This window comes from Bifidobacterium sp. LH_389, assembly GCF_056357235.1.
Window position 1 is genome coordinate 57672 of the sequence record NZ_JBKEVR010000007.1, and the last position, 51673, is coordinate 109344.

Here is a 51673-nt window from a genome sequence, read left to right on the forward strand (position 1 = left end):
TGATGGCGACCAGACCGGCGACGATGCCGGACGCGGCACCCATCGCGGTGTAGTGGCCGGTGCGGATCTTCTCGGTGAAGCCCCAGGCCAGCATGGCGGCGGCGGTTGCGGCGGTGGTGGACATCCACGCATAGCCGGCGGTGCCGTTGGCGCCGAACGCGGAACCGGCGTTGAAGCCGAACCAGCCGAACCACAGCAGGAAGGCGCCGAGCATCACGAACGGCACGTTGTGCGGACGGATCGGGGTGACGCCGAAGCCCTTGCGCTTGCCGATGATGAGCACGATCACCAAGGCGGCGACTGCGGCGTTGATGTGCACGACGGTGCCGCCTGCGAAATCGTGGGCGGCGGCGCCGATGGCGGTGGAGATCGCACCGTCGGGGCTCAGCAGGCCGTGGTTCCAGACCATGTGGGCCATCGGCGCGTAGTCGAAGGTGATCCACAGGGCCACGAACAGCATCCACGTGCTGTACTTGATGCGCTCGGCGAGGGCACCGGAGATCAGGGCCACGGTGATCATGGCGAAGGTGACCTGGAAGGCGACGTCGATGGAGCCCGCGTAGTTGGGCATGTCGTCCGAGACACTCGTGAAGTTGGCCGGATCCTTGACCGCGGTGAACACGCCGTCCTTGGCGACCATGGAATCCTTGAGCAGGAAGCCCGTGGCCGGGTCACCGAAGATGCCGCCGATGCTGTTGCCGGCGTAGGCGATCGACCAGCCCCACAGGGTCCACACGACCGCGGTGACGGACAGTGCCGCCGCCGAAAGCATCAGCATGTTCAGCACGGCCTTGGCGCGGACCATGCCACCATAGAAGAACGCCACACCGGGCGTCATGAGGAAAACCAAGGAAGCGGACGTAAGCATCCATGCGGCATTGCCGTACGTTGCTGCGACTTCGGGCAACATGGCTACCTCCCTCTCTCTGTTCAGGCGCCGGGGGTTCCGGCGGAGTTCACTTGTGCGGCTTCCGTATGGGAGCCAACACACGCAATGAAACGACCGCCGGATTTCCGAGCGTGTTACATCCTGTTACGGGAAGGTTAAAGGCCTTGGAACACGCGTCCGTCAGGCCAGAATGCCGTCCACGAACCCTTCCGGGTCGAACGGGGCCAGATCGTCCGGCCCTTCGCCCAGCCCCACGAGCTTGACCGGCACGCCGAGCTCCTTCTGCACGGCGATCACGATGCCGCCGCGGGCCGAGCCGTCGAGCTTGGAGAGCACGATGCCGGTGATGCCGATCGCCTCGGCGAACACCTTGGCCTGGGCCATGCCGTTCTGGCCGGTGGTGGCGTCGAGCACGAGCAACACCTCGTCCACGGGCAGGCTCTTCTCCGTCACGCGGCGGATCTTGCCGAGCTCGTCCATGAGGTTCGCCTTGTTCTGCAGGCGGCCGGCCGTGTCGATGATGAGCACGTCCGCCCCGGTTTCCTTGGCCCGGGCCGCCGCGTCGAAGGCCACGGAGGCCGGGTCGGCGCCGTCCCTGTCCGAACGGACGACGGGCACGTTCACGCGGGCGCCCCACGTTTCGAGCTGGTCCGCCGCGGCGGCGCGGAAGGTGTCGGCCGCGCCCATCACCACGGACTTGCCGTCGGCCACGAACAGGCGGGCGAGCTTGCCGGCGGTGGTGGTCTTGCCGGTGCCGTTGACGCCCACCATCATGATGACGGACGGCCTGTTCGCCCCCGGCTTGTTCACGTTGAGGCGGCGGTCCGTGTCACGGCCCACCAGATCCAGCAGCTTGCCGCGCAGCATCTCGCGCACGGCGGCCGGGTCCTTCTCGCCGGTCACGCGCGCGTCGGAGCGCAGCCCGTCCACCAGCTGCTCGCTGGCCTCGGCGCCCACGTCCGCCAGCAGGAGCGTGTCCTCCACGTCCTCCCAGTCGGATTCGCTGAGGTTGTCCTTGGTGAGGATGGAGAACAGGGCCTTGCCGAAGGGGTTGGCACTCTTGGCGAGCTTGGCCTTGAGACGGGTGAGGCGCGAGCCCACGGATTCCGGCGCCTCGGCCCGCGCGGCGGGTTCGGCAGGCTTGACGGGCTTGACGGCTGCGGATGTCTCGGAGGGCGCGGCGGATGCAGGGGTTTCCTCCGCGGTTCCGGCCTTGGAAACGGACTGTTGTTCGGCCTGAGCTCCGGACGGCTGCGAGGACGGCGTTTCCGGCCGTTCCTTTGCGGCCCCGGACCCATTGCGGGAACGGGACCACAGGATTCCGGCGACGATCAGCGCAACGAGTACGGCAACGACGACGGTCGCGATGATGGTATTCGTATCCATGCCTCAAAGCGTAGAAACGCCAAGGGACAGGCGGGGGTGGGAGCGCACGTCAGCCCTCGCGGCCCTCCTCGCCGGCGCGCTTGGCCTTGCGCTTGGAACGCATCTCCACCACCGTGCCGTTGGTCACGTACACCGGGTTCTCCATGGTCCGCTCGTTGGGGCCTTCCGGTGGGACCGCACCGGCGGGACGGGTCAGTCTGGACGACTGCGGCTCGAACGACGGCACCATGCCGGCCGACCGCGGCGGACGGGCATCCTCCTCGGGCTTGGGGTCGGAGCGCTTCTTCAGGCTCTCGGTGAACAGTCCCTCGTGCGATTCGCCGCGCGCAAGGCGCAGCACGAACACCACGGCGCCGACGAGCAGCGCCAACCACAGAAGAATCACCACGAGCATACGGCACATTGTGCCAAAACCCCCTTACGAAGCGCACGCATCGTTTCGCGACCGTCGCCATTCCCTCACACAACCTGCCGACACGCGTGGCCCAGCGCCCGTGAAACAATGGAACGCATGGGAAATTCTTCGAGGATGACGTCCCTGCAGCGCAGGGAGCAGCTGATCGAGGTGGGGCGCGCGCTGTTCGCGTCCAAGGGGTTCGAGGCCACGAGCGTGGAGGAGATCGCCACGAACGCCAAGGTGTCCAAGCCGATCGTCTACGAGCACTTCGGAGGCAAGGAAGGCCTGTACGCCGTGGTGGTGGACCGCGAGATGCAGGCGCTCACCACCGCGCTCACCACCGCGCTGGCCGAGCCGAGCGATCATCCGCGCCAGATCGTGGAACGCACGGCGCTGGCGCTCCTCACCTACATCGAGGAGCACACCGAGGGATTCCAGGTGCTGGTGCGCGATTCCCCGAGCACCGATCCGGCCGGGTCGTTCAACTCCCTGCTGGGTGACGTGAGCATCCGCGTGGAGGATCTGCTCGCCGCCTCGTTCAGGAAGCAGAAGCTGCCGGCCCGGGCCGTGCCGTACTACGCGCAGATGCTCGTGGGCATGACCGTGTTCACCGGCCAGTACTGGGCCGACCGCCGCAAGGTGAGCAAGGAGCAGCTCGCCGCGTACATCGTGGATCTGGCGTGGCATGGCCTGTCGCGCCTGTCGCCCAAACCCGAGCTGCGCTACGAGGGCGAGAAGGCCCGGCGTCAGGCCGAACGCGAGGCCCGCCGGGACACGGTCCGCGACGGCCAGCCTGCCGGCGAACGTCAGACCGACGGCGACGCCACCGATTCCGGCGCCCTCCACCCGCTCGCCCGGCTCGCCGCCGAGTCGGAACCGGCGCGGACGGCCGACGGCGGGCATGCCGTCCTCACCGACTCCGACCTGTTGTAGCCGTAGCGCCCGTCTGCATGTCTGTGTACAAGCACACAGGGGGCACAGGGGCATGACGGACGCCGTCCTGAAGCTCCACGCCAGGTCATCGGCCTGCTATCTGCATAGTGTGCAGCACTTTCCGGGTGGTGCGGACATCTATCTGCATAGTGTGCAGCAGGCCGGCCTCCGCACCGGCCGAAAACCGACCGAACAATAGCCAAAAACCGGGTGCATCCGGGCGCGCAAGGCACTCTTGGAACGGATCGAGTGCTGCACAGAATGCAGATAGATCTCTGCACAGGCCGAAAAGTGCTGCACACTATACAAATAGCCATTGCCGGCAGCCGTGCGGACGCCCGGAACATGAACCAAGCCGACTCCTGCACCGAGAAAACCGCCGCGACTGCATGGGGGAGTCCGGCTCGGACCTCGGCTCAGGCCGGGAGCGCCGCGAACCGCTCCCGAATCTGCTCCGCGGTGCCGTAGGATGCCTGCGCTCCGGAGCCCGTCGCCGCATAGGCGGACACGTACGAGGCCACCTGCGCCGATTCGCGCAATCCCAGTCCCGCGGCCAGACCGGCAAGCACCGTGCCCATGAAGGCATCGCCGCAGCCGGTGGTGTCCACGGCGTCTACGGTCACCGGCGCGATGTGCGATGCCACGCCGCTCGCGGTGTCCAGCACCACGGAGCCCTCGCCGCCGAGCGTGACGATCGCGCTCGGGAAGCCGAGCCGGCTCATGCCCGCGAGCGCCTCCTGCCAGTCGAAGGCAGCCCATTTGCCGCCGCCCGGTTCCTCCACGTCCAGCATGAGCGCCATCTCATGCTCGTTGACCAGCAGCACGTCCGTGGCCTGCACGAGTTCGTCCGGCAGCTTGGCCCGGAACGGCGAATTGTTGAGCAGCACGGTCTTGCCGGCGCCGTGGCACAGACGCGCGGCGGCGGTCACGGTGTCGATCGGGCTTTCGAGGCACAGGCCGAGCACGGCCACGTCGGGGCCCGCGAGCGATTCGCGCGATTCCTTCACGTAGTCGACGGTGACGTGCGCGTTGGAGCCGGGCGAGTACACGATGGTGTTCTCGCCGTGGGCGTCCACGGTGATGACGGTGGTGCCGCTTGCGCCGGGCACGTGCCGCACGTGAGCGGTGTCCACGCCGGCGTCATTGAGTTTGCCGAGCAGGAAGTCCGCGTTGGCGTCGTCGCCCACCGCGCCGAACAGTCGCACGCTGGCGCCGAGCCGGGCCGCGGCTGCGGCCTGGTTGCCGGATTTGCCGCCGGGCAGAATGCGCAGCGGACCGGCGTTCACGGTCTCCCCCGGCTGGGGCAGGCGTTCGGTGACGACGGTGTAGTCGGCGTTCATCGAACCGATCACGGCGACGGACCGTTCCGCCGCGGCGATCGCACCGAACGCGTCGAGGATCCGCGCGGCATCCCGCCCTGCGGCTTCGCGCATGCCTTCCTCCAGCATGTCACGCCGCCTTCTGCGTGCCGGATCCGGCGTCGTGACCCGCGGCCATGCCCTTCGCGGCCAGCGCGGTGATGCGCGTCATGAACTCGTGCAGGAACCGCGGCACGTCCACGCCCACGGCCACGCCGGCGGTCTTGACCGGATCGTTGAGGCGCGTGTTGTCGCCGATGGTCCGTCCGCGCGTGGGGCCTTCCAGATCGACCATCATGTTGATCGGCAGCAGCGTCACCAGCGTCGGGTCGATGGCGGCGGCCACGGCGAGCGGGTCGTGCAGGCCGCACCCGCCCAGATGCGGGGCGATGCGCCCGTACGCGCCGATGTAGTAGTCGGTCATGTCCGCCAGGAACCGGCCGGCCGGCGTGCCCAATGCGCGCCATTCGGCGGTTTCGCGCTTGGTGAGCAGCGTCTGCAGGGTCACGTCGAGGCCGATCATGGTCACCTGCGCACCGGAGCGGAACAGCGCGTCCGCGGCTTCCGGGTCCTGCGAGATGTTCGCCTCGGTCCACGCGTTCACGTTGCCGGGCACGGTGAGCGCGCCGCCCATGAGCGTGATATTGCCGATCTTCTTGACGGTCTGCGGATGCTTGGCGAGTACGGCGGCGATGTTGGTGAGCGAGCCGGTGGGTACGTAGATGAGGTCGTCACCGTAGGTTTCGGCCGCGTCGATGATGAAGTCGACGGCGGATTCGGATTGCGGGGCGCGCGCGGCGTCGGGGATTTCCACCTCGCCGATGCCGTTGTATCCGTGGATGCGTGCGGTGGAGTCGCTGACCGTGAAGTCGTCGCGCATGCTCGGATGGCTCAGTCCCGGGTAGACGGGCACTTCGGGGTGCCCGAACAGTTCGGTGACCGCCAAGGCGTTGCGCACGCCGCGTTCGAGCCGCACGTTGCCGAACGTGCCGGTGATGCCGATGAGTTCCACTTCCGGGCTGCCCAGCGCGTAGGCGATGGCCAGGGTGTCGTCGATGCCGGTGTCCAGATCAAGGATGAGCTTCTTCGTCATGGTTTCCACCATACCCGCCCCCGGCCCGCCCGCGCCCGCCCGGGACGATCGTTCGCCCAGCGTTCATCTACCGCTGGTGACCGTACCGTTTGTCCAGCGTGGTGTTGCGTGCAGCACCGTGCCACACGCAACACCACGCTGGACAATGTCCGACAGCTGCGTGTATTTTAGAAATGTTGCCCCTCTAGCTCAACGGTTAGAGCAGCGTCCTTTTAAGTCGTGGGTTGTGGGTTCGAATCCCACGGGGGGCACCTCCGGTAGGCCTCGAAACCAATGATTGCAACGGTTTCGAGGCCTTCACATTTCCTGCACAATCCGCTAAAAAGGACGCGACCCGACATTAACCCAACACATTTACCGGCGCAATGACGGTTAGTCCGATCCTGTTTTCGCACGATCGGTCCAACCTGTGCACCCAAATTCGCAGGTTGGACCGATCATGCGAAAAAACGGCCGTTTTCGGGGCCAAAAATCGCACGATCGGTCCAGTCTGCACGCACACCGGCGCAGGTTGGACCGATCGAGCGAAAGCGATGAGCAGCCGGAATGCAGCTAGGGGCTCGAAGACCGTTGCAAGAAAGGAGCAAGCGACTTCGCCACATCCGTCGACCGGCGCCCAATCGAACCGATCGAGCCACGATCAGGACTAGAGACCCGCGATCGGACATCCGAGCCACCCAAGTATGCAACCGCCGCGCCGACCGCCGCGCGAAAGAAAAAGAGAAAGCCCGGCGGATTGGGCCGGGCTGAAGAGAGAAGAGAGAGGAAGGGATTCAGTTATCGCAACCTTGCGGTCACGGTTTTATATAACCGCAGGAGGTTCAAAGCAACATGCCGAAACGCTGAGAAATCTCTGGGAATTCCGCACCGTGCGGCGTGAGTTCGGCGCTGGCGCAACGTGGGCGCGGCACAGCCACGGCAAGGGCACGGCGCCACACGGCGCGGGCACGGGCGCAACGTGACCATAGCGAGGCACAGCCACGGCACGAACACAGTGCAACACGGCCACAACATGGCATTTGCACGCGCAGCCGGATCCAGCGATCCAGCCCGCCCGTCCGCGCAACGCCCTGCCGCCACAGCCAGTCCCGCAGCCCAAGCATCCCGCGACCTTCCTCTCACAGCCGCCGGCCGTAGTAGCGTCTGGCGAGCGCCGCAACGACGCCGTAAAGCGCGGCGGCACCCAAAAAGCCCAGTCCCACGTACATGAGCGGGGCGAAGTCGAAGGCCATGGAGAGCGAGAACAGCAGGATCTCCATCGTCAGGCATGCCACGTACATGATCCACCCGGTCGCCGAATCCGCCTTGAGCTTGACGAGACGTTCGCGCTCGTCATCACGCGGCAGCGGCAGGGCCCGCCCGTTCCGCCCGGACAGCAGTCCGGCGACGATCATGCACGCCGCCGCAGCGAGCGCCCATACCCCGGTGGCCGCCCAACCACGAAATTCCGCGGTTCCCCAGCCGTACCGAACACCGCCGCCGATTCCGAAGGACAGTCCCCACACCGCGAGCAGTCCCGCCGCTGCGAAGAACTTCAAACGGGCGCGAAACCGTTCCCCCGCCGTGGGCTTGCCGGTGCGGGCGATCGCGCGCCGTTCATCGTCGGTCAGCGGACGCGGCCAGATGAACCCCGCAACGACCAGCGCAACGCCCGTCACGGCCAGCACCGCGCAGGCCACGATCGTCGCATTCCGATCCCACGGCAGCGCCGAGGGCCTGTCCATCAGAATGCCGAAAACCGTCATGGCCGCCATGAGCAGCGCAAAACCGCCGATCACCGGAACAGCACGCGCCACGCCACGCACAGACGGCATACGGCCGGATCCGCCGTTCGTCGTTTTGCGGCCGGACCCGCCGGACTCGCCGAACCGGTCGGGCGCCCGGCCTCCCTCGTCCCGATCGCTGCCTGCATTGTTGACACCGTGGTTACGCATAGCCGTTCTCCTCGTCCTCAATGCGTACGTTCTCCTCAAGCAGGCACAGGTCCTCGACGGTGGTGCCGAACACCCGCGCCATGCGGTAGGCGAGCATGAGCGAGGGATTGTATTGCCCCTTTTCGATGGAGATGATGGTGCGCGACGACACGTACACCACGTCCGCCAGCTCCTGCTGCGTCAGACCCGCCGCCTTGCGATATTCACGAACCTTGGTCCTCATCGACCCGCATCACCTCTTTCGGCGCAGTCGTCATATGAAGTATGCTTCACATGAAGTTAGCTTCATAATATCGCATACAGACCGTTCCGACAAGTCCGGGAGGCAAATCCCTGCACCGCGCCGCCTCGACAGCACGGCATCCATGCCATTCCCCGTCCGAGCAACTCGATCGGGCAAAGAGAAAGCCCGGCGGATTGGGCCGGGCTTGGAGAGAAGAGAGAAGAAGGGATTCAGTTATGCGGGCCTTTGCGGCCGTGACTTCATATAACCGCACGAACCGCAAAGCAACGTCCGATTTGTCTGGGAATTTCATGAGAATCATCCCGCCCGCTGCACGCAATCCGCTCAACCTACGAGCCAGTCACCGCAGACTGGGCAAATCCATTGCCGAACCGCTCACGCACCGCCGCACCGCCCACGCGCACCGTCCACGCACCCACCGCCGCCCCACCACGGACCCGCCGCGACCGTAGTACTGTGGAACCACAGCCACGAAGCCAACAGGAGCCAACCGGAACAGGAGCCAAGCCATGATCAACGAGGAATACAAGGCGATGCTGGGCGGCAAGTCCGTCATCCGCGAACTGAGCGAGTACGCGACGGCCCGCGGCAGTCAGATCGGCTACGAGAACGTGTTCGACTACAGCCTCGGCAACCCGTCCGTCCCCGCCCCGCGCGCATTCACGGACGCGATGGTGGACCTGTACGAGCACGGCGACCCGGTGAAGATCCATGGCTATTCCCCCTCGCTCGGCATCCCGCAGGTCAAGGACGCCATCGCCGCCAACCTCAACGAGCGCTTCGGCATGGCGTACACCGGCAATCACATCTTCCCCACCACGGGTGCGGCGGGCGCACTGGCCCACGCCATGCGCGCGGTGACCAAGCCCGGCGACGAGATCGTCACTTTCGCCCCCTACTTCCCCGAGTACCAGCCGTATGTGAAGGGCACGGGCGCGAAGCTCACCGTCGTCCCGGCGGACACCGCGAACTTCCAGATCAACTTCGACGCGTTCGCCCGGGCCATGAACCCAAACGTGACGGCCGTGCTCATCAACACGCCGAACAATCCGTCCGGCGCGGTGTACTCGGAAGCGACGCTCACCAAGCTGGCCGCGCTCCTGACCGCCAAGCAGGCCGAGTACGGGCACGACATCTTCCTCGTGAGCGACGAGCCGTACCGCGAGATCGTGTTCGACGGCAGCACGCAGCCCTACCCCGCGAAGTTCTACGCGAACACGCTCACCTGCTACTCGTGGTCCAAGTCGCTGAGTCTGCCGGGCGAGCGCATCGGCTACGTGGCGGTGAACCCCGAGGCCACGGACGCGGACCTGCTGGTGCCGATGATGGGCCAGATCTCGCGCGGCACCGGCCACAACTGCCCGCCGAGCTCCATCCAGCTGGGCGTGGCCAAGGTGCTGGACAAGACCGCGGACCTCTCCGTGTACGAGACGAACATGAATCTGCTGTACGACGCGCTCACCGCGATCGGATTCGACGTGGTGCGCCCGGGCGGCACGTTCTACATCTTCCCTAAGGCGCTGGAGGATGACGCCGTCACGTTCTGCCTGAAGGCCAAGGAGCACGACCTGATCCTCGTCCCCTCGGACAGCTTCGGAGTGCCCGGCTACTTCCGCATGGCGTACTGCATCGACACGGAGAAGGTGAAGCGGTCCATCCCGGTGCTCGAGCGGTTCGCGCACGAGGTGTACGGACTGTAAACCCTGTAAAGCCAGGAGCCGCGCACGGCTCGCCCCGCACGCGGTCAGCCGGAGCCTCCTACACGCGCCCCGCGTTCCCCGGCGTCATGGTCATGCCGGGGAACCGCTCCCGCATGACCGCATCCCCGTAGTGCCGCGCGAAGAAGCGCGCCGCCGAGGAGTCCTGCGGCAGGCCCACGGCCCGCATGTACCAGCAGTCGTAGGCCATGAGGGTCATGATCCCGTCCGCGAACAGCAGGGCGAACAGCACGGCGGTCAGCGAGTACCGCCACTTCCACGGGATGCGGTTGACGAGCCGGACGAGCCGGGGCAGCACGAGCTTGATCCACGCGAGGCCGAGCAGCCCCCAGAACATCATATACTTGCCGCTCGTGCGCCCGCCGATGGACAGCCACTGGCCGGTGTAGTCCCAGGAGACAATGCCGAACGCCACTTCAAGGAACCAGCTGGAGCAGAATTCGAACGCGCCGCCTATCACGGCCGAGGCGAGGTAGATGACCGCGAAGTTGAGCCGGTAGAGCCGGTTGAGGCAGATGGTGAGGATGCACGCGCCGAAGCCGTAGATCGGCGACAGCGGCCCGTAGAGCATGCCGGCGCGGTTCATCCACGTGCCGGTCACCGCTCCTACGTAGAGGACTTCGATGACCCACCCGGCAAGGCAGCCCACGAAGAAGATCCAGATGATGTTGAAGAAATCGAGCGCCGCATAGCCCCGGCCGGTCGGGTCGCGACCCACCATGCCACGGGCGAGCGCGGCCTCGTAGTCGTCCCGCTCGTCCATGAGCCACAGCGTGCGCTGCAGGCGGCGTTCCTCGCGCAGGCCGGGATCCGCGGTCACGGAGATCACTACGAGCAGCGCCAGCTGGACCAGCGGCACGAGCAGTTGGAGGCCCAGACCGCTGAGCGCCAGATCGAGCAGGGCGCTGAGGATGGTCGGCACCATGAGCGCGTAAGCCCATCGGGCCGCGTGGCGGCGTCGGTTGGTGAGGATAAAGACGCCGAAGATCACCAGTCCCACCGCATTGGCCAGCGTCACGATCGTCTGCATAACGGCCAGAATGAACGTGAGGGACGCAGGGCGGATGTCCGGCAGCCAGTCCAGACCGACGTTGATGCCGACCAGTATGACCGTCACGATCATCAGCGCGAACAGCAGCAGGGTGATCACGCCGTCGATGAGCACGAGCACGCCGTAGACGCGCGCGAGCAACGGCAGGCGTTGCCGGTCCAGCGCGGTTTCGGTGTCATCCGCCATGCACAGCTCCGTTCCCTGTCTCGCGTTCCCAGCGGTCATGCCCCCCATTGTAGGGCGAGCCCGCCGCAGGGGCCGCACCGCCCGCCATGCATCCGGCCCGCACCACCCGATCGACACTGCGGCGCCGACTGTCGTCCACCGGTCCGCCCCGACCGCCCGCCATGCTACGCTACATCACGCGTAGCGCTACGAATGGCGTAGCGCATGGGCAATCGAGGAAACAACCGGGGAAAGGGCGAGCGCGGCATGAACAACGTGTGGCAGATCGTCAGGCGCGATGCGCTGCGACTGTTCAAGGTTCCCACGGCGTGGGTGATCGTCTTCGGTCTGATCGCCATACCGGCGCTGTACGCGTGGGTGAACATCGTGGGTTTCTGGGACCCGTACAGCAACACGCGGTCCATCGCCGTGGCCGTGGCCAACGAGGACGAGGGCGCCAGCAACGCGCTCATGGGCGAGATGCATCTGGGCGACCAGGTGGAGGACCAGCTCAGGCAGAACACGCAGCTCGGGTGGCGCTTCATGGACGAATCGGACGCCATGCGCGCGGTGGAGTCCGGTGAAGTGTACGCCACGATCGTCATCCCCAAGGACTTCAGCGCCCGCATGGGCGCCCTGGCGACCGGCAGCGCAGACCGCCCGAGCATCGACTATTACGTCAACGAGAAGGCCAACGCCATCGCCCCGAAGGTCACGGACGTCGGCGCGAACACGCTCGACCAGACCATCAATGCCACGTTCGTCTCCACGGTGAGCCAGGTGATCGCCACCGCCGCGAACACCGCGCTCGGGCAGGCCGGCGACTCGGCGGATTCGGCGAAGCAGACGATCGCACAGAACGCCACGGACGCCAAGAACAACGTGACCGCCGTACGCGGCAAGATCGCCACGCTCACCGCCGAGCTCGACCAGACGCCCGACAAGATCACCACCGCGCGCGAATCGATCGCCACCGCCGCGCAGGTGGGCGACGACGTGTCGAAGGCGCTCGGCCAGAGCTCCACGCTGATCGCGAACGCGCAGACCGCGGCCGGCACGTTCGGCTCGTCCCTGTACGGCACGCTCGACCAAGGCTCGCTGATGCTGTCCCAGGCATCCTCCGGCGCCAATCTGGGCGTGGGCGCGGTCACCTCCGGTCTCACGCAGGCTCAGCAGCACATCGGCTTCGCCATCGGCGTGGGGCAGGCCGTCAACACGGCGAACGGCGAACTCATCGGCAGGCTCGAAGCGCTCAACCAGCCGTCCCTCAACGCCGTCCTCGTCCAACTCAAGGCGGAGAACGCCAAGACCGCCGGCACGCTCAAGGACCTCGCCACGCTCAACACGGACGCCACGGCCACCACCACGAGCGTCGGCAACGCGGCAAACAGCCTCAACACCGCCACGCAGTCCACGCTGGCCACGCTGGGCGGCGCACGGGACACACTGTACGGCACCACGCTCCCGCAGCTGAACAACGGACTCGTGGGCCTCGCCGGGGCCAGCGGCGAGCTGAGCGCCACGATCGCCAGCCAGCGAGCGCTCATCGACCAGACCAACACCGTGCTCGACCAGCTCGAATCGACGCTGACCACCGCGCGCAACGCCCTGACCCAGACGGACAAGAGCCTCGCCACGGTGGAAACCCGCCTCGACACGGTCGCCACCGACGTGCAGGCCCTGTCCGGCTCGGCGCTGGCGGAGCAGCTGTTCGGCAAGGACGGCGCACTGGACGTCTCCAAAATCGCCGACTTCATGATGTCCCCCACCGTGCTCAGCACACAGACCCTCTACCCGCTCAACTCGTACGGCAGCGGCATGGCCCCGCTGTTCACGGACCTGTCCATGTGGGTGGGCGCATTCGCCCTGGTGGTGATCATCAAGCTCGAAGTGGACGACGAAGGCCTCGAGGATCTGCGCCTGACCGCCACGCAACGCTACCTGGGACGCTGGCTGCTGCTCGCCCCCATGGCCGTGGCGCAGGCCCTGCTCGTGACCGCCGGCGACCTCATTCTGGGCGTGCAGGCCGTGAACGCCCCCATGTTCATGCTCACCGGCGTCATCACCTCGTTCACCTACCTGAGCCTCATCTACGCGCTCGCCACCACGTTCCAGCACGTGGGCAAGGGCCTGTGCGTGCTGCTGGTGATCGTGCAGATCCCCGGCGCCTCGGGCCTCTACCCGATCGAGATGATGCCGGACTTCTTCCGCAAGGCCTACCCGTTCTTCCCGTTCACGTATTCGATCGACGCGATGCGCGAGACGATCGGCGGCTTCTACGACGGCATGTGGCTCAGGAACGTGGCGCTGCTCCTGGTGTTCGTGATCGTCTCGTTCACGCTCGGCATCGCCGTCCGTCCGTATCTGGCGAACCTCAACGCGCTGTTCGCCCGGCAGATCAGGGAAAGCGACATGATCGTGGGCGAGGAGTTCCACACGCCCGGCCGCGGACCGAAGCTCTCGCAGGCCATCCTCGCGCTCGCCGACCACGAGGGCTACCGCCGGTCGATCGAGCTCAAGGCCGCCAAGTTCGCGGCCCTCTACCCCAAGCTCAAGCGCGGAGCCCTGGCGGCCGGCATTCTGGTGCCCGCCGTGTTCTGCGTGGTGTTCGGCATCAACACGGACTGGAAACTGGCGGCGCTGGCCAGCTGGATCATCTGGCTGCTGCTCATCATCGGCTTCCTCATCGTGATCGAGACGACCCGCGACCGTCTGGAGCGGCAGATGGCGCTGGGCACGCTGAGCGACGATGCGATCCGCCGGCTGCTGTACGAGCACGAGCGGCAGCGCCACGCGTCCCGCCGTTCGCCGTTCGCCAGCGTCTGGCGCGATCGGCCCGAGGACCGTGGGGACGGCCAAGACATGGCCAATGAGGCGGATTCCGGCCCCGCCGCAACCGGCCGGACGACGACGGGGAGGCATGCGGCATGAGCAAGGTGTTCCGACTGTTCGCAGGCGATGTGCGGCGCATGTTCAGCAACATCGTCTCCATCATCATCGTGATCGGACTGACGGCCATTCCCGCCGTGTTCACGTGGTTCAACGTGGCCGCCAGCTGGGATCCGTTCTCCTACACCGGCAATCTCAAGTTCGCCGTGGCCAGCGAGGACGAGGGCTATACGAGCGATCTCATGCCCATGAAGATCACCGTCGGGGATACGGTCCTTTCCGCACTGAGGGCCAACAGCCAGCTCGACTGGACGTTCACCAGCGTCGATCAGGCCATCGACGGCACAAAATCCGGCGAATACTATGCGGCCGTGGTGATTCCCAAGGACTTCAGCCGCAACATGATGACGTTCTTCACCGAGGACGCCAAGCACGCCACGATCGTCTACTACCAGAACGACAAGAAGAACGCGCTGGCACCCAAGGTGACGGGTCAGGGGGCTGACGAGGTGTCCGCGCAGGTCAATCAGATCTTCGCGCAGACCATCGGCAACGTGGCGCTGAGCCTGGCCAAGGGGCTCGTGACGCAGCTGAGCCAGCCCGAGGCGCAGCAGCGGCTCACCGCGTTCAACGCCAACGTGACGTCCATCGCGGACGATCTCGATTCCCTGAGCTCCACCATCGATGCGTACGACGGTCTGCTGGACGCCTCCGGCACGCTGCTGACGAGCTCCACGTCCCTGCTCACCCAGGCGTCCGGCGCAGCCACGGGCATTACGGAAGGCGCCGATTCGGCGAAATCCTCTGCGGGTGACGTGGCCGGCGCACTGTCCGGCACTGCGGGAACGCTGTCCAAGGCGCTCGACTCCAGCGCGCAGAGCTTCGGCGCGGTGGGCACAAGCATCGACCAGCTGTACCAGAATGCCGGCAAGCAGGCGGACGACACCGCCACGGCCATTCGCAATCAGGCCTCGAACGTGGACGCGCAGATCAAGGAGTATCAGGCATTGCGCGCCTCGCTCGCCACGCTGATCGGCAAGCTCGACCCTGCCGCGCAGATCGCCGCCCAGCCGTTGCTGGACAAGCTTGACCTGAGCGTGGAGCGCCTGGAGGCGCTGCGCGACGGACTCAACGCCGGGGCCGATGCGGTGGCCGCCGGCAAGTCCACCGCCGAGCAGAGCCGGCAGAACGTCAAGGATCTGGCCGGTCAGGCCGTGCAGAGCGTCAACGATCTCAAGACCACCTACGCCGATTCGCTCAAGCCGCAGCTCGACGATCTGGCCGCCACGGTGACCGACGCCTCAAACAAGCTTGCGGGCACGTCCGGCAACCTCGGGACCGCGATGGCCGACTTGACCGATGCGGCCGGTTCCGCCTCCACCGCCGTCACGGACATGCGCACCACGCTCGCGGACGTGAAGACCAAGCTCTCCGACGCCTCGAAGGCCATGCGCGACTTCTCGGACAAGCTCGGCACCGCACTGAGCAGCGGGGACATGACCCAGGTCAAGGATCTCCTGTCCGGCGCGGACCCGGAGGCGCTGGCCACCACGCTGTCGTCCCCGGTGCAGCTCAACCGCCTGGCCGTTTTCCCGGTGGCGAACTTCGGTTCGGCCATGGCACCGTTCTATTCGGTGCTCTCGCTGTGGGTGGGCGCCCTGCTCACGGCCATCACCCTCAAGCCCACGGTGTCGCGCAAGGTGCGCCGCGAGCTGGGCGAGCCTTCCGCAGGCCAGCTGTATCTGGGCCATTTCGGCATCTTCGGGCTCATCGGCTTCCTGCAGAGCACGTTCCTCAACGGTGGCAGCCTGCTGTTCATGCACGTGCAGTCCGTGCATCCGTGGGCGTACATGCTCAGCGGCTGGGTCACGTCGCTCACGTTCATGCTCATCGTGTACACGCTGCTCGCCTCGTTCGGCAACGTAGGCAAGGCGCTGGGCGTGATCCTGCTCATTGTGCAGGTGTCCGGCGCGAATGGTGCCTACCCTCTGCAGGTGCTGCCGGCCCTGTTCCAGCGGGTCAGCCCGTTCCTGCCGGCCACGCATGCCATCCGTGCGTTCCGCTCGTCCATCGCGGGCATCTATCAGGGAGACCTATGGCAGGCGTTGGGCGCGCTGCTGCTGTTCATACCGCCCATGCTGCTGCTCGGGCTGGTGCTGCGCAAGCCGCTCATCCGGTTCAACACGTGGTACGTCGCCAAGGTCGAGTCGACCAAGCTGCTGTAGGAGCCGTCATGGAAGAGCATCGCAACACCCTGATCGCGGCGGCTCCCGCGCGGTCCGTCGCACCCGTCGCCAATGCCGTCCCGCCTGTGCCGTCCGCCGAAACCGCCACCGGTACGGGCACGGGAGCCGACGCGCCCCGAGGGCCGCGCTCACGTCTGACGCGCGAGGCCACGGACCGCAAGATCCTGCGTTCCGCCATGGAGATCGCCATGCAGCGCGGCATTGCCGGCGTCACCATCGAGGAGGTGGCCCGGCGCAGCGGCGTGGCCAAGACCACCATCTACCGGCGTTACGCGAACACCAACGACCTGCTGCGCCAGCTGCGTACGCTGGGCATGCCGAACCCGGCCGCATTGCGCGATCTGGAGCCCACCCGCGCCAATCTGGAACTGCTGTTGGGCGCGATGCTCAAGCGGTTCCGGTCGAGCATCGGCGTCAAGGCCGTGGGCATCGTGCTGTCGTCGGACGACGAGTTCTTCCATCACGTGGTCAACGGCACGATCCAGCCCGAGGAGCGTCGCTGCGAGGTGTTCTTCGAGCGTGGCGTGCAGGCGGGCGTGTTCCGCGCGGGCGTGGACGTGCGTTTCCTGTTCGGCACTGCCATCGGTTCCATGGTGACGTGCGAGGCGTTGGGCGACGAGGTGGGCGACGACTGGGTCTCGCGCATGGCCGACCTCATCTGGCCCGCCATCGCCGCCTGACCGAACCGTGTGACGAACCGCGCGGCGCGGCCCGTCACACGGTTACGCCGCGGCCCCGGTCACAGCTCGTCGTAGATAAGCAGGCTCGCCTGTGCGATCTTCGACCAGCTCGAATGATCGGTCATGATCACCATCGCATAGTCGCCCTTGTCGCAACGCACGATGGCCGCGTCGTGCAGCAGGGCGTTGAGGAAGCCGACCTTGTCCTGTACCACGCCGTCGGAGCCGATGCCCGTGGGGATGCCTTCGCGATAGACCTGCGTCTGCATGAGCGGGAACAGCTTGTCGGTGGAGGCCTTCGTGGCGATGGTGTTGTTGTAGTAGCCCTTGAGGATGGTGGCCAGGTCGTTGGGCGTGGTGCGCATGTTGCCGGGCGAGAAGTTGGTGTTGTTCGCGCCGATCGAATGCGCCTGCTGGGTCACGGTGTTGAAGCCGTACGCACGCAGCCACGCCTCGGGGCAAGCGTTATCCGAGTTAACGATCATGCGCGTCAGGCACGTGTTGAGCGTGGTGCCGTTGAGCGGGCTGTTCCACGTGAGCTTGCCGGATTCCACGGCCTGGAACATGGAGTAGGCGATGTACAGCTTGTACGTGCTGGCGGATGTCATCACGCCGTCCGCGTTGATCTGCAGCTTCGACTCCCCGGTCTTGAGGTCGTAGACGGCCACTTCGTAGGTCGCCTTGCCGAACAGCTGCTTGAGCTTGTCCTCTATGGACCCTTCGGTGGGCAGGTTCTCATACAGGGCCGCGTTGGTGATGGCGCGCGCGGTGACGGCCACCGGCTGGCTCTGCCCGGAGTTCAGCATGGCCGCCAGCGCATCCGCGGTCTTCGTCATGTCGATCGCGCGCGAGGCGCGGGCGTCCGTGGCGAACACGTCCGGCACGGCCTTGGCGGCCACGGCCTTCTTGGCCACTTCGAGCGCCACGCCCTTGGTCTTGAACACGTCGGTGAGCTTGGCGGAGTCCACGGTGGCGTTGAGCTTGGTGTTGTCCTTGGCGTCCTGCGTGACGCTGATCACGCCGGTCAGGTCCGCGGCGGGAACGGTCCACGAGCCGTCCCCGTACGTGAACGCCACGCCGCCGCCGAGGCCCGCCGTGAGCGTGGCGCGCAGCCGGTCTGCGGTTTCGGTGGAGACGGTCGGACTCACGACGCCGAGGTCCAGCGTGGCGTCCGCGAGGTCACCATCCGGGGAGACGCCGATGCTCCCGCCCGCCGCGGCGATGACGTCGCCCGGCTGGAACGTGTACCCCACCTGCGCGGGCACGGTGGCGAGCGTTCCGTCCTTGGCCTCCACGCCGGCGTTGCGCACCTCGGATTTCACCGGGGCCGACGCGGCGCCGACGGCCTGCGGCAGGTCGGCCGATGCGGTGTTGTGCACGAACAGCCAGGAGAACGGGATGATGCGCGCAAGGAACGAGTGCCGGGCGGCCTGGCCGGCGCGCTGCGCGTAGTCGACGGTGAGCCCCGCGTCCTTGGCGGGGACGGTCACCTTGGTTCCGGTGGCACGGTCGGTGAGCGTCACGTTGCGCGCGGCGACCTCCGCGTTGAGGCGAGCGGTCACGTCGCCGGCGCTCTGCCAGCCCACGGCATAGCCGTCGAGCTTGGCGAGCGGGTAGAAGCGGTCGGACGGCCAGAACAGCTGGAACAGTTCGATCAGCAGCAGCACGCCGAGCATGGCCACGAGGATGCGCCGGCGGGTGTATGTGCCGCCCTTGAGCACGGTCACACGCCCGTGGGCATGATGGGCCGCTCCGGCAGGCATTCCGCTACGTCCCGCACCGCCGGCACGCCGACGTCCTTCTCCGCCGTTGACGCCGTTCCCGTTGACGCGGACGTCGGCGTCGGCATCGTTGCCGGCTCCCCTGCCCGGGCCGTACGCATCGCCCGCGGGGATGCGCGGCGCGGCGACGTGGTCCGTCCGCCCCTCAGCCCGCGAGTAGTCCCCCACCAGGAACTCGGGGATCTCGGGTTGCGAGGGCCGGTCGTCGGACGGGGATGACGACGAGGAAGACACAGAACGAGGCATAATTCCACTCCACAGGTGCTCGGCAGATTGCCGACAGCTATTTTCACTGTCCCCCAGTCTCGCTCACAGGGCTGACACGCCGGCTCGGGCATCGTGTACGCCGGCGTTCTCGTTCTGCCCGCCGCCGGCATTATTTCGCCATGCCACGGCTCTTTCCGCATCGCAACTTCCCTAACTGGTCACTTTACTTTACCAATTCCGTAGAAATTGATACAATACCGTGACCAGTTGGACCTACAGACATCAAGTCGCGGCAGAGCAGGGGGCGGTACCATGAATCCGGTCATTCAGGAGAAACTGTCGAGCTTCACCATCGCCGATTACCTGCCCATCACTCCTCGGCAGCTTGATCTGGGCACGCCCTTCACACCCAGAATCGGCAATCTGGTCAAGGTGGTCGTCGGCATGCGCCGCAGCGGAAAAAGCTACCGGCTGTTCCAGGAAATGAACGCGCTGCACGAATCGGGCATCGGATGGGACCGCATCTGCTATTTCAACTTCGAGGACGACCGTCTCGGCATCGTCACGCCCGCTACCGGCGACGCCGTGCTCGACGCATTTTGGTCGTCCCATCCGCAGGCCATCGAGGAAGGCACATACCTGTTCTTCGATGAGCTGCAGGAAATGCAGGACTGGGGAGCCTGGCTGCGACGGATCGTGGATACGGTCAAGGCCACCATCTACGTCAGCGGATCATCGTCGAAGATGCTCTCAAAGGAGATCGCCACCGAATTCCGCGGCCGGGCGTTGGATTTTGAGCTGCTTCCGTTCTCCTTCGCGGAATTCGCCGACGCACGCGGGTTGATTGCGGGAAGCAACTGTCCGTCGCAGGCATTCTCCACGCAGGACCGCATTCTCTTGTCCAATGCACTGCACGAGTATCTTGATTGCGGAGGTTTCCCGGCGACCATCGATTTGCCGACGCCTCAGCGCATCGCCCTGTTGCAGTCATATGTCCAGCGGGTAGTGGCAAGCGACGTGGTCGAACGCCACGACATCGCGCGGCCGCGGGTGGCTGGAGCCCTGGCCCGAGGGGCATTGGGATCCAACGGCAGGCAGATGTCGGTACGCAAGATAGAGAACGATCTGCGTTTGCTCGGCATGCCCACCAGCCGCAAACTGCTCGGCGACCTGCTGGAATACTTCGAGGAAGCCTACCTCCTCTTCCGCATGTGCGAATTCTCCATGTCGTTGAGCGAGCGAACCACATCCGTGCCCAAGATCTACGCGATCGACCCCGGTCTGGCCGCCGCAATGTCCGTGGCCGGCTCGCGTGACGAGGGGCAACGTCTGGAGAACGCCGTGTACTTGGAACTGCGCCGTCGCAATGTCGGGTTCCGCCGGGATGGCATCTCGTCCTGCCGAACGCGCAACCATGGCTATGAAATCGACTTTGTGGTCGGCGACGCCCTCTCCGGTCAGACCTACGAACCCTATCAGGTGACCGATTCCATGGATTACGCCACAACCCGGGAACGCGAGACGCGCGCCCTGTGGGAGCTCATGGAGGAGCAGCAGCTCCGCGAGGGCACCATCATCGTCGCGGACGGCGAGCCCCGCGAATACCGCCGTGACGACCTCCCCGGTTGCGTCATTCACCAGATTCCGGCATGGCGGTGGCTGCTGCGGCGGTAACAGCCGGCAAGCTCCTCGCTGTCGCGTCCGAAACCTGCAAACCGCCGTCACCACCCTACTGGATGGACGCCTCCTCGCGGGCCACCTTGAGCGCCTCGTTGAACGCGTCGGACGTCCAGCTGGCCCCCGCCACGGTGTCGATCTTGAGGTCCTTGAGGGGCTTGCCGTCCACCACGCCGTTGATCGCGGCCGCGAAGTCGTCCTGATGCCCCTTGGAGATGGAGGTGAACGGGTGCCCGACCACGTCCACGCGCTCCACGTTGCCATTCTTGACGGTGACGGTCACATCGATGGTGTCCTCGCCGATGGGCCCGTACACGCCCTGCACCTTGTAGTCGCCGTCCGCGTAGTTGCCGGTGTCCTGCTTGTCGGATGTGGGCTGGCTGTGCGTGGATTGCGCAGTGGGGTTCGTGGCGTTGGAGGTGTCCGCGCCGGCATCCGCGCTGGTTTCGCCCGAGTCGCCCGCGTACTCGTCGTTCATGGGCACGGCCTTGGGCTCGCCGCAGCCGGACAGCAGCGCCAGACCGGCTGCCGTGAGCGCCACGGCCTTGACCGCCACGCCCTTCGCCGCCGCATTCTTCCGCTCATCGATCGTCTCGTTCACCATCATCGTCTCCAACATCCCTGGCATGCCGGGCCGCGCACTCCGCACCCGCCGCATTCGTTCGTCCATTATCGCAGATTGAGCGAATCCGCTGCCACGCAGCCCGATCCGCCCGGCCCCGACCGCGTAGCTCAGCCCGCTCAGGCCTCGCCGCCGGTCTTGGCCGCCTTGGTCGGGTCCGCGAACCCGATGGCCGTCTCCCCGCGCTGCGCGTCCTCGGCGGTGGACCCGGTGGACGCCGGCTTGCCGCCCTCGGCCTCGTAAGCAGCCCGCGCGGCCTCGTCGTTCCACTTCTCCCCCACAAGCACGCCGTGGTTGAGCATGATCTCACGTTCGGCGCAGCTGGCCACCAGCGCGTCGTGCGTGACCACGATGATCGTGGTGCCCTGCTCGTGCAGCTGGCGGAACAGGTCGAGCACGATCTTCTCATTCTTTTCGTCCAGATTGCCGGTGGGCTCGTCGGCCAGAATGATCTTGGGGCAGTTGATGAGCGCGCGGGCCACGCACACGCGCTGCTGCTCGCCGCCAGACAGCTGGCCGGGCAAGTGGTGGGCGCGGTCCTTGAGGCCTACGCGCTCAAGGGCGGCCAGCGCCTCCTTCTCGTCCACCACGGAGTGGTAGTACTGCGCCACCATCACGTTCTCCACGGCCGTCAGATGCGGCACCAGGTAGAACTTCTGGAACACCAGGCCGATCATGTTCTTGCGCACATCCGCCAGCTGCGTGGCGTTGAGGTCCTCGAGCTTGCGGCCCTCGAGCTTCACCGAGCCCTTGGAGGGCGTGTCCATGCAGCCGATCATGTTCATGAGCGTGGTCTTGCCGGAGCCGGACGAGCCGACGATCGCCAGCCATTCACCGGCCGGCACGGTGAGCGACAGATCGTCCACGGCCTTGAGATCGCCGTAGATCTTGGAGATGTGGTCGAGTTCAAGCAGCATAGTCATGGGTTCTCCTTTATTCCGTGGGTTATTCCTCACGCAGCACGATGGCCGGATCGATGCGGGTGGCGCGGTGGACCGGCGGCACGGACGCGATTACGGCCACCAGCATGGACAGCACGACCGAGGCCGCGGCCAGCCACCAGTTGAAGCCGAGCGAGCGTTGGAAGACGGCGGTGGTCAGGGCGAGCGCGAACCCGTAGCCCACACCGGTGCCGAGCAAGCCGCCTACGAGCCCGTACACCGCGGATTCGGCGTAGAATTCCGCGCCGATGCTCTTCGAGGAGGCACCGAGCGCCTTGCGCAGGCCGATCTCGTTGCGCCGCTGGGAGACGATCGAGCTGATCGTGGTACCCACGCCCACGAGGGTCAGCACCAGCACCACGAGCGAGACGATCCAGAAGAGGGTCTGCAGCATGGTGATGATGCGCGTGTCGGACGCGGTGATCTTGGTGACCTGCTGCGCCTTGACGTGCATGGAGGTCATGGCGTTGATGCTGTCGACCAGCGCGGTCAGGTCGTCGCCACCCAGATCCACAGAGTATTCGATCACGTCCACGCCTCGCGTGCTGCCGGTGAGCTTGGCCACGTCGTCGACGTCGGCGTAGATGATCGAGTCCTCGCTGCCGCCGGTGTCCACGATGCCGGCCACACGGAATTCGGTGCCGGACGTGTCCATGATGTCGCTGGAGACGCGCCCGTCCTGCGTCTGCTGCGCGGACGGGGACGCAGAAGCGGATGCTTCGGAAGTCCCGGCAGCGTTGTCCGACGCGCGGTAGGCGATCTTCATGCCCGAACCGACCTTCAGCCCCATCGCGTCGGCCACGTCGCGCCCCACGAGCACCTTGCCTTCGCTCGGCCAGTCGCCTTCCACGCTCCAATGGTGGTTGAGGTCCTCCACGTCGGCGGGGTTCACGCCGGCCATCACGTACGGCGCCGCGTTGACGCGCACGTTCTCGTAGCGGTACGTGGCGTGCTTGGCCGCGCCCTTGGCGGCCACCATCTCGCCGGTGTGCTCCACCATCGCGTCGTCTATGCCGGCCTTGTCGCCGCTGGCCGTGGCATCGGCGGGCGTCACGATCAGGTTCGCGCCGTACGCGCGCATCTCCTGATTCATCTGCTGCGGCACGGCGATGCAGATCATCGCCAGGCAGAACAGCGTGGCCGCGCCCACCAGCGAGGCCACCACGGCCATGACCGCGCGCGAACGGCGGCGGAACACGGCGCTGAACAGCATTCTGAAGAACATGCCGGTGTTGGTCATCGGGTCATTCCTCCTTCCCTACGCACTTGACTACGCACCTTCCCACGCAACCCGCGATCGCCGAACTCACCGCCCATGGAGCACCTCCGCGGGCCTGAGGCTCAGAATCGATCGGATCGACGATGCGGACGCCACCAGCACGGTGAGCGCCAGCAGCACGAACACGAGTACGAACACCATGGGCCGCATGGTGATGCCCGATCCGAACACCACATGCCCTATGATCTGCGCCACGCCGGATCCGAGTCCCGCGCCCACGATCGCGCCGAGCAGCGAAATCGCTGCGGTCTCGGCCATCATGAGCCGCGAAACCGCCCCGTCGGTTGCGCCGATCGCCTTGAACAGCGCCAATTCCGCGGACCGCTCGCCGATCGAGGCGACCATGAGGTTGGCCACGGCCACGGCTGCGGCGATCAGGCTCAGTGCGGTCATGAGGATCATCACGGCCTGCGTCTTCTGCAGCACATTGCCCTGCAACGCGGCCACCTGACGCACCTGCTTGGCCACCGCACCGGGGATCACCTCCTCGATCTGGTAGGCGATGGAGCTCGGGTAGGCGGTGCAATACCACGTTTCCCATTCGTCCTGACTGAGTGCGGCAGGATTGCGCGACGCCTTGCGCGCCAGATCGTTCTCCGGGGTGGTCAGGGCCTTGACCTCGATCTTGTCCACCGAGTCGGGCAGCCCGGCGAGCTTCTGCGCCACGGAGGACGGCAGGTAGACGGACCCGTTCTCGTCGTCGCCGGAATCGTACACGCCAACCACCTTGAGTGTGACGGCGTTGTCCGTCCCGTCGGCGGCGGTCTTGGCCAGATGCAACTGCCCGCCCACGCCGAGTCCGAGCCGCGAGGCCAGATCGGCGCCGACCATAGCCTCCTCGGTGTCATCCTTGGGCCACGCCCCCTGCACCTTCCACCACGAGCGCATGCCCTGCACGCCGGCCACGGTGGTCTCGCCCGAGTCGAGTTTCAGGGTCTTGTGGAACCACGTGCCCACGATCGGCACGCTCTGTGCGGCCTGCGAACCGTCAGACCCGGCGGACGCCTGCGCGTGCACGTTGAGCTGCGGCGCGAAGCTGGTGATGTTGAACGCCCAGAAGATCGTCTTGATCTTGGGCGCGTCGGATTCCTTGAGAAACGCGGTCGGGTCGGTCTGGGAGGACGGCGAACCCGCGTCGGTGTTGTACAGGTCGGACACCACGGCGTCGGACTTGGGCTGCACCACGATGTTCGAGCCGTACGTGCTCAGCTCGGCGTTGAGCTTGTCTCCCACGTCGAACACCACGCCCAGCATGGCCACGCTCACCGTGGCGGACAGGCACACCGTGAGCGCTATGAGCAGGCGCCGGCGCAGCTGCCGCGTGAACGACCGTGCGATCATACGCATAAAGAACATGGCAAATCCCGCCTTTCAGTCTTTCGCAGCCGTCAAGGTCATCGCAATCACCGGAAGTGGGCGCTCAGCGCGTCCAGATCGGCGGTCTGGATGGTGATCTGCCCGTTGCCGGTCTTGTACGGGAACGGCACCGGGTTGCAGCCGCCCCTGAAGCCGATGGTCGCCAGATTGATGGCCACCTCGCACTTCTTGCAGATGATCTTGCCGTCCTTCTCGTAGTAGCCGGCGTCGCCGCAGTTCTCGCAGGCGTCCAACCCTATGCCGTATGCACCGCCGTTCTTCTTGATGATGATGAATCGCATCACGGTCCCGTCGGCCGCCTTGTATTCGAAGCGGTGCAGATGCCCGTCCTCCACCTGGCTGAACGGGATGGTGGCCACGCCGTCGGCCAGCGCGTAGGCTTCCGGGGGAGACAGCGTGACGGTCTGCTGCGTGGCCGCCTTGCCCACGGTGAGCGTGCACGTCACGGCGATCATGGCCACGAGGCTCCACGCGGCGGCGGCGATCGCGCGGCGGCGCAGCGCCTTATGGCTGCGGACCTGGGCCTCGTTGAGGTCCGGCACGTTCCGGGTCTTCATGCGGAAGCCCGTCACCACGGAGGCGACCGCGGGGATGAGGAACACGAACGTCTGGGCCAGGATCATCTGCGTGTTGTGGTTGATGGACCACGCGAGCGCCACGAACATGGTGTGGGTGAAGCGCATGCGCCGCGCCTGCAGGATCTGCATGAGGCCCGTGAAGTGCTGTACGAGCAGGATCGCCATCATGAGCGCCACGGCCGCGGTGAACGCCCAGCGCACGGCGGTGGAACGCATGGTGCGGAAGATCGCCGCCACCGTGATCGACGCAACCACGCCCAGCACGAATCCGAGCGCGCGCAGCAGCATGGCGGAGGTGAACACGGGGGCGTCCGGCTCCACCCAGATGGTCAGCTGCAGGATCACGTCCGGCAGCGCATAGAACACGGTGAGCGCGATCTGCAACGCGGCCACGAGGTTCGCCGCGTGCATGAGCACCCGGTGCCTGGTCCAGTTGCGGGTGATCGCGGGCGCGGCCAATACCGTCGCCAAGGCGAGCACGTCCACGATCACCGCGCACACGAGCACCGGATAGTTCACGAAGGTGCGCTGGTTGATGACTGCCGTGGCTCTGAGACCGGCGAACACGATCGCCGCCGCGAGACCGATCAGCAGCCCCCACAGCCGCCAGTGCGCGCTGATCGGCTTGTCCCTGCCCTCGCCCACGGCGAGCATGACGCTCAGGCACATGACGAGCAGCGCGGGGGCCAACGTCCCCGGCATCACCGTAACGAATTGTTCAAGCATGCGCACCCTTTCCGGACTATCGAGTGATTGCAAACACGACCGCAAACATGACGAATGCTCCTCCCGTGCTTGGGAGGAGCATAGACTCTCATTCAGCGGTCATTGAATCGCCAAATGCGATTCTCACCACTGACGCGGAGCGTAGTCCCAGTTGTCGAAGGTGACCTCGATCGGCTCGGTCCAGAAGTGGCCCTTGACACCGGTCTCCGGGTCGACGTGCAGCATCCAGCCCTTGGCGGCCGGGGACTCGATGGAGAGCTTGAGCTGGTAGGTGCCGGCCTTGTCGAGCTTCACGTTGGCGCCGTAGTGCGGGCCGTCGGAGGCGTTCATCTGCATGAAGGTGCCGGAGGTGGCCTTGCCGCCCTCGACCTCCTTGCCGGTGGACTTGTCGATGATGGTGTAGTTCACGGTCAGGTCGGGAATGAAGTCACCCTTGCCGTAGCCCAGATCGACGGCCTGCTCGTTGCCGTGGATGTCGGCTTCGAGGTGGAAGCTCGCGTCGGCGGCCTTGAGGCCCATGGAGGCGGGCTCCATGTCGATCGGCTGGAAGTAGACGGCGCCCACGGTCAGCGGGCCGGCCTCCTGGTCCTGCTCCTCGGCGGTGCCGGAGGGGCCGACCGGGACTTCCTCGAAGCCCGCGCCCGCATCGGAGGAACCGGAGTCGGAAGCGGAGGCGTCGGAGGAGGCGGCCGCGGAGGACGAGGAGGTGTTCGACGCGGCGGAGCCGTTGGACGCGGTGGAGTTGCCGCACGCGGCCAGGGAGAAGGCCATGGAACCGGCGAGCAGAACGCCGAGCAGCGTGGTGATGTTCTTCTTCATTTTCTTGTTTCCTTTTCTCTGTGTGAATGGGTATTCACGTGTCTGATTGATTCGGGGGGTAAGTCTTGTCTGCGGCGGTCCGGCTGCGGCGTCCGGTCACTTGCCGGCTGCGGCGGTCCCGGCGGATGCGGAGACCTCTGCGGTTTCGCCCGCATCGGCGGTCTTCCTGTTGCGGCGGTCCTTGGCGAAACCGACCGCGAACAGCACGATCACCGCCACGGCGGCAATGGCCTGCGCCACGATCGTCTCCACATACGGGTAGAAGCCGAGCCAGTCGTTGGTGGTCACGCCGGTCAGGTAGGTGCCGGCCACCAGATCGCCCTCGATGAGCGCATGCACGCCGCCGCCCGCGAAGATGACCACGAGTACGGCCATGAGGATCGAGGTGACCAGGAAGAACGGGCCGATCGGGATCTTCACGGAGGTGAAGCGGATGATGAGGAAGATGATCACCAGCACCACGGCCGCCGCGATGCCGCCGATCCACATGCCCTGCGAATCCTGGCTCATCGAGTAGATGGACTGGTAGAAGATCACGGTTTCGGCACCCTCGCGGAACACGGCGAGGAAGCTCAGCATGGCCAGCGAGAACACCATGCCCGCGGTCACGCTTTCGCCGGCCGCCAGCGCGTTCCCGGCCTTGCCCACGGCCGCTTCGGTCTTCTTCCGGATGTACTTGTTCCAGGAGGCGACCGAGCGCTTGTTGAGCATCCAGTTGCTCGTCCACAGCAACATGAGCGTAGCGATCAGCGCGCACACGCCTTCCATGATCTCCTGCAGCGGGCCGGACCCGCCGAACGCAAGCACGAAGATCACCGCGATCACGCCGGCACCCGCAATGCCCGCCACGATGCCGAGGTAGATCCACTTGACAAGCTTCTTGTTGCCGGACTTGACGAGGTACGCGATGATCGCCGCGCACACGAGCAACGCCTCGAGCCCCTCACGGATGAGGATGATGAACGCCTGACCGATCGAGCTGGTGATGAACTTGGTGAAGCCGTTCTGCTGCGCGCCGCCGTTGCCGTCGAGAATGCCGGCGTCAGTGACGAGCATGTCCTTCAACTGGTCCACGAGCTGCTTGGTGGCCTGAAGGTCCTCGCCCTTGTTCATGGACGAGCGGATCTCCTTGAACTGGTATTCCACCTGGGAAACGCGGCTGCCGCTGATGGCGTTCATCACGTTCTTCTCGAAGCCGAGCTTCTCGTAGTACTGGTAGTAGGCCTCGTTGACGAGTGTGGCGCCCTTCGCGCCGTCGCCGCCCTCGTACGCCTGATACGCGTTGTCGAGGATCGGGACCATCTCGTTGGCCACGTCGGTCCACGAGCGGCTGCCCTTGCCGGGGTTCGGCTTCTTGGCGGCGTCGAGCTGCTTGCGCTCCTCGGCCAGCTGGGCCTGCAGCGCGGCGGCGTAGTCGCGGGGCTTGGCAACGTCGGACTTGGCGTCGAGCTGCTTGGCGGAATCGTTGAGATCGGCCACGAGGGACTTGATCTGCTCTTCGAGCTTCGCGTCGTTGCCGGGCACGTAGGAAAGGTTCTGGATGTCCTGGAACGCCTGCTGCTGGCCGGACTGCTTGTCCGCGCTCAGCGAGTCGCGCACTACGGCGGTCAGGTTGGAGGCCACGTAGATCTTGTTGTACGCGCCCATGAACGCAGAGGTGGAGCCAGCCGTGTTGCCCGACCGGTATTCGTCGAGACCGTCCTGAAGCTGCTTGTCGATCGCGCTTGCCACCGCGGACCACGTATCGTAGTCGGTGGCGGAGGACGACGAGGACGAGGAGGACGCGCTGACCGACGGCGAGGCCGACGACCCCGCGTCCGCAGCGCTGGCGGGAGCAAGCGGCATCGCCAGCGTCGCCACCATCGCCAGCATGGCCGCAACGAGCGCAACGACTGCCGCCACCTTGGCGGCAATCCGGCTCGATGGCCTTCCCGGCTCGATGGGCGACATGACGACGCGCGACTGCATAACCCGTTCCTCTCGTTGTGCCGGCTCTCCACAGGCCCCGGGGCGTGGCAAGGCGCCGGCCCGAAATCCAGAGCACAACCGTAAGGGAAACGCGGTCAAAAAAACAGTCTTGTTTTCCAATTTTTTTTGGCGTATACTGCGCCCGCCGGCGCGACCCCGCCGGTCATTCCTCGAGCATGCGCATCACCTTGCGCTCGTCGTAGCAGGCGAACACCACGCCGCCCAGTCCGCACAGCACCGCCGCACACACCGCCGCGATCCGGTAGCCAGTTCCGGATGCCATGCCGATCGTGGACACGCCGGTGAACAGCAGCATGGCCGCCGACTGCCCCATCTTCATCGCGAACGTACGCGCCGCGTAGAACATGCCCTGCCTGTCCTGCCCGGTGGTTCTGGAGCTCGCGTCCGCGATGTTCGCCACGATCGCCTGCGGCAGGATGCCGAACGCGGCCATGGGCACCGCTGCCGCCACCGCGAGAACCACACCCTGCGCCATGGCGGGAATGCCCGCGAGCGCACCGGATCCGAGTGCGCCGGCATAGGCGAACGCGCAGGTGAAGATCACGAACGCGGCCAGCAGCAGCCGCTTCTTGCCCACGCGGCCGGCCAGCAGGTTCACCGGCACGTAGAACAGCACGGACACGCCGGTCATGAGCACGAAGTACACGGTGGTGGTGGCTTCGGGCAGTTTGAGCAGGCTGGTCACGAAGAACGGCAGTCCGGTCTGGAACGTGGTGACGGCCACCCAGTAGACCACGTCGGAGCAGACGAACTTGCGGAATTCGCCGTCGCGGAACGTCTGTCTGAGCGACTCCACCGTGGATTCGCTGGTGGGCTGCGACTTCACGTATTCGCGCTCGTCAATGGCCAGCACCGGCACGATCATGCACACGAACGCCAGCGCCGCCATGATGGTGAACGTCAGCCGGATGGCGTTCACGCGTCCGAGCGCCGGCACGAACGTGCCCCAGATCACCGGCGCCACGTACGCCACCGCCGTGCCCACCACCCAGGTCAGGGAGATCGCGGTGGAGATGTTGAGCTGCTGCTTGGAATCATGCCCGAGTTCGGCGATCAGCGCGTTGTACGGCGTGCAGTAGAACGTGAGCGCCACGTAGTACCCGATCACGGTGACGAACAGCACGGCGGCGTTCACCCAGCTGGTTCCGTTGACCGGGCTCCAGAACACGAGCACGGTGACCACGGCCAGCGGCAGTGCGGAGTATTTGAGGAACGGCATGCGTCGGCCCGCCTTGCCGGTGCTGCGGTCCGACAGGGACGCCACGGCCGGGTCCACGAACGCGTCGAAGAACCGGGCGAACGCCGTGATGCCGCCCACCACGGTCACCACGCCCAGTATGGCCAGTCCCTGCGGCACGAACACGGTCTGGCCCTGCGCAATGGTCTCACGGTCGGGCTGGTAGAAGTACACAAGCCAGTTGGAGATGATCCCGGAGAGCAGCGCCCAGCCGAACTGGCCCACCGCGAACGCCCACACCTTGCCGCCGGGCAGGTCCTTCACCGCCCGGTCCCGTTGCCCTTGTTCCCGTTGTTCCTGCGTGTGCGCTTCGTTCATGGCCATCTCCTCACGGTCGCCGTCGACGTTGCGCTCATCCTAACATGTCTCTGGGGTGAGCCATCCGGCGCCGCAGGCCTTCGGCGGTCCCTACAATGGCTCCCATGAGCGATCTCAACCGGCGATTGTCCCACGTCACGGCGTTCGAACATGCCCTGGGCTGCGGCATCATTCTGCGCACGGCATCCCCGGTTCCCGCCGATCTGCGCGGGCGGCTCGCGGCGTTCATCGAAACCTACGAGGCCACGCTCTCCCGCTTCCGCGCCGACTCCACGGTGTCAGCCATGGCCAACGCCCCGCATGGCGGCTCGTTCGTCTTTCCTGCGTGGTCTGCCGGCCTCTTCGCCCTCTACGATCGTCTGTTCACCGCCACCTCGGGCGCGATCGACCCCTGCGTGGGCGAGGATCTCGTCCGGCTCGGCTACGGCATCGAGCTTGGCCGCGCATTCCGCGGGAGTAGCTCACAAGCCTCCCGGATGCGCTCTTTCCCGGAATCGACCCCGTCGTCCCATTCCTCAAGTGCTTCCTTAGCGGCTGTCCCGTTACCGTCCGTTTCCCCAATGCCATCCTCCTCCACCGCTTCTCTTCCCGTCACCCAACCCGCCGGCATTCCGGTCTCCAGCGCCAACGCAACGGGCGCCACGTCCGTTCGGGGACAGCGTGGGCACAATGTACCTACGATGTGCCCACGCTGTCCCCAAGGCACTGCGAAAGCCCCGGAATCTCCCCGCAACGGCCGCGCGACCGACCGCAGCTGGGACGACATGGCCCACAATGCAGCAGACCGTCCCAGCTGGACCGCCGACGTGAAACAGCACCGCGATCCCGCCAGCCGCACCGTAACGCTATCCACCCGTCGGCCCGTACGTTTGGATTTCGGGGCCGCGGGCAAAGGCTATCTCGTCGATCTCCTTGCCGTTATGCTGCGCGAACATGGCATCGCCGGACCGCTGGTGATCGACGCCGGAGGCGACCTGCGCGTGGAGGGGCTCGGCCCGGATTCGTCCGCGCTGCGCATCGGGCTCGAGGACCCATCAGACGCCGACCGCGCGGTCGGCTTGGCGCAGGTGAACAGCGGTTCGTTGTGCGCTTCCTCTCCCAGCCGGCGGCATTGGCTGGGTGCGCACCATCTCGTCAATGCGTTGAACGGCGAGCCTTCCGACAGCGTGGCGGCCTCCTGGGCGTTCGTTCCCATCGGTGCCCGAAGTTCCGCCCATCCCACCGCCGTCGCGGACGGGCTCGCCACAGCCCTGTTCGTAGCCAACCCGTCCGTGCTGCGCCGATCGTTCGCCTACGAATGCGCCCTCCTTGACGCGGGGAACGCCGATCGCACGGCCCGGTGCTCCCCCGGTTTTCCCGGCTCCTTCTTCATCACGTAGGGCCCGCACCGCCACGAAAAACAGGAGCCGACGGGAATCCTTGCCGGATATCCCATCGGCCCCTGCGTAGTGCAATGTTCGATTATTGGTTGCGACTACGGAAACCTTGACGTTCAAGAGACCGGACGGCCCATGACGACAAACCGTCCGCAACCCGTTTCCTTTCGGCGGCATTACCCGCATCAAGTTCACGGTCGAAGCCTGCGCTTCCTCTCAGCCCTATCGAGCTCCCGTTTGGTTGCAGTTCCATCTTGCAATCGCCCATGGACCTATACTGGGTCCATGACGGACACGCAATTCCATGGCAAGGCCGGCGTCTACGCGAACGCACGGCCGGGTTATCCCCGCGAGGCGTTGCAGTACGTGAACACCCTCGTTCAGGCCCGTGCCCTGGCCAATCCGGAGGGTACGGCCATGATCGCCGACGTGGGGGCGGGCACCGGCAAGTTCACCGTTCCGCTGGCGGGCCTCGGCTTCCCGGTGCTCGCCGTCGAGCCGGACGGCGACATGCGCGCCGAGCTGCGGGCGCGGACCGCATCGCTGCCCAACGTCACGGTGCTCGACGGTTCCGCCGAGCATACCGGCCTGCCGAGCCACGGCATCGACGTGATCACCGTGGCGCAGGCCCTACACTGGTTCTCCCCGTCCGGGTTCCCTGCCGAATGCCGGCGCATCGCCCGCAACGGCCGCTATCTGCTCGTCTCTCTGTACAACGTCACGTCGTTCGACTCAGCCATGAAGAACGCGGCCGGCCCGTCCGCCGTTTCAGACGGCGAGCGCGCGGCGCGCCTGTCCGGCAGCATCCGCCATTCCCGCGAAACGCAGACCCGGTTCTTCCGCAACCCCACCGTCCGGAAGTTTGCCAATCCCATCCGCTACACCAGAGATTCGTGGCGTGCCTACATGGATTCCCATTCGCACAGCCCGCTGCCCGGCAGTCCCGAATATCCCGCGCACCGCGCTTGGGTAGACGTCGCCTTCGACGCCCGCGCGGTCAACGGCATCCTGACCGACGACACCGTCTGCGTGGTCGCCAGCGAATTGTTCGATGCATCCGCGGTCACGCCGGCTTCAGTGGCTTCCTGAACGCCAAAACCGCAATTCGGCTCCGGCCGTGACGGTATCGTGAAAGCAGAAGAATAGTCGTCACGAGCAAGGATCATCATGACAGAGACACCGCAGCCCGGCTGGTACCCGGACCCTTCGGGAGACCAAACCCGTCTGCGCTGGTGGGACGGCACCCAGTGGACGGACGACTATGCGCCCGCCCAGCAGGCAACACCCCAATCGGCCCCCTACGCGCAGAATCCTTACGGCGCGAACGCCAACGGTCCATACGCCCAGCAGGGTACACCGGGACAGCAGACCTTCTACGGACAAGCGTCCTATCTGACGGACACCGATCGCAACCTCCGGCTCGCCGCGTTCGTGCTCAACCTGCTGAGCACCATCGGCACTGGCGTGCTCCTCATACCTTTGGCGTGGATGGTCCCGATGACGGTCCACAGCTGGCGGCTGTACAAGGGTGAAAGACCGAATACCACCGCGTTCGCCGTGTGCGACCTGATCTTCTGCAGCGTCATCGCCGGCGTGCTCCTGCTCATCAGCCAGAAGGAGGAGTAGTCGCCCGCATTACGGTAGCCGCGCCGGTTCCTCGGTGCGATTCTCACGGCGCCGCCACCGACGCATCAGGAAGTACACGCCGTAGCACACGGCGATGAACACGAGTTCCGCCACAAGTGCGAACCGCTGCGACTCGTCGAACACCACAAGTACGAACGACGCCGTGCACAGGGCGAACGCCGCCCACGATACCCACGGGTATCCGGGCGTACGGTATTTGAGCTCACCCACGGTGTGCCCGCCCGCCAGCCAGCGGCGTCGGAATACGATCTGGCAGTAGGCAATCGCGATCCACACCACCACAGCGGACAGGCCGGACAGCGCTACGAGCACCAGATAGACAGTGGATGCGGCGATCACCGAAGACAGCAAGGCGAGCAGACCGCCCGCCATGGCCGCGCACAGGGCGAGCATGGGCACGCCTCGCCGGTTGGTCTTGGCGAACCATCGGGGGATCAGTCCTTCGTTGCCCATGGACCATACCATGCGCGTGGACGCGTACAGGCCGGAGTTGGATGCGGAGAGTACGGCCGTGAGCACCACGAAGTTCATGATGTCACCGGCGTACGGTATGCCGATCGAATTGAACACGAGCACGAACGGGCTTTCCCCCACGCCGGCTTCACGCCATGGGATGAGCGCGCACATGACGGTGATGGATCCGATGAAGAACAGGATGAGCCTCCACAGCGTGGTGTGGATGGCTTTGGGCACGGCGGTTTCCGGGTCGCGTGTCTCTCCGGCCGTCACACCGATCAGCTCGGTGCCGGAGAACGCGAAGTTCACCGTGAGAATGGTCGCGAACACGGGCATGAATCCGTTGGGGAACATGCCGTCCCGGACCAGATTGCCGAACAGGGGTGCGTGCTGGTAGCCGGCGATGGGAATGATGCCGAAGATGGCGAGCAGACCGATGGCAATGAACGCGCAGATGGCGATCACCTTGATGCTGGCGAACAGGAACTCGGCTTCGGCGAAGAATCGTACCGAGAGCGCGTTCGCGGTGAAGATGAGCACGATGCACGCGGCGCTCCAAATCCATGTGGGCGTGTCCGAGAACCAGCGTTGCATGAGCAGTCCCGCCGCGGTGAATTCGGAGCCGAGCGCTACGGTCCAAGTGAGCCAGTATTGAATGGCGATCACGAATCCGGTCGCCGGGCCAATGAACCGTTCGGCGTACACGTGAAACGATCCGGTGACGGGCATGGCCACGGACAGTTCGCCGAGCGTGAGCATCACCAGATAGACGATGAGCGCACCGATGCCGTAGGCGAGGATCGTGCCGATGGGTCCGGCCTGCTGAATGGTGTAGCCGGAGCTGAGGAACAGGCCCGTACCGATCACCCCGCCGAGCGAGATCATCTGCAGGTGCCGCGCTTCCATGCCCCGCTTAAGATCGGTATGCAGGGTGTGGTTCTGCCGCTGCCGCTGGTCCGGCTGATTGTTCCCCGGCTGATTCATCGTTCTCCTGCTGCTCCCGCCCGTTGCGCTGACTCACCGATCCGCGGCTGGCCCGCATCGGCCGTCAACGGTCCCGAACAGTATACGCGCATCTTCCCGGCAACAGTCAACGGCTGCACCAGCCGCACCGGCAACGCATGCCGCTCACTCCCTGGCTCAGTCTCCGTTACCGGCTGCCGTACCGCCGTCAATCACCGTGCGATTCCCGATCGCCCGGCCCAACCCGACCGTCGCGGAGGCGTACGATGCCACGGCTGCACATCCGCCGCCGTCCGCCGCATCGCCTGCTGCCGTTCTGGCCAGCAGGGTCACGCGCACCTGCGCATCCGTCTCTTCGACCGTTATCCGGTACGTTTCACACACACCGCCCATGAAATACACGCGCAGCCGCATGTCGTCGATCACCGCATAGCTGGCCAGTCGTACGACACGCTCGTCGTCTGCCGGCGCCGATTGTCCGTCAACACCAGCGGCTTGCACGTTCTCGTCCTTGCGCTCGGCGGCATACGCATCCTCCACGCGCGGCAGCTGCCTGCCCGATCGATCGCCGGCGGCATTCCCCGCGCTCGCCTCCCACGGCGCCAGCCGCCCGGACGACCAGTACGACGCAGCCTCGCACTGCTCCTTGGGCGATGCACTGTGCGCCGACGACCCGGATGCGTCGTCAGACGTATCCTCGGATTCATCGCTCAGCCCTTCGCAGGAGCCGGTGTTCGCAGCGCCATCGCCGCCGGTTCCGTCGCCAATCGCCCCGGGAGCGGTCTGCACCCCGCTCCCCACCGAACTGCCGCCATCCGTCCTGGACGTTGCCGGTCCTGCTGGCCCGCTCGAAATCCCCGGCGACGCCGTTCCACACCCGCACAACGCAACAAGCCCCATTACGGCAATCCCCGTCGCTATCCATCGTCGCCATCCCGATCGTCCCATCGCCCTCACCGCTCCCCTCGCCTCACTGCGTCATCCCTTCAATGCTACCGCCCCCCATTCCTCTGTCAATGCACTGCCGGGGCAGAAGCCGCCACCGTCCGTTCCCGCTAACTTCCGAACCGTCGATACCGTGATACCTTGCTCCATCCGGTTCGCCCGCCGCCGGCCTTCCGCTCGGCATTCCTCTGCTGGGTCTTCGTGCTGTTCGGCCGCATGATGAGCTCCAGCCCGTCGTAGTCGACAGGTTGCCATTCATGCCCGCGGGTCCGGAATTCCAGACCCTGCTCGTTGTTCGCCGGGTAGACCATGACCGCCTTGCCGTCGCTCCCGAGGTTTTCCGAGATCTGTTCCCATAGCAGGTCCCTGACCCGTGCGGATACCTTGCCCACGTATACGCATGGAGCGATTTCAAAGAGCCAGCGGGTCAGATGCCCCCGAAGCTTGGGCGGCACAACGGACAGCACGACGACGATCATATTTGTGTTCCATCCTCGAACGGCGGAAAATCGTCCGTTTCGCCGCCATACCGGATTTCCGGAGCACCGGGAGCGTAGTTCTTTCCGGCCTCTTTGTATCCGGATGCCCCGGACCACAGCTGGGTCGTCACGCCGGATGTCATGTCTTCCACTTCGAGCGGCTCGGCCGCCAGTTCCTCCTCGCTCAGCAGCAGCGACCGTATGTCCTTCACGCATCGCTGCAGGAACTTGCCATCCTTCATCCGGTCTCGAACGCCCCTTCGCGCCGCGACGGACACGTCCTCCACCTGATCGGCAACAAGGTCGAATGCCAGCGGAACGGTGATGTCCACCTTGTACAGGTCTGCGATGTCGTACACGAAGCTCCGTTCATTGCGCGCATGCACGAATCCCAGTCCCGGAGCACAGCCCAACGCCACGATGACCGCGTGGACCACGCCGTACAGCGCGGTGTTGGCAGCGGACAGCGCCTTGTTGACTTCGTCGGCATCGTCGAAGTCCGTGGTTTTGTACGAGCGGCCCGACCATGCCACTCCCGTACGCGCGGATTCGCGTTCGTAGGCGCGTCTCACTCTGGTGCCTTCCTTGCCCAGCAGCTGCTGCATGGTCAACCCGTCGGTCGTTTCGTCGGGGAACCGCATGGCGTACATGCGCCGCGCCACTTTCACCCGCGTGCGTTCGGAGGAAACCAGTTTGGCCTGCGCTTCGAGCAGATGGGTCGATTGGGCGAGCGAGGCACCATGGCAGTAGTAGCGTACGCCACGCTCACCCACCCATATGCATGTGGCACGGGACTCGGCCAGCAGGCAGATGGCGGCGTAGGTGATGTTGCTGCCGGGACCGAGCATCAGCACGCTCAATGCCGCCGCGGGCACGTGTACCGTTCCGCGGGCGTCGGTGATCGTGACGGCATTGTCCGCACGGTTGACCACGCAATGCTCGGCGTACAGGAACGTGAGGCGGTCCTGCACCCTGACCAGCGAGGGCAACGGCGGAGGCTTGATGCCGGGAACCGCGGTCTTCTTTCCGCTCATGGCTCAGGCCCGTCGACAGTTTGCAGCGGCTTCGGACAGATTGCGGGAGACCGGCACCAAGGTCAGCAGGCCGAACCCATAGCCTTTCGCCCTGCCGATGCCAGTCGTCAGGGCCGTCCTCAGTAGGTCGGGATCGTCCACTGCGAGTATGCCGTCGTATACCGCCGAGACGAAGGTGACCGTGGAATCCTGCCGGGCGAAGTCGATCTTCCGTGATTCCCTCACCATGACCTCCGGCATTTCCAGCCGGTTGATGGGCATGTGGAACCCCGCTTTCCGAGCTTGCCGGTACAGCCATTCCAGTTGGTCGTCCACTTTCGTCAGTCCGGTGCGCTTTCCTCGGCATCCGGGCACTCCCGATGGTTCCGACCGCGTGGGGTTGGCCTTCAAACGGAACGCCCATTCCTGCCCTGCGGCGAGTCCTTCGAGAAACGGTTCGTATTCGCAGGTGGCTATGGCTTGCGGACCGGCACCGAATTGTGCAAACAGCACGCGGGAGTCGGGAATCCGCTCGGAGACGATGTACAGTCGGGACGGAGCGCCGCCACGCCCTTCATCCAGCCGCCACAGCGCATGCGGAGCGCCGAGCCATTCGGGATCGTTTGCTCTGGCCACGATGGCATGGAGTCTCTCCAGCGACATCATCGCCCATCGTGCGTGGCGATGACGCGGATCGATGATCACTCTGGTGAATTGCGTCATGATCGTTCTCCTTGTGAGGTCGATGCCACCGCCGTGAAGATCGCATCGCCGTCGAATACCGACGGCTGCGTCTCTTCGCGTTGCCGTTCGGATTGTCCGGCCGGTACGCTGACCGTCGGGATCGGGTGAATGTCGTCGATCAGTCGGGCAATGCGGCGTGATCCCCACCGGCGGCGGCGCGGATCGAAGGACACCGGCTCATCGGCCAGCTCATCTACGAAACCGCCGCTTTCCCGGGCATCGTCCGAGGGTTCGATGAGCACCGTCGCAAAGCAACGTTCCGGGAATGCCGCTTCCCCGCGCAGAGCCTGCCGCTGGTACCATTCCTCCGCCTGCCAAGGAATTTCTTGCAATGCCTCTTCCAGCGATTTGTCCAGCAGCCATGTGCGCAACGGCCCGTCCGGCGGGCAGGAGCGTCGTCCGAGGAACAACGGATAGTACGGCCGAGCTAATGCCTGTCGGTAGGCGCCCAATTCCTGCTCGTCTTCGCTTTCCAGTCCCGCAAGGAACACGGCGTCCTGCAGGTAGTAGCGGCGAGACAGCGGCAACATCTCGCCGCGATCGTTCTTGGCGGTGTGGTAGTCGGACAGAAGCGTACCGGGCTGATCGATGCGCACGCCGAACCGCAAACCGCGGAACCGTTCCAGCGAGCCCCATCTCGGTATGCCCAGAGCCGCCGCGACCATGCCGATCACACCGCTTTTGGTCGGGGCGCTTTCCGTCTCACGCCGGGTATACCGGCTGCTGGCCCCCCATGACTGCATGGGAGCGGCCAGTCTGATCAGCAGTACCGCCATGGCTCACTCCTGCGCTGCAGTGCCGAGACGATCACGGACCGCCGCTTCGACGCCCTCAAGCAGTTCCCTCATGGACGTAGGTTCGGCAAGCTGATCGGCGGCTGCGGTGTCGTCTCCCACGCGAACCACCCATGTGTGCACGGGCGCTATGTCGTAAGCGCGTTCGAAGTCCTTTTCTCGCCGCACCAATGCCTCGGTGGCGTGCTGCACATAGTCAGGCTCCACCGGGCGCGTGAACGCCCCCACCAGGTTCACGGCTTGGGTGTCGCGCAGGTTGACCACTGCCAGATCCGGCAGCGTCCCTTGGGCGAAGGTGCTGACCTTGCCCTGCGGCATGCTGAACAGGAATCCCTTGATGAATGCCGCGACGGCCTTTGCCGTTGCGTTGGCATCTCCCAGAACGTCGTTGAGCCGGTTCACGTCCACGTTGGCGTAACGGTAGTAGGTGGCGGCGTTGAATTCGATCTGTCCCATCATGGCTGCGCCCGAATCGCCTTCGTCCTCGCTGTTGCGCTTGACGTCATCGACCGCGGTGAAGAAATCGGATTCGGTATCCACCGCATGTACGCTGATGGCGTTCGCCACCTGCACCGTGGCGTCCACGTTCAGGTCGGTGTCGTCGGCCACCATGCGACCGAACAGCGCCACATCAACGGATCGGTCGTTGGCTACGATCTGCTTGATGCGTTTCTTCACGTCCTTGTCTTTGATTCGCTTCGCCGGATCGTCCTGTTCCAGTGCGTCGACGGCTATGGCCGCCAACTGGTCGTATTGGCGATTACCCATGAACAGCAGGTACTTGGATTGCTGCAAGGCGTTGTCCTCGTCATCGCCCTTTTTGGCGCGGGGCTTGTCCAGCTTGATGCCGGCACCGTCGCGGAGCACGCTTTCCGCCGCCTTCACTGCGGATTCAGGGTCCGTTCCGGGAGCAAGTTCCAGAATGCGGTCCCGCAGTACTTCGACGACGCGTTTGGTGCGTATGCCGAGATCCTTGGGATCGAGCAGGGTCCGGAACATTTCCCTGGTGGGGCGTTTCCACGCCTGACTGGAAACGCGTGCGCGCTTGACGCCGCCGTATTCGAGTGTCTTGGGGCTGCCTGTGTCGTCTCGGTTCAGGTTGCTCGCCGAGGTGGTTTCCAGTGCGTGGATTTCGATGATGGTACGGGTGCTGTCGGTCATGATGGTTCCTTTGCGTTGTGCTGGCGGATTGTTGCAATAACTACGGATAAGCGAGGGAGCGGAGACGGAATGCCCCGGACGTTACGATTGCGTCTTGCCGTCTTCGAGTTGTCTGTGACGATAGGCACTCTGGAAGTCACGTCCCCATCGCATACGTACGGCATTGGCTCTGTCACGATCCGACTGCAATGCCATGAGATCCTGCGCGAGCAGTCCGTAGTTCAGGGCAATGCGTTCCCGTTTGAGCAGCTTGACCATGCTCAGCGTATGCCGGATCAGTTCCTTCCAGCTTCCGGAAGTCTGCAGCTGATCGAAGAGACGCCGGATTCCCGTTTCGTTGAAGTTGCCGTAGGCCATGCGTCCCACCGCTCGGCCAAGTGATATGTCTTCGTCGGTATGCATGGGCATGTCATGGATGGACTGCTGTTGCACCGCGTACAGCGTTACGGCTGCATGGGCGGCGCGTTCCTGCGGCGTCGGTTCGTCCCGGTATCGGTCGACGGGCCCCGTAACGTCGGGATCGTCCGTGTCCGGCATGGTCCATTCGAAGATGTCCGGGTCCATCCCCACCTCATGTCCCACCGCATGCCGCAGTCTGGCTATGGCCGCGGTCGCGTACGCATCGTTTCGGATGTATCCGCCGTGTTTGACGCCGGATGAGGCGCGGCCGCCGGTTGCCAGCAGCCGCACTCGCCCGCTGACCCACTTGCCGAACGGCGTAAGTGCAATGTAGTGCCTGTCCATACGTCACTGCCCTTTCTGGTCGGGGAATATGGAGTTGAGTTTGCCGCGATACCAGATCTCGGCCAGTGCCGCGGAATAGTGCTGTGGCTCGCCGCTCGGCGTGGCAACGACTCGTCCGACGATGGCACGAACGGGTGCCTGCGCGGCGAGCTGCATTCCCAATCGCACCAGCAGGCGCTTGGCGATGCGGTTCCATTGCGACCGCAGCGCGGCAATGTTGCCGTCGCTGTCGATGCCACGGACCCATTGTCGAAATGCGCTGTCGAAAGCCGCATATCCCAGTTCTCCCGCCTGCTGCCGCGGCCGGTCGGTCGGCAGCCCTGCGGCAAGCGCGAGGTTTGCCGCAAAGGAGCGTAAGGCGATAACCCCTTGGTCAACGTTGTTGACCGCTTCCTGCAGCATCTTTCCCATCTGCGGGTTCCTCGAGGTGAGCACCACCAGATTGAGATCGAGCACGTCGTCCACCGTCGCGTCGATTACGGCGTCGTTGTTGCCGTATTCAACGCCGAAGGCATGGAGCCGAACCGGAATCGGCCGATTCGCGCATACTGTGGACAGCCATCGCAGCGAATACGGCCGCAATGCAGCGGAAGCCTCCGAGGAATCGCTCGTCTGGGCTTCCACGGTCAGTGTCGGCAGACCTCGCCACAGGGCACGGCTCGGGTCGTGTTTGCGAGGCATGTATACCCGTGGATGCTTCAGCGTCTTTTCCTGAGCGGGACTCCGCCGCCACCCGGTCATCATTTCATAGGCCTGCGCATTCTGCGGCTTGAGCCGGTCTCCGTTGCATACCAGTACTCCGGTGACAGTTTCGCCGTGATGCGCCAGCAGAATCCTGCGCGACTGCCATGTCAGCAGCGTTGCAGGCCCGTGGAAGAACGAGGTTTCCGCCACTCGCTCGGCGGCCTGATCGAATCCTTCCGCAGCGCAAGCGGTATACGCCGGTCGTTCCCACGCCGGCGCATCGTCGTCCCAATTCACGCCGGAATCGGAGGCGTCGAGCACGTCCTCTCCCACAAAGTTCAGCATCAGCGTCTGCCATAGGGTCGCTCCTTCCACCAGCAGCCCTCCCAAATGCCCGGTCCACGCCACACCGATGGGGTAACCCTTCCCTCCTTTGACGCGCGGATCACCCACCGCTCCGGATTTGATGCCGGAGGCGTCGTATGCCTGCACGGTGACCAGCCAACGGGCGGCTTCGGCGGCATCCATGGAAGCGAGTCCGTCTCCGGCGCGCGTGGTGAAGAACGGTTCGCCGCTCGGAACGTCCAGTATCAGGCGTTCCAGCCCAAATACCTCATGCTTGGCCGTGTGCAGTCCGGCGACCTGATAGAACGGCGCCTCATCGTCGAACAGATCGAACCGGCCTTCCTGCTCTTCGCAATACTCGTGGATCGCCTGCCGCACGGCTGGGTCGGTGGGCCCGAGATCAAACAGGTTTTGCCATTCCGCAACGGAGAAGTCGTGCCCGAACGTGCCGTACAGCACCGAGATCAGCAGTCTGGTCAGTGCGAAACGCTGCAGGGGCATGTCGCCGTCGATGCTGCGGATTGTTGGGGACAGATCAATCACATCTCTGATCGACAGCATCCGGTGGGTGCCGTCAAGCATGGTGGCGGGAATCCAAGGCCGGCGCATCAGATTGAAGGAAATTCCATTACTCGGCATCGGTTTGCCACCCTTTCTCCTTCGAATACCGGAATCGCATCGTTGTCGCCTTTCTGAGTTTGCCGCCTTTGGTTTTGCTCGGCAACGTGTATTGCGCTTCCCCGCTATGGTCCAACACTACCAGCAGCTGGCCCGTCAGATTGCGATTCTGCGTCATGTAGGTACGCCATTGATCCGGTACGGCGAGTTCCAACGCTTCGATGGCGTCGTCGATGTCTACGTAGTTCAACGCCGATGGTCCGAGGGAAATGGCGCAGGACAGTATGTCCCTTACCTGTTGTCGACTCGGCGGCTCAGCCATGCCGGCAGGCAGGGCAGTTTCGTCGAATTCACCCCAATATGGCAGCTGAAGGTTACCGTCTTCGTCCCGTTGCAGCACGATCACTTCGAAGGAATCATCGGTTTCGCGAACACCGGCGGCAACAAGGCGCTGCTGGGAGATTCCCGGCGTGTCCGGGTCCGGCAAGTTCACGGCCAGCCAGTTGTCCAAGGAGAACGGGGATCGCTTCCATTGCGGGTTGAAGATGCGCAGTTGCCCCGCCATGTTCTCGCTATGCTCACGCTGCTCCGCCAGATGCCGCTTCGCCGTCTTTTCTCCTTTCGGACCGCTGCGCCAGGACGGCGGGCACACATCCGCATCCTCGCCGTATACGTTCTGAACCATGCGAGGGATGTCGCTGGGAACGTTCATCCGCACGGCGTCACCGAATGCCGTCAGACCCGTCACCGCCAGAGAACGCATGAGCAGATACCGTGCGTACACTCGGCTGGCGAATTCCGGCGGTTCACCGGATTCAAGCCCGCCGGTCACGCCTGTGATGAACAGTTTGGCCGTTCTCAGCCGATTCGGGCGATCGGATTCCCCGTCACCACGGCGATGCCGATGCAACCGGCCCGCTCGCTGCAATATGAGATCGATCGGGGCGATGTCGGTGATCATCAGGTCGAAGTCCACGTCGAGCGACTGTTCCACGACCTGCGTTGCGACAACTATGCCTCTGCGTTGCCTTGGCCCGCTGTTCTTGCCGTAGCGTCGGATCAGTTCCCGGTCGATGCGCGCCCGATCGAAGGCGAGGAAACGGGAATGCGCCAGCGTCACGTCAACGTCCAAGGCCCGCGAGAGCAGCTCGTACGTGTGCTGTGCGCGCGATACCGTGTTACGGATGACTACGGCGCATCCACCGTCATGCAGCTGTTCACGCAGGAGCTTCACCAACGTGGCGTCGTCATCCGCAATCAGTGCGACATGGATGCCGAGGGACCGCCCGGATGGCGCAGGGGCGGAATCCAGTATGCCGTCCGCGGCGGCCTGGCTGATCAGCGGATAGCGCAGGTCAAGGTCCGTCTCCGTTGACTTTCCATCGCGCTCGCCCAGGCCATCCGCAGTTGGATGCGCTGCCGCATCGAATCGTCGTCTGCGTCGCCGCACCGGTATGTCGACCGATTCGCCGGAGGCAAAGGCAGCTGTCAGGGATTCGACGTCACGAGTCGCACGCGCACCTTGACGATAGGCATGCAGAAACGCCTGACGACGCTGCTGGGGCAACGTGGCGCTGAGCATGATCACCGGCGTTCCGTATGCTCCCAGCCAAGCCAATACCGTCTCCATGTAAACGTTCATATAGGCGGTGTTGGAGTGAATCTCGTCCAGAATCACCACTTTGCCGGCGAGTGCGAGATGGCGCAGCACCACGTGCTTGCTGCGCAGCCCCGCCATGAGCACCTGATCGATAGTTCCGACGACGAAATCGGAGAGGTTGCCGCGTTTGGGACCGGTCAGCCACGCATTGACGACGGCCTGCATCGACTGGTGCAAAGCGGCCGAGCCGGAGTCCCACCCATCGTCGTACACAAGTCCCCGGGACTCTTCCTTTTGGAAATCCCCGTCCAGTCCGCTACCGTCGTCGAACCATTGTTCGCGCATGCGCTCGTATTCGTCGTTGAGTGCGCGTTTGCCGTGTGCCAGGAACAACGACGCCATTCCGCTTTTCTGTTCAGCGGGCAGATGTCCCACCCAATCGAGCACGCGCGTGAACATGGCGTTGACCGTTGCCTGCGTCGGCAGTGCATAGTACACGCCGCCGCAACGGAATCGCGCAGCCAATATCTCGGCGGCCAGCAGCGCAGCTTCCGTTTTGCCTTCGCCCATGTTGGCTTCAATGATCATCAGTCCCGGCTTGGCCATGCTTTGGGCCATGCGAATCGCCTCGCGTTGCACGGGACGCAATCTTGCATTGGGGATATCGAATTGTCCGGCGAAGGCTTCGTCAGGATCAGGCATACCGACCGGAGGCGTCCACGGTCTGGGGAGACGCAGCATGCGCCATGCACGTTCAGCCCTGCGATGTGGGTCAAAGCACTGCTCGTCTAAGGGCCCTTCGTTCAGAGGGAACAGCCTTGTATCGCTGGCTATCCAGTCTGCGATGATCACCAATCCCGTGAGCAGAATCTGCGTCCTGCGGCGCAAAGGACGGTCCTGAAGATGTTGCAGTGTCTTGGCAAAATCGACGGCAATCCAATCCAGCAGCTCGCTGCGAACTACACTCCAAGCACGGTCCCCGATGAATTCCTCCGCACGAGAGTCGTTCAGCAGTTCACGCTTCTCGCTAGTCAACGACGTGCCATGGTGCCCTGCAACTATGCATGCAACCCCATCCGCGAAGCTTCCTTCCTCCGTGGATGCGCCCTGCGTGCGGAACCATTCGTGAAGGGCTTGGTATCCCACGAGCTCGTGACGGAATTTCGATCGCAAGGAGTCCGCTGCGATTGCCGGTTCTATGCGAAGGCCGCCATGCATGCGTATCTTGTCTGCAAATTCGGGTACCTGCACGGCAAACGCCGGCGATGCCTTGCCGACGTCATGAATCGTTGCAACGAAGAGGTACAGGTCTCGGGCCATTTCCTCGTTGCCGATGTCATCGGCCAGAACGGATCTGACATTGCATGGAAGGAAATCATCCCACACATGCGCGGCGATGGCGCCTGTATCCTCCATGTGCTGCCACAGCTGCAGGTATCGGGTATCCAACGGATCCTGATACACGCTTTTCGCCCATATCGACAAGGCTTGCGGCGATAGCTGCGGCATTCCTCGATGGCTGCTCCGCATGGCTATTCCCTTCTCAGATGTTTGGCGTAATCATCCAGCACCCGGATAATGCCCACGTGTTCCCAAACCTTGTTTCTGCGTCCGCCCATGATTTCGGTCAGCACGCCCCGATCGGTCAGCGTTGCGATTGCGCGGCGCGCCGCGGGCGGGCTGAGTCCCATGGTCGCAGTGAGGTATTCCTGATTGACGATTGGCTGTTCGATCAGCTTTGGCAGTACCTGCCAGGATGCGGCGTCACTGCGTACGCCGTGGAGTGCCTGCCGTGATTGTTCCAGTTGGGCTGTCAAATCATCGATGAGCTGGATTCCCGTTGCTGCGGCATACCGGCATGCATGGGCGAAGCATTCCACAATGGGTCTGGCATCTCCCGAGCGATAGGCGGCCAACGCGTCGAAGTAACGCTCGGTGTCCGTCAGCAATCCCGCGGATACCGGCGGAGTGACGTTGTCGGTCAACTCCTTGTTGCGCAAAATGGCATGGACCAGCGCACGCCCTACCCGACCGTTGCCGTCCGCGAACGGATGGATGGTTTCGAACTGTGCGTGCGCGATCGCGCACTGAAGGATGACGGGAAGATCATCGCGGCCGATGAATTCGAGCAGGTCTGCAATGAGAGGACGAACCAGTTCCGGTTGCGGACCGACATGGCTGGCATGCAACGGTCCCGCCGAACTGCTGCCGACCCACACCAGTTCGTTCCGGTACCGGCCGGCGTATTCCTCCCAGTTCGTTTGGTGAGATAGCAGCGCATGATGCATGGCGAGCAGATTCGGCTCGCTGATGTCACCAGCCAGCTTCAAGGCCGCTTCCATGGCCCGTACGTTACCTACCACGACGGCCGCATTGCCGCCCTTGCCTTCCCCCAATTCCTGCAATGCCAGATTCTTGGCTCCGACCGTCAGATTCTCGATCTGCGACGACGATGTCGATTCCGTACGCAATAGGATTGAAGACATCGGCCCCATCACATGTCCTCCGGCGCCGAATCGAGATGTGGCATACGCGTCCAGCCTCCCGAGGTCACGAGCGGATTCCTCCATGGTGGCACTGATATCGGGCGGAATCACAGGTGAATACCCTGCGATATGCGCAGGCACTGCAGAGTAATACTCTCCCGTCTCCCGGCGTCTCTCGCTGCGGGAGATATAGGCGTCCTCGCGCGGACGCCAGTAATGCCGTTCTCTGCCCATCGGCGGCACAAGAAGGGGCTGAAGATCGTTAAGTGTCATCAGATCCCCTCCTTTGGGTCGGTTGCCGCATCAACATAAAGCTTATACAGCTATATTAATACCCATCTTTAAAAAATCAATACAAGCTTCCTTAATTAACCCCGCCAATGCAAGGATTCTTTATTCACCGATATTTATACCCGGTTCACATCCGCATTGCGGATCGACGGTGTATGATACCAGTCCCCCCGTATCGGCATCCACCTGTATGTTGTTTCCCAAAATCCCGGTATTCCGGCTCTCTGCTGAACGCGATACACTATGGTCATCACAGCAGACAGGTCATGAGGAGGACTATGCCGCCACTTTCAGTCAGCGCGCTTCCCGCCGGTCCGTCAACTGCACGAATCAAATATTTCTCCTTGCAATTCCCCAAGTTTTCCGCATAAAATCAGACTGTTTTCCCCGCACCCGCGGGGATGATCCGGCATCTACGTCTACGACAAACCCGAAGACCAAGTTTTCCCCGCACCCGCGGGGATGATCCGTCGATGGCGGCTTCGCTGTGCTGTTTGGTGCCGTTTTCCCCGCACCCGCGGGGATGATCCGCTGGGGTTCGCTCGGGGACAGGGCGGCGATGGGTTTTCCCCGCACCCGCGGGGATGATCCGGTCATGACCTTGGAGGACACCGCCAAGCTCATGTTTTCCCCGCACCCGCGGGGATGATCCGACGCCGGTCTTCATGTACGTGGCGTTCAGGTAGTTTTCCCCGCACCCGCGGGGATGATCCGCGGACGACACCACCAACGCGGACGGCACCACCGTTTTCCCCGCACCCGCGGGGATGATCCGATGTAGAGCTGGGTGAGTTCCTTTTCGAAGGTGTTTTCCCCGCACCCGCGGGGATGATCCGGCTGGGGCGAAAGCCTCGACGCCGTCGCCGACGTTTTCCCCGCACCCGCGGGGATGATCCGGTCTTCGCGGCGGCGAGCATGGAGGCGTCGCCGTTTTCCCCGCACCCGCGGGGATGATCCGACGCCATCGACGCAATCAGGGAAGGACAAAACGTTTTCCCCGCACCCGCGGGGATGATCCGGCGACTAGCGGCGCGGACAAGGCGGCCGCCACGTTTTCCCCGCACCCGCGGGGATGATCCGGCGCCGGTGATGTTGTACACGTCGCCCTTCTTGTTTTCCCCGCACCCGCGGGGATGATCCGGCGAGAAGCCAAGGCGACGCAACCACAACGGCGTTTTCCCCGCACCCGCGGGGATGATCCGGAACGATGGCATTCGAGGTGAGGGGCTGCGGGGTTTTCCCCGCACCCGCGGGGATGATCCGCAGGTGCAGGCGATTCCGTGGCTGGCGAATAGGTTTTCCCCGCACCCGCGGGGATGATCCGTTCGTACGCGTTGCTGGAGGATTCCTCCATTTGTTTTCCCCGCACCCGCGGGGATGATCCGGCGAGGACGACTGGAACGCCGAAGCCGTCGACATTTTCCCCGCACCCGCGGGGATGATCCGTTCCCGCACCATGCGGGTTCGCTGTCGCCGTCGTTTTCCCCGCACCCGCGGGGATGATCCTACCGCAAATGGGACAAGGCGAGGGAGAACGACGTTTTCCCCGCACCCGCGGGGATGATCCGTGGATAGCGGCAAACGGCAATCTGAAAAACCCGTTTTCCCCGCACCCGCGGGGATGATCCGGGGTTGGCCTTCATCGTGGAGCCGAGGGTTTTGTTTTCCCCGCACCCGCGGGGATGATCCGCACTCGCGCGAATGGGAGAAACGCGCCAAGGAGTTTTCCCCGCACCCGCGGGGATGATCCGCGATGTCGGACCTGATGCCGTTGAGCGAATCGGTTTTCCCCGCACCCGCGGGGATGATCCGGCGCTGCTCCGCCCCGGCCGTATCCTACTGGGGTTTTCCCCGCACCCGCGGGGATGATCCGGTTTGGGTGACCCCCTGCTTCGTGGTGACGGTGTTTTCCCCGCACCCGCGGGGATGATCCGCATAGACAGATGGCTGGCCTCACTCAAGGCCGGTTTTCCCCGCACCCGCGGGGATGATCCGGCACCGGCAGCAGCGCACTGCACGAGGCATCGGTTTTCCCCGCACCCGCGGGGATGATCCGCGGACGACACCACCAACGCGGACGGCACCACCGTTTTCCCCGCACCCGCGGGGATGATCCACGTCCGCGAAGCTGCGCTACGGCTCCGCCAACGTTTTCCCCGCACCCGCGGGGATGATCCGTCGGTGGAGTTGTAGCCGCCTGCGACCTGCCAGTTTTCCCCGCACCCGCGGGGATGATCCGTCGTCTGCGGCGAGGTTGTCGTAGAGGTTCATGTTTTCCCCGCACCCGCGGGGATGATCCGTCGGTGAGGTTCATGAGCGTTCGGCTGATGCGGTTTTCCCCGCACCCGCGGGGATGATCCGATGCGGCTGCCGTTGCGGAACCTGATTTCCTCGTTTTCCCCGCACCCGCGGGGATGATCCTCTCTCGGCTTCCGTGGGCTACGGTCGGTCCTGGTTTTCCCCGCACCCGCGGGGATGATCCGGCCCGAACGACAGACGACCAGGACTAGGAGCAGTTTTCCCCGCACCCGCGGGGATGATCCGTTCCAGGCCGGCGTGTGAATGCTGGAGTGGACGTTTTCCCCGCACCCGCGGGGATGATCCGCGGCCCGCGCGCGGTAGCCCCCGCACCCGTACGTTTTCCCCGCACCCGCGGGGATGATCCGGTGCCGTCGAAGTCGTCGGGGCGTGTGTACAGGTTTTCCCCGCACCCGCGGGGATGATCCGCCACCCATATGATGCAGCAGCAGGCGGATCAGGTTTTCCCCGCACCCGCGGGGATGATCCGTCCTGCGACAGTTGGCTGATTCGTGACTGCATGTTTTCCCCGCACCCGCGGGGATGATCCGCACCCGCAGTCCCCGATCGGCATGTCGCCTATGTTTTCCCCGCACCCGCGGGGATGATCCGCCATGCCCGTGGGCAGGGCGAGGCGCTGCCATGTTTTCCCCGCACCCGCGGGGATGATCCGGGGTTCATGCCCATCGACGTGAAGGACTCGTGGTTTTCCCCGCACCCGCGGGGATGATCCGACCGTGAAGAGCGCGAACTGGATGACCTTCTGGTTTTCCCCGCACCCGCGGGGATGATCCGACCATGAACCACATGTTCCCCGACGAACTGAGGTTTTCCCCGCACCCGCGGGGATGATCCGACCAGCACGGATGCCGCGGGGGAGACCCCAACGTTTTCCCCGCACCCGCGGGGATGATCCGAACGGCACCCCGTACATGCAGCTGCGGTTCGCGTTTTCCCCGCACCCGCGGGGATGATCCGTCCCGTTCCCATTCGGGGCAGACGGTGACGCCGTTTTCCCCGCACCCGCGGGGATGATCCGAATCGGCTTCATTTCAACGGTTGTGTGGGTCCGTTTTCCCCGCACCCGCGGGGATGATCCGGATGCGGATGGGGAGCCGGTGCGCACGCCCATGTTTTCCCCGCACCCGCGGGGATGATCCGGGCCTGCGCACCGCGACGAACAGCCGACGCCCGTTTTCCCCGCACCCGCGGGGATGATCCGGAGTTTCGATTTCCATGCGTTTCCTGCACATGGTTTTCCCCGCACCCGCGGGGATGATCCGTCTACAGCCCCTCTCTTGCCGTAATGGCGGGAGTTTTCCCCGCACCCGCGGGGATGATCCGGACGAAGCCGCCCAATACACGCTCCACCCGGCGTTTTCCCCGCACCCGCGGGGATGATCCGCCTGGCGTCGACCCTTTCGCGTTCCTTCGCACGTTTTCCCCGCACCCGCGGGGATGATCCGGTCGGGGCCGGGTGAGAGGCGGTCTTAATTGAGTTTTCCCCGCACCCGCGGGGATGATCCTGGCACGCCCACCGGCCAGTGGAAGGGCGTCCAGTTTTCCCCGCACCCGCGGGGATGATCCGACCTAAGACACATAGGAGACTGACCGAACGAGGTTTGCCCCGCACCCGCGGGGATGATCCGGACATGGCCAAGTGAGCAGGCCCGCGCCGGACGTTTTCCCCGCACCCGCGGGGATGATCCGGGCATGCGCGTCATCGCGCAAGGCCGACTCCAGTTTGCCCCGCACCCGCGGGGATGATCCGGTCACGAGCGCACCGGCCACCATCACCGGCGTGTTTGCCCCGCACCCGCGGGGATGATCCTCACGGAGGAGGCGGAGCGTGGCGCATAGCGCGGTTTGCCCCACACCCGGGGGATGATCCGGCAAGGAGTTTTCGTCTGTTCTTCGGGGTGTGGGTGGTTCGGGTTTGCGGTTGCGTTCCCCGGCCAATGCCCGCGATAGCCGGACACCCCGGCATGACGGTATCCGCACTCAGGCTGCAATCGGCAAGGAACGGCGGGACAAGCGTCGAACAGCCCGCCCGAATACGAAAACGGCCCGGAGGGAGACATCCCTCCGGGCCGTTGTAAGTGTATTTGCGGCGGTGTGTTACTCTCCCACACTCTCTCGGGTGCAGTACCATCACCGTGCCAGGCCTTAGCTACCGGGTTCGGAAAGGGACCGGGCGTGACCCCTGGGCCATGACCACCGCAAAAACCAACGCATGGTGGCGGTCCGGGAACCGGACAATGGACGCGAGCAACCCTCGTTGCCTGTCGTTGTGTGAAGCACGCTTGTGCTCCGTGCCGCAGACGAATCCGACGCCCAACCATCCCACGCACACGCACTCCCGGAAGAAGGCGTGTGTCGTGTTGGCGTTCCCCCATTAGTACCGGTCAGCTCCACCGCTCGCGCGGCTTCCACGTCCGGCCTATCAACCACGTGTTCCACATGGAGGGTACAGACCCCAAGAGGGGTCAAGGAAT

Annotated in this window: 35 protein-coding genes, 1 tRNA gene, 2 rRNA genes, 2 pseudogenes and 1 CRISPR repeat array (1 of these 41 running past the window's edge); of the genes and pseudogenes, 10 read left to right on the top strand and 30 right to left on the bottom strand. The window is 64.8% G+C overall.

The features are described 5' to 3' along the window. The 3 genes and pseudogenes from AC1AZA_RS08135 to AC1AZA_RS08145 form a co-directional block, all read right to left on the bottom strand. Positions 1 to 910 carry the 5' portion of an ammonium transporter gene (locus AC1AZA_RS08135; RefSeq protein WP_476514162.1) on the bottom strand. It extends 422 nt beyond the left edge of the window, so 910 of the gene's 1332 nt are visible here — the first part of the coding sequence; the start codon lies at positions 908 to 910; the stop codon falls past the left edge of the window. A gap of 159 nt (positions 911 to 1069) precedes the next feature. After that, positions 1070 to 2092: pseudogene (ftsY, locus tag AC1AZA_RS08140) on the bottom strand (signal recognition particle-docking protein FtsY); the annotation flags it as partial. 232 nt (positions 2093 to 2324) lie between these two features. Continuing rightward, the gene (locus AC1AZA_RS08145) at positions 2325 to 2669 is read right to left on the bottom strand and encodes a hypothetical protein (protein WP_476514163.1); all 345 of its coding nucleotides are present in this window, start codon (positions 2667 to 2669) and stop codon (positions 2325 to 2327) included. 135 nt (positions 2670 to 2804) lie between these two features. Here AC1AZA_RS08145 and AC1AZA_RS08150 point away from each other — a divergent pair, with 135 nt between their 5' ends. Beyond that, a complete protein-coding gene (locus AC1AZA_RS08150) occupies positions 2805 to 3605 on the top strand; it encodes a TetR/AcrR family transcriptional regulator (RefSeq protein WP_476514195.1) in 801 nt (266 codons plus the stop codon). Positions 3606 to 4021: 416 nt separating this feature from the next. Here the strand turns inward: AC1AZA_RS08150 and AC1AZA_RS08155 are convergent, their stop codons facing one another. Both AC1AZA_RS08155 and AC1AZA_RS08160 read right to left on the bottom strand, forming a co-directional pair. Next, on the bottom strand, positions 4022 to 4945 hold the full coding sequence (locus AC1AZA_RS08155; RefSeq protein WP_476514196.1) for a ribokinase: 924 nt from the start codon (positions 4943 to 4945) through the stop codon (positions 4022 to 4024). Between the two features lie 109 nt (positions 4946 to 5054). After that, on the bottom strand, positions 5055 to 6068 hold the full coding sequence (locus AC1AZA_RS08160) for a nucleoside hydrolase (protein ID WP_476514164.1): 1014 nt from the start codon (positions 6066 to 6068) through the stop codon (positions 5055 to 5057). Between the two features lie 166 nt (positions 6069 to 6234). Between AC1AZA_RS08160 and AC1AZA_RS08165 the strand changes: the two genes are divergently transcribed. After that, positions 6235 to 6307, top strand: a tRNA-Lys gene (locus tag AC1AZA_RS08165). A gap of 867 nt (positions 6308 to 7174) precedes the next feature. Here the strand turns inward: AC1AZA_RS08165 and AC1AZA_RS08170 are convergent. Both AC1AZA_RS08170 and AC1AZA_RS08175 read right to left on the bottom strand, forming a co-directional pair. Further along, positions 7175 to 7990, bottom strand: a complete 816-nt coding sequence (locus AC1AZA_RS08170) for a hypothetical protein (RefSeq protein WP_476514165.1) — start codon at positions 7988 to 7990, stop codon at positions 7175 to 7177. Continuing rightward, positions 7983 to 8213 carry a helix-turn-helix transcriptional regulator gene (locus tag AC1AZA_RS08175; RefSeq protein ID WP_476514166.1) on the bottom strand — a complete coding sequence of 77 codons (231 nt, stop codon included), beginning with the start codon at positions 8211 to 8213 and terminating at the stop codon, positions 7983 to 7985. The genes AC1AZA_RS08170 and AC1AZA_RS08175 overlap by 8 nt, the downstream gene beginning before the upstream one ends. A gap of 530 nt (positions 8214 to 8743) precedes the next feature. On the opposite strand from AC1AZA_RS08175, the gene AC1AZA_RS08180 reads away from it, so the two are divergent. Next, positions 8744 to 9934, top strand: coding sequence for a pyridoxal phosphate-dependent aminotransferase (locus AC1AZA_RS08180; protein ID WP_476514167.1), 1191 nt, complete (start codon positions 8744 to 8746; stop codon positions 9932 to 9934). Positions 9935 to 9992: 58 nt separating this feature from the next. Here AC1AZA_RS08180 and AC1AZA_RS08185 read toward each other — a convergent pair whose 3' ends face one another. Further along, positions 9993 to 11228, bottom strand: a complete 1236-nt coding sequence (locus AC1AZA_RS08185) for a putative ABC transporter permease (RefSeq protein ID WP_476514168.1) — start codon at positions 11226 to 11228, stop codon at positions 9993 to 9995. Between the two features lie 165 nt (positions 11229 to 11393). Here AC1AZA_RS08185 and AC1AZA_RS08190 point away from each other — a divergent pair, with 165 nt between their 5' ends. From AC1AZA_RS08190 to AC1AZA_RS08200, 3 genes are read left to right on the top strand one after another with little or no spacing between them, the layout of a single operon-like run. Continuing rightward, complete coding sequence (locus tag AC1AZA_RS08190) at positions 11394 to 14099, top strand: YhgE/Pip domain-containing protein (RefSeq protein ID WP_476514169.1); 2706 nt, start codon at positions 11394 to 11396, stop codon at positions 14097 to 14099. After that, positions 14096 to 16282 carry a YhgE/Pip family protein gene (locus AC1AZA_RS08195; RefSeq protein WP_476514170.1) on the top strand — a complete coding sequence of 729 codons (2187 nt, stop codon included), beginning with the start codon at positions 14096 to 14098 and terminating at the stop codon, positions 16280 to 16282. The genes AC1AZA_RS08190 and AC1AZA_RS08195 overlap by 4 nt, the downstream gene beginning before the upstream one ends. Before the next feature lie 8 nt (positions 16283 to 16290). Next, positions 16291 to 16983 carry a TetR/AcrR family transcriptional regulator gene (locus AC1AZA_RS08200; RefSeq protein ID WP_476514171.1) on the top strand — a complete coding sequence of 231 codons (693 nt, stop codon included), beginning with the start codon at positions 16291 to 16293 and terminating at the stop codon, positions 16981 to 16983. 59 nt (positions 16984 to 17042) lie between these two features. Here the strand turns inward: AC1AZA_RS08200 and AC1AZA_RS08205 are convergent, their stop codons facing one another. Then, positions 17043 to 19010 carry a serine hydrolase gene (locus AC1AZA_RS08205; RefSeq protein ID WP_476514172.1) on the bottom strand — a complete coding sequence of 656 codons (1968 nt, stop codon included), beginning with the start codon at positions 19008 to 19010 and terminating at the stop codon, positions 17043 to 17045. Positions 19011 to 19283: 273 nt separating this feature from the next. Here AC1AZA_RS08205 and AC1AZA_RS08210 point away from each other — a divergent pair, with 273 nt between their 5' ends. Further along, the gene (locus AC1AZA_RS08210) at positions 19284 to 20645 is read left to right on the top strand and encodes an ATP-binding protein (RefSeq protein WP_476514173.1); all 1362 of its coding nucleotides are present in this window, start codon (positions 19284 to 19286) and stop codon (positions 20643 to 20645) included. A gap of 55 nt (positions 20646 to 20700) precedes the next feature. Here the strand turns inward: AC1AZA_RS08210 and AC1AZA_RS08215 are convergent, their stop codons facing one another. The 8 genes from AC1AZA_RS08215 to AC1AZA_RS08250 form a co-directional block, all read right to left on the bottom strand. Beyond that, on the bottom strand, positions 20701 to 21267 hold the full coding sequence (locus tag AC1AZA_RS08215; RefSeq protein ID WP_476514197.1) for an FMN-binding protein: 567 nt from the start codon (positions 21265 to 21267) through the stop codon (positions 20701 to 20703). A gap of 122 nt (positions 21268 to 21389) precedes the next feature. Continuing rightward, entirely contained in the window at positions 21390 to 22187 is a 798-nt protein-coding gene (locus AC1AZA_RS08220; protein WP_476514198.1) for an ABC transporter ATP-binding protein, read from the bottom strand. A gap of 28 nt (positions 22188 to 22215) precedes the next feature. Then, on the bottom strand, positions 22216 to 23451 hold the full coding sequence (locus AC1AZA_RS08225; protein WP_476514174.1) for an ABC transporter permease: 1236 nt from the start codon (positions 23449 to 23451) through the stop codon (positions 22216 to 22218). Between the two features lie 66 nt (positions 23452 to 23517). Beyond that, positions 23518 to 24846, bottom strand: coding sequence for an ABC transporter permease (locus AC1AZA_RS08230; protein WP_476514175.1), 1329 nt, complete (start codon positions 24844 to 24846; stop codon positions 23518 to 23520). Positions 24847 to 24893: 47 nt separating this feature from the next. Continuing rightward, complete coding sequence (locus tag AC1AZA_RS08235) at positions 24894 to 26171, bottom strand: Fe-S-containing protein (protein WP_476514176.1); 1278 nt, start codon at positions 26169 to 26171, stop codon at positions 24894 to 24896. A 123-nt stretch (positions 26172 to 26294) separates the two neighbouring features. After that, positions 26295 to 26990, bottom strand: a complete 696-nt coding sequence (locus AC1AZA_RS08240) for an iron transporter (protein ID WP_476514177.1) — start codon at positions 26988 to 26990, stop codon at positions 26295 to 26297. Positions 26991 to 27086: 96 nt separating this feature from the next. Then, a complete protein-coding gene (locus AC1AZA_RS08245) occupies positions 27087 to 28940 on the bottom strand; it encodes an FTR1 family iron permease (RefSeq protein ID WP_476514199.1) in 1854 nt (617 codons plus the stop codon). Positions 28941 to 29121: 181 nt separating this feature from the next. Beyond that, positions 29122 to 30534, bottom strand: a complete 1413-nt coding sequence (locus AC1AZA_RS08250) for an MFS transporter (RefSeq protein ID WP_476514178.1) — start codon at positions 30532 to 30534, stop codon at positions 29122 to 29124. A 104-nt stretch (positions 30535 to 30638) separates the two neighbouring features. Between AC1AZA_RS08250 and AC1AZA_RS08255 the strand changes: the two genes are divergently transcribed. From AC1AZA_RS08255 to AC1AZA_RS08265, 3 genes are all read left to right on the top strand, one after another. After that, positions 30639 to 31913 carry an FAD:protein FMN transferase gene (locus AC1AZA_RS08255; RefSeq protein WP_476514179.1) on the top strand — a complete coding sequence of 425 codons (1275 nt, stop codon included), beginning with the start codon at positions 30639 to 30641 and terminating at the stop codon, positions 31911 to 31913. A gap of 282 nt (positions 31914 to 32195) precedes the next feature. Further along, on the top strand, positions 32196 to 32999 hold the full coding sequence (locus AC1AZA_RS08260) for a class I SAM-dependent methyltransferase (RefSeq protein WP_476514180.1): 804 nt from the start codon (positions 32196 to 32198) through the stop codon (positions 32997 to 32999). Between the two features lie 78 nt (positions 33000 to 33077). Continuing rightward, the gene (locus tag AC1AZA_RS08265; protein ID WP_476514181.1) at positions 33078 to 33536 is read left to right on the top strand and encodes a DUF2510 domain-containing protein; all 459 of its coding nucleotides are present in this window, start codon (positions 33078 to 33080) and stop codon (positions 33534 to 33536) included. Between the two features lie 9 nt (positions 33537 to 33545). On the opposite strand, the pseudogene AC1AZA_RS08270 reads toward AC1AZA_RS08265, so the two are convergent. The 13 genes and pseudogenes from AC1AZA_RS08270 to AC1AZA_RS08330 form a co-directional block, all read right to left on the bottom strand. Further along, positions 33546 to 35012, bottom strand: a pseudogene (locus tag AC1AZA_RS08270) (amino acid permease); the annotation flags it as partial. A 141-nt stretch (positions 35013 to 35153) separates the two neighbouring features. Beyond that, a complete protein-coding gene (locus AC1AZA_RS08275) occupies positions 35154 to 35777 on the bottom strand; it encodes a hypothetical protein (protein ID WP_476514182.1) in 624 nt (207 codons plus the stop codon). 254 nt (positions 35778 to 36031) lie between these two features. Next, the gene (cas2e, locus tag AC1AZA_RS08280; RefSeq protein ID WP_476514183.1) at positions 36032 to 36400 is read right to left on the bottom strand and encodes a type I-E CRISPR-associated endoribonuclease Cas2e; all 369 of its coding nucleotides are present in this window, start codon (positions 36398 to 36400) and stop codon (positions 36032 to 36034) included. Next, a complete protein-coding gene (gene cas1e, locus AC1AZA_RS08285; protein WP_476514184.1) occupies positions 36397 to 37434 on the bottom strand; it encodes a type I-E CRISPR-associated endonuclease Cas1e in 1038 nt (345 codons plus the stop codon). Before cas1e ends, cas2e begins: the two co-directional genes overlap by 4 nt. Positions 37435 to 37437: 3 nt before the next feature. Beyond that, the gene (gene cas6e, locus AC1AZA_RS08290; protein ID WP_476514185.1) at positions 37438 to 38136 is read right to left on the bottom strand and encodes a type I-E CRISPR-associated protein Cas6/Cse3/CasE; all 699 of its coding nucleotides are present in this window, start codon (positions 38134 to 38136) and stop codon (positions 37438 to 37440) included. After that, positions 38133 to 38933, bottom strand: a complete 801-nt coding sequence (gene cas5e, locus AC1AZA_RS08295) for a type I-E CRISPR-associated protein Cas5/CasD (protein WP_476514186.1) — start codon at positions 38931 to 38933, stop codon at positions 38133 to 38135. The genes cas6e and cas5e overlap by 4 nt, the downstream gene beginning before the upstream one ends. Before the next feature lie 3 nt (positions 38934 to 38936). Next, on the bottom strand, positions 38937 to 40112 hold the full coding sequence (gene cas7e / locus AC1AZA_RS08300) for a type I-E CRISPR-associated protein Cas7/Cse4/CasC (protein WP_476514187.1): 1176 nt from the start codon (positions 40110 to 40112) through the stop codon (positions 38937 to 38939). An 81-nt stretch (positions 40113 to 40193) separates the two neighbouring features. Further along, entirely contained in the window at positions 40194 to 40856 is a 663-nt protein-coding gene (casB, locus tag AC1AZA_RS08305) for a type I-E CRISPR-associated protein Cse2/CasB (protein WP_476514188.1), read from the bottom strand. Between the two features lie 3 nt (positions 40857 to 40859). Continuing rightward, positions 40860 to 42524, bottom strand: a complete 1665-nt coding sequence (gene casA / locus AC1AZA_RS08310; RefSeq protein WP_476514189.1) for a type I-E CRISPR-associated protein Cse1/CasA — start codon at positions 42522 to 42524, stop codon at positions 40860 to 40862. Beyond that, the gene (gene cas3, locus AC1AZA_RS08315) at positions 42514 to 45633 is read right to left on the bottom strand and encodes a CRISPR-associated helicase Cas3' (protein ID WP_476514190.1); all 3120 of its coding nucleotides are present in this window, start codon (positions 45631 to 45633) and stop codon (positions 42514 to 42516) included. Before cas3 ends, casA begins: the two co-directional genes overlap by 11 nt. 2 nt (positions 45634 to 45635) lie before the next feature. Continuing rightward, complete coding sequence (locus AC1AZA_RS08320; RefSeq protein WP_476514191.1) at positions 45636 to 46862, bottom strand: Fic family protein; 1227 nt, start codon at positions 46860 to 46862, stop codon at positions 45636 to 45638. A 398-nt stretch (positions 46863 to 47260) separates the two neighbouring features. Next, positions 47261 to 51010: a CRISPR direct-repeat array (repeat unit 29 nt; unit sequence GTTTTCCCCGCACCCGCGGGGATGATCCG). A gap of 273 nt (positions 51011 to 51283) precedes the next feature. Beyond that, a 5S ribosomal RNA gene (rrf, locus tag AC1AZA_RS08325) occupies positions 51284 to 51400 on the bottom strand. A gap of 153 nt (positions 51401 to 51553) precedes the next feature. Further along, positions 51554 to 51673: ribosomal RNA gene (locus AC1AZA_RS08330) — 23S ribosomal RNA — on the bottom strand; the annotation flags it as partial.

What these genes read in the sequence shown, in the direction of transcription:
- AC1AZA_RS08145 (WP_476514163.1), bottom strand. Translation starts at nt 2,669, where the DNA reads ATGCTCGTGGTGATTCTTCTGTGGTTGGCGCTGCTCGTCGGCGCCGTG.
- AC1AZA_RS08150 (WP_476514195.1), top strand. Translation starts at nt 2,805, where the DNA reads ATGACGTCCCTGCAGCGCAGGGAGCAGCTGATCGAGGTGGGGCGCGCG.
- AC1AZA_RS08155 (WP_476514196.1), bottom strand. Translation starts at nt 4,945, where the DNA reads ATGAACGCCGACTACACCGTCGTCACCGAACGCCTGCCCCAGCCGGGG.
- AC1AZA_RS08160 (WP_476514164.1), bottom strand. Translation starts at nt 6,068, where the DNA reads ATGGTGGAAACCATGACGAAGAAGCTCATCCTTGATCTGGACACCGGC.
- AC1AZA_RS08170 (WP_476514165.1), bottom strand. Translation starts at nt 7,990, where the DNA reads ATGCGTAACCACGGTGTCAACAATGCAGGCAGCGATCGGGACGAGGGA.
- AC1AZA_RS08175 (WP_476514166.1), bottom strand. Translation starts at nt 8,213, where the DNA reads ATGAGGACCAAGGTTCGTGAATATCGCAAGGCGGCGGGTCTGACGCAG.
- AC1AZA_RS08180 (WP_476514167.1), top strand. Translation starts at nt 8,744, where the DNA reads ATGATCAACGAGGAATACAAGGCGATGCTGGGCGGCAAGTCCGTCATC.
- AC1AZA_RS08185 (WP_476514168.1), bottom strand. Translation starts at nt 11,228, where the DNA reads ATGACCGCTGGGAACGCGAGACAGGGAACGGAGCTGTGCATGGCGGAT.
- AC1AZA_RS08190 (WP_476514169.1), top strand. Translation starts at nt 11,394, where the DNA reads ATGGGCAATCGAGGAAACAACCGGGGAAAGGGCGAGCGCGGCATGAAC.
- AC1AZA_RS08195 (WP_476514170.1), top strand. Translation starts at nt 14,096, where the DNA reads ATGAGCAAGGTGTTCCGACTGTTCGCAGGCGATGTGCGGCGCATGTTC.
- AC1AZA_RS08200 (WP_476514171.1), top strand. Translation starts at nt 16,291, where the DNA reads ATGGAAGAGCATCGCAACACCCTGATCGCGGCGGCTCCCGCGCGGTCC.
- AC1AZA_RS08205 (WP_476514172.1), bottom strand. Translation starts at nt 19,010, where the DNA reads ATGCCTCGTTCTGTGTCTTCCTCGTCGTCATCCCCGTCCGACGACCGG.
- AC1AZA_RS08210 (WP_476514173.1), top strand. Translation starts at nt 19,284, where the DNA reads ATGAATCCGGTCATTCAGGAGAAACTGTCGAGCTTCACCATCGCCGAT.
- AC1AZA_RS08215 (WP_476514197.1), bottom strand. Translation starts at nt 21,267, where the DNA reads ATGTTGGAGACGATGATGGTGAACGAGACGATCGATGAGCGGAAGAAT.
- AC1AZA_RS08220 (WP_476514198.1), bottom strand. Translation starts at nt 22,187, where the DNA reads ATGCTGCTTGAACTCGACCACATCTCCAAGATCTACGGCGATCTCAAG.
- AC1AZA_RS08225 (WP_476514174.1), bottom strand. Translation starts at nt 23,451, where the DNA reads ATGACCAACACCGGCATGTTCTTCAGAATGCTGTTCAGCGCCGTGTTC.
- AC1AZA_RS08230 (WP_476514175.1), bottom strand. Translation starts at nt 24,846, where the DNA reads ATGTTCTTTATGCGTATGATCGCACGGTCGTTCACGCGGCAGCTGCGC.
- AC1AZA_RS08235 (WP_476514176.1), bottom strand. Translation starts at nt 26,171, where the DNA reads ATGCTTGAACAATTCGTTACGGTGATGCCGGGGACGTTGGCCCCCGCG.
- AC1AZA_RS08240 (WP_476514177.1), bottom strand. Translation starts at nt 26,990, where the DNA reads ATGAAGAAGAACATCACCACGCTGCTCGGCGTTCTGCTCGCCGGTTCC.
- AC1AZA_RS08245 (WP_476514199.1), bottom strand. Translation starts at nt 28,940, where the DNA reads ATGTCGCCCATCGAGCCGGGAAGGCCATCGAGCCGGATTGCCGCCAAG.
- AC1AZA_RS08250 (WP_476514178.1), bottom strand. Translation starts at nt 30,534, where the DNA reads ATGAACGAAGCGCACACGCAGGAACAACGGGAACAAGGGCAACGGGAC.
- AC1AZA_RS08255 (WP_476514179.1), top strand. Translation starts at nt 30,639, where the DNA reads ATGAGCGATCTCAACCGGCGATTGTCCCACGTCACGGCGTTCGAACAT.
- AC1AZA_RS08260 (WP_476514180.1), top strand. Translation starts at nt 32,196, where the DNA reads ATGACGGACACGCAATTCCATGGCAAGGCCGGCGTCTACGCGAACGCA.
- AC1AZA_RS08265 (WP_476514181.1), top strand. Translation starts at nt 33,078, where the DNA reads ATGACAGAGACACCGCAGCCCGGCTGGTACCCGGACCCTTCGGGAGAC.
- cas2e (WP_476514183.1), bottom strand. Translation starts at nt 36,400, where the DNA reads ATGATCGTCGTCGTGCTGTCCGTTGTGCCGCCCAAGCTTCGGGGGCAT.
- cas1e (WP_476514184.1), bottom strand. Translation starts at nt 37,434, where the DNA reads ATGAGCGGAAAGAAGACCGCGGTTCCCGGCATCAAGCCTCCGCCGTTG.
- cas6e (WP_476514185.1), bottom strand. Translation starts at nt 38,136, where the DNA reads ATGACGCAATTCACCAGAGTGATCATCGATCCGCGTCATCGCCACGCA.
- cas5e (WP_476514186.1), bottom strand. Translation starts at nt 38,933, where the DNA reads ATGGCGGTACTGCTGATCAGACTGGCCGCTCCCATGCAGTCATGGGGG.
- cas7e (WP_476514187.1), bottom strand. Translation starts at nt 40,112, where the DNA reads ATGACCGACAGCACCCGTACCATCATCGAAATCCACGCACTGGAAACC.
- casB (WP_476514188.1), bottom strand. Translation starts at nt 40,856, where the DNA reads ATGGACAGGCACTACATTGCACTTACGCCGTTCGGCAAGTGGGTCAGC.
- casA (WP_476514189.1), bottom strand. Translation starts at nt 42,524, where the DNA reads ATGCCGAGTAATGGAATTTCCTTCAATCTGATGCGCCGGCCTTGGATT.
- cas3 (WP_476514190.1), bottom strand. Translation starts at nt 45,633, where the DNA reads ATGCGGAGCAGCCATCGAGGAATGCCGCAGCTATCGCCGCAAGCCTTG.
- AC1AZA_RS08320 (WP_476514191.1), bottom strand. Translation starts at nt 46,862, where the DNA reads ATGACACTTAACGATCTTCAGCCCCTTCTTGTGCCGCCGATGGGCAGA.